The sequence below is a fragment of the Streptomyces sp. CB01201 genome (genome assembly GCF_002803085.1).
Lineage (GTDB): Bacteria > Actinomycetota > Actinomycetes > Streptomycetales > Streptomycetaceae > Streptomyces > Streptomyces hundungensis.
Window position 1 is genome coordinate 452992 of record NZ_NNBJ01000001.1, and the last position, 56616, is coordinate 509607.

Genomic DNA, 56616 nt, shown 5'->3' on the forward strand with positions numbered 1-56616 from the left:
AGGGCGGGTACGGGCGGGGCCAGGTGCAGGGCGCCGACGGGCGGCCGGGCGAACGGCATGCCGCGGAAGACGGCCATGCCGTCCACCGTACGGCCGCGGACGGAACCGGCGGTGGTGCGGATCTCGGGTGCGCGGGTGGGCTCGGGCATGCGTTGTCCCTTCTCGGCAGCGGTACTCCACGATACGGAGCCGAGAAGGGGAAGGGCGAGGCGGCACGGACCTGGCACACCGTCAACTCGCATGCTGGACCGGGTAGTTAACACCGGTGGCGGGCGGGGGTGGTCTTCCGCCCGCCGGGCGGTCCGGCTACGGGGTTTCGCGCAGGTACAGCGCGCCGCAGGTGTGACAGAACGGGTGGGCGGTCTCCGTACCCCAGGCGTCGTCGGGCTGTTCCTCCGCGCCCGGCACCAAGTCGGCCCCGCACATGGCGTGTTGCTCGTCGCCGCGGACCATGTGCCATTCCTTGAGGGTGTCGCCGTCGGGGAGTCTCTCGGCAACGATGCGATGGCGCACTGGTGGCTCCTCTTCCTTCTCGGGCCGCGCCCGGCCGCCCGGCCGCGGACGCCGGGTGGGCCCCGGCGTTTCGACACTGTCACCGGTACCACGCGGGCGCATGCGGAACACCTGCCGGAGGTGCCACCGCACCCGACCGGGACCGGACCGCTCGGCGCGCCCCGAGGGCGTCGGCGTCCGGCGCGCCGGCCGGTCACGGTGGCCGGGACCGGCTCGTCCGTTCGATGCAGGCGCACCCGGGCGAGGTCGTGCCGGGGGAGGACCTGCCCGGCGCGGGCCCCTTGCGGGATCGTCCCGGGCCGTCGGCCGCACCCGGGTGTCCGACCGAGAGGAGGACTCCATCCGGCCGCCCCGCCCGGACCGCATCCGTGCCCCGCCCGCGGCCGTCGCGGTCTCCGGCCGGACGGCCACCGCCCGGCCCCGTCCCTGGCTCGGCGCCACTGACCCAGAGGTGATCGGCCGCCTCTGGCACCTCAACCCGCCTCAAGCGGGACCGAGTTGGCGATGGCCTGTTTCCAACGGGCCGTGTTCCCAAGGGCCGCCGCCGTCCGCATGCTCGGGCGGGAACCGGGGGCGGCGCGAGAAGGGACGGGTGCACGATGACGGACGACCGGCGGACCGGATCGGGAGCGACCGGTGGGGTGGGAGTGGCGGACACCGCCGCGGCACCGGGGATGTCCCGCTTCGACGCGATCTACGACCGGCCCGACCCCAGGGCCTACTTCCGGGCGCTGGGCCCCCTCGGATACCGCACGCCCGGCCATGCCCAACGGATCTTCCGGCGACTGCGGACGGCACTGTCGCCCGGCACTTCGGAGCCCCTCACCGTGCTCGACCTGTGCTGCTCGTACGGGATCAACGCGGCCCTGCTGAACCACGAGGTGACCCTGGACGAGCTGTACCGGCGCTACACCTCGCGCGAGGCCGCCGCCATGACCGGTGACCAACTGGCCGCCTGGGACCGGGAGTTCTTCGGGGCGCGTCGCCGTCGCGACCACGTCAGGGTCATCGGTCTCGACAGGGCGCCGCGTGCCGTCGCCTACGGCCGGGCCGTCGGGCTGCTGGCGGAAGGCTTCGCCGAGGACCTGGAGGTGGCGCCGCCGAGCCCGGAGCTGTGCGAGGCGGTGCGCGACGTCCGACTGATCACGGTCACGGGCGGCGCCTGCTTCCTGTCGCGGCGCACCTTCAGGCCGCTGCTGTGCGCGGCCCGTGGACCGGTCTGGGTTGCCGCGTTCGTGCTGCGCACCTCCGCGTACGAGGAGATCGCGGACTGCCTTGCCGCGTTCGGCCTCGCCACCGAGCGGAGTGGGACGACCTTCCCCCAGCGCCGCTTCACCGACGACGCCGAACGGCGCTACGCCGTCGACACGGTGACCGCTGCGGGGCTCGACCCGTCCGGCAAGGAGGGCGCGGGCTCCTTCCACACGGTCCTGCATCTGTCGCGCCCCACCAGCGATGTCGTCATGATCCCGCTGGACACCCTGGTGCCGTAGCGCGCCGGACGCACCGCTGCCGCCCCGGGGATCGCGGGGCGGCAGCGGCGGTTCGGGTCAGCTACGGGCGGCCGGGGTGTTCGCCGCGGTCACGTTGACGGCGGCCCAGGCCTTGTCCACCGTCTTGTACTCGGTGCTGCTCGCGCCGTAGAGGTCGGCGGCCGCGCTCAGCGTGGCGGTGCGGGCGTCGTGGAAGTCGGTCGTGGAGACCATGTACCGGGTGAGCGCCCGGTAGAAGATCTGCGTCGCCTTGTCCCGGCCGATGCCGGTCACGGTGGAGCCGTCGTAGGTCGGCGAGTCGTAGGCGACGGAGTTGATGGTCTTCTTGCCGCTGCCCTCGGCCAGCAGGTAGTAGGCGTGCGAGGAGACGCCGGAACCCGCGTGGACCTCGGTGTCGTACGACGCCTTCGACCAGTAGTCGACCGTGCCTTCGAGCTTGTCGAGGGACGGCTTGTCGAGGCGGCGCAGGAACTTCTGCTGGAGGCCGAGCTTCTCGCCCATCAGGTAGTTGGGCGGGTTGTTCGGGTTGTTGGTGGCGAACTCGACGTTGCTGCCGAAGACGTCGGCGAGCGACTCGTTGAGCGAGCCGGGCTCGCCGAACTGGTTGTCGTTCGCGTCGACCCGGGTCGGCTGGAGGTTCGCCGTCGCGTCCACCACACCGTGGGTGAGCTCGTGGCCGGTGACGTCCAGGACGACGAGGGGCTGCGCGAACGTCTGCCCGTCACCGTCGCCGTAGAGCATGCAGCCGCAGTCCGAGGACCAGAACGCGTTGCCGACCTTGTTGCCGAAGTGCACCAGGGCGTGCGCGCCCGCGCCGTCGTTCTTGATCCCGTTGCGCCCGAAGGTCTTCTTGTAGAAGTCCAGGGTGCTGGTGATCCCGTACTGCGCGTCGACGGCCGCGGTGGCCCGGTCGCCCGCCCTGCCGGTGCCCCAGCGGTCGGTGGTGCTGGTGAACGCCTTGCCGCCGGAGAACTGCTGCAGCTCCTTGTTGCCGGCGTCGCGGGTCTCGGTCTGGCCGCGGCTCGGGTCCTTGAGCGTGAACGCGCTCTTCGCCGTCTGGGTGGTGATCAGCGGGACGCTGCCGACGAAGAGGGACTGGCCGGTGCCGTTGGCCTGCGCGGGAAAGCCGGTCGCCTTGGGGGAGGCGAGCGGGGCGGGCGTGGCCGTGGCGAGCAGGGGATTGAGCTTCTGGCCGCTCTTGCGGAGCTCGTCCTGGACGCGGGGCGACAGGAAGGAGTCGGCGACGGGCGTGTTGCTGAGGATCGCGCCGCTGGCCGCGTCGACGACCACGGTGCGCGCCCCGGACTCGGCGGTGGCGCTGTCCGTCACGTGGATCTGGTAGGCGAGGGCCGTGTGTCCGGCGCGGGCGTCCACCACGAGCTGGGCGGCGCCCGCGGTGCCCTTGGCGGTGGCGGCGGCCTTCGCCCGGGCCTGTCCGGCCGTCAGCTTGGCGCTGGTGGTGGCGACCTTCACCTGCTGGCGCAGCGCACGGGTCACGCCGGTGTAGGCGGATCTCTTGTCGAGGTGGACGACCAGGTCGCCGCCGAGGACCGGAAGCCCCTGGTGCGAGCGGACGAAGCGGACGTGCTGCTTGCCGTCCGGGTCGACCATGACGTCGGTGGCCTGAAGCGTGTCGCCCTTGCCGACGCCGGTGGCCGAGGCGTGGGTGACGGCGGCGGTGCGGGCCGCGTCGATCACCGGCTGGAAACCGGCGCTCGCGACGGGGGCGGTGGCCCCCGGGGCGGCGGGTGCGGCGAGGGCCGTGGCCCCGCCTCCCGCGGTGATGGTGACGGCCGTGGTGACGGCCAGGGCTATCGCCAGGCTGCGTATGTGGGGTGTACGCACGGTGGGGGGTTCCTTAGAGGTGCGGGGGCGGTCGGCTCAACAACCACCCGTACGCACGGTGCTGTTGTGCACCGCGGGGACCATGTGGTCCCGGCCGGAACCCTGCTATGTCTGGCATGAACATGTAAAGAGGGATGATCGACTTTCTGCGCTCCCGGAACCCAGATTTAACAATTGCTGGTGATCCAGGTGGCCAAAAGGTGTCCAACTTCCCGTTCACCGGCCCAGATGCGGGATCGGGCGGATCGGTTGCCTCGCCCGCGCACATTCGTTCCCTTCTCCGACGACGTTTCGGCGACTTGCCGAACGAACCCGCCTCGTACGTCTGTTGCCGACCGGAACCGGACGAAGTTCGTCCTTTTCCGGCGTACGTCCCGCCCGTCACGGAAAGGTGGGGCCCGTGCCAACGGACGACGAAACGGCCGACGGATTCGCAGCCGAGCTGCGCCGTCTGCGAGGCCTGCGCAAGGTGTCCCTCACCGGTCTTGCCCGCTCGATCCACTACAGCAAGGGGTATCTCAGCAAGATCGAGAACGGCGGCAAACCCCCTACTCTCGATGTCGCCCGCCGCTGCGACGACGTACTGGAGGCGGGCGGCGCGCTCCTGCGCCTGGTGGCCCGTCCGCCGTCCGTCCCCACCGCCCGCGCCCCGCAGGGCGGCCCCGCCGAAACCGCCCGGTGCCCCTACCGGGGACTCGCCGCCTACGGTCCGCAGGACGCCGAGTGGTTCTACGGCCGCGAAAGCGCCACGGCCGAACTGGCCGGCCGGCTCGCCGAACGCATGGGCCGAGGGCCGCTCGCCGTGGTCGCCCCCTCGGGCGCCGGGAAGTCCTCGCTCCTCCAGGCCGGGCTGCTGCCCGCCCTGCGCCGGGGCGCCCTTCCGGCGCCCGGGTCCGACCGCTGGCCGGTCGTGGTGTGCACCCCAACCGCCCATCCGCTCAAGGAACTTCTGCGCTGCGCCGCCGATGTGCTCGGCGCGGCCGGCGCCGAGCTCACCCCCGAGGCGCTGGCGGAGCGGCCCGCCGCCCTGCTCGACGCCTCGGCGGCGCGCGGCGGCCGGCCCGGACTGGTGCTCCTGGTCGACCAGTTCGAGGAGGCGTTCACCCTCTGCGAGGACGACCGCGAGCGCCGCGACTTCGTCGCCGTGCTGCACGCCCTGGCCACCGCGCGGGCCGGCGACGACGGCAGCCCGCAGGCCGCCGTCGTGGTCGGTCTGCGCGCCGACTTCTGCGGCCGGTGCCTGGACCATCCCCACCTCGTGGAGGTCTTCACCCACGGCCTGTTCGCCCTCGGCCCGATGTCCGTCACCCAGCTGCGCCAGGCCATCACCGGGCCCGCCGAACGAGCCGGTCTGAGCCTCGAACCCGGCCTGGTGGAACTCCTGTTGAGGGATCTGGGCACCGACACGGCGACCTCCGCCGGCTCCCTCCCCCTGCTCGCCCACGCGCTCCTCGTCACCTGGCAGCAGCGCACCAGCCGCACCCTGACCGTGGCCGGTTACGAGACGACGGGAGGCATCCACGGCGCCGTCGCCCGCACCGCCGAGTCCGTGTACGCCCGGCTGGATCCGGCCGAGCAGCTGACAGCCCGTCAACTCCTGGTGCGGCTCGTGCATGTGGCCGACGACAGCGCCCAGACCCGTAAACCCGTCGAACGTGAGCTGCTGCTAAGGCAGTTGAGCGATCCCTGCGCCGGCGGCCGCGCGCTGGACGCCTTCGTGCGGGCCCGCCTGGTCACCGCGGGCAGCGAGACGGTCGAGATCACCCATGAGGCACTCCTGCACGCCTGGCCGCGGCTGCGCGGCTGGATCGACGCCGACCGTGCGGGGCTCGTCATGCGTCAGGAGCTCTTCGACGCCGCGACCCGGTGGGTACGGGCGGACCGTGATCCGAGCCTGCTCTACCGCGGAAGCCGCCTCGCGGCCGTGCGCGACCAATCGAGACACGCCCCGGACAGAAGCCAAATCGGCCCCGAGACAAGGGACTTCATCGCTGCGTGCGAGGCCGAGGAAGGACGCGCGATGCGCGTCGCGCGGCGCCAGGTCCGCATCCGGCGTACCCTGCTCGTCACCCTCGGAGGCCTCCTGGCGGTCGCCGTGACCGCCGGATCCCTCGCCTTCCAGCAGAGCCGCCGCGCCCTGGACCAGAGCCGCACCGCTCAGTCACAGGCCCTCGCGGTGCGCTCGGGCGCGCTTGCCGCCGGGCAGCCGGAGGCCTCCATGCTGCTGGCCTCCGACGCCTACCGCACCGACCGCACCCCGCAGGCGCGCGGAGCCCTGCTCAGCACCCAGGCGCAGTCCTTCGACGGACGGCTGCGCGGCCACTTCGGGCCCGTCAACTCCGTCGCGTTCAGCCCCGACGGCAAGACCCTCGCATCGGCGAGCTCGGACGGCACCGTCAAGCTCTGGGACACCGCGAGCCACCGGATCACCGCCACCCTGACCGGCCACACCGGAGCGGTCACCTCCCTCGCCTACTCCGCCGACGGCACGCGCCTGGCGACCGCGGGCGAGGACGGCACCGTACGGCTCTGGAGCACGGCCGCACACCGCACGACGGCGACCCTGACGGGACATCGAGGAACGGTCCGGGCCGTGGCGTTCAGCCCCGACGGCCGCACCCTGGTGTCCGGCGGAGTCGACCGCACCGTGCGCCTGTGGGACGTGCCCGCCGGAACCTCACGCGCGGTCCTGGCCGGACACGGCGACGCCGTGATGTCGGTCGCCTTCGGGCCCGACGGGCAGGAGGTGGCCTCCGCCTCGGCCGATCGCACCGTACGGGTCTGGGATGTGACGGGCAGTCAGTCACCGATGGTGCTCACCGGGCACAGCGACCAGGTGCTCGGGGTGGCCTTCAGCCCCGACGGCCACACCCTGGCGTCCGGCTCCGCCGATCGCACCGTACGGCTGTGGAACCTGCCCGACGGCACGGCCGGCGGCGTCCTGACCGGGCACAGCGACGACGTCAACGCCGTCGCCTTCACCCGCGCCGGTGACACCGTCATCAGCGCCGGCGGCGACGGCACCGTCAAACTCTGGGACGCCGTCAACCACCGCCTCGTCACCACCCTGTCCGGCCACACCGACTACGTCCTCGCGGTCGCCGCCGGACCCGACGAACGCCTGGCGACCGGCGGCTTCGACCAGTCGGTGGTGCTGTGGGACCCGGGCCGCTCGGCGCTCACCGCCCGGCCGTTCACCGAGGCCTGGCAGTCGGCCTTCTCGCCCGACGGAAGCCTGCTCGCCTCCGCCCAGGCGGACCGCACGGTCCGGGTGTGGGACGTCGCCCACCACCGGCTGCGCGCCACCCTGACCGGCCACGACGGATCGGTCTTCGCGGTGGCCTTCTCACCGGACGGCCGCCTCATCGCCTCCGCCGGAGCCGACCGCACGGTCCGGCTCTGGGACGCGGCCACCGGGCGCCCGGAGAAGACCCTCACCGGCCACACCGGATCCGTGTTCGCGCTGGCCTTCTCGCCCGGCGGACACCTGCTCGCCTCCGCGAGCGCCGACCGCACCACCATCCTCTGGACGCTCGACACCATGCGCCCGTACGCCACGCTCCACGGCCACGGGGACTTCGTCAACGCGGTCGCCTTCAGCCCCGACGGCCACACCCTGGCCACCGCAAGCGACGACCTGACGGTGCGTCTGTGGGACGCGCGCGACCCCGGAGGCGGGCCGCGCTCCGTCCTGCGCGGGCACACCGGTTCGGTGCGCTCCGTCGCCTTCGCCCCGGACGGGCACACCCTCGCGAGCGGCGCCAACGACGGGACCGTACGCCTGTGGGACCCGGCCACGCACCGCGCGACCGGCATCCTCGCGGGGCACAGCGGCTCGGTGCGTGCGGTCGCCTTCAGCCCCGACGGCGCGACCCTCGCGAGCAGCGGCAGCGATCAGACCGTACGCCTGTGGAACCCGGCCGACGCCGAACAGCTCGCCGCGCTGAGCGGACACACCGGGGCCGTCTGGGGCGTCACCTTCGACCCGGGGCTCCCCGGAACGCTGGCGAGCAGCAGCAACGACGGGACCGTACGGCTGTGGAACACCGACGTGCCGCGTCAACAGAGCGAGGTCTGCCGCCTCCTCGGCGACACGGGCCGCGACCGCTGGGCCCGCCTGCTGCCCGACCTGCCCTACCGGCCGCTGTGCCCGACACCCGACTGACCTGCGAAGCACCGGTGTTTCCCGGGGTGTTTCCCGTTTCCCGACGACACAGGCGACGCCGGGGTCCTCGACAGCGGACCCCGGCACGGCACAGTCTCGAACGCACCGCGACAACTGATCCCGCTCCGCACCGGAGCGGCTCGCGGCCGACCGGGGCGACCCGGCGACACGTACGACGAAACGGGGAACACACACATGCACCACACCCTTGCAGGAGTGCGGCGGACCTTCGTCGCCGCGGGCATCGTGGCGGCCTTCGCCGTCGTGCCGACCGCCCAACTCTCCGGCGCCACACCCCACTTGACGGGCACCTCCGGCCTCTCCGCGGCGGCCGCCGGTGGCTGCGACGTGCTCGCACCCGGCGCCTCGGCCACCGCCGAGGCGGCCGTCCGCGCCGCCTGTTCGCAGCTCGGCATCTGGTACACGTGGGGCGGCGGCCACGGCCCGCGACCCGGCGCGACCTACGGGCAGGTGGACCCCACCGACCCGGCCAGCAACCACGACCCGGAACGGCTGGGCTTCGACTGCTCCGGCCTGGTCCGGTACGCCTACGCCCAGGCGACCGGGCAGGACATCCTGGCCGGCACCGCCAACAGCCAGTACCACTCCTCGCAGGTCACCGCCCGCTTCGGCGCGTCCCAGGGCACCGGGCCGCTGCTGCCCGGCGACCTGATGGCGTGGGGCGGCGCCAACTCCATCCACCACATCGCCGTCTACCTCGGCGCGGGCAAGATGGTCGAGGCCCGCCAGTCCGGGACCCATGTGATGGTCAGCGACGTGCGGCTCGGCGGCGACTACAACGGTGCCGTACGCATCGGCGCGAGCCCCGGCCAGAACGGCAACTTCTCCACCTGGGGCACCGATGTGTGGACGCACGCCGAGCCGTCCACGACCAGCGCCCGGGTCAACAAGTTCGCGGGACCGACCCGAGTGAAGGTCGGCTGCCAGAAGCACGCCCAGCTGGTCGAGGCCGACGGCTACCGCAACGACGCCTGGTCGTACCTGCCGGACTACAAGGCCTGGATCACCAACATCTACATCCAGGGGCCGGCCTGGCTCGACGGCGTTCCGACCTGCGCCTGACCGCGGCCAGTCCCCGGACGTTCCGGGTAGGCCCCATGGGGCCGGAAGCCACACAATGCACCACAGCCATGTCGGGCCATCGGCAAGGGCCAAGGGCCAAGGGCCAAGCGCCAAGCGCCGCCACGCGCCACGCGCCGTGCATGAGGCATGAGGCATGACGAATGACGCATGACCAGACACCACCCGCCCACCACCACCCACCGCCCATCACCCACACACATCGCCCATCACTCGTCAGGAGTTCGCAGTGAACGCTCGCAAGAAGATCGCCCTGTTCCTCTCCGCCACCGCGCTGACCGCCGGCCTCACCGTGACCGGGCTGCCCGCCGCGGTCGCCGCGCCCGCCAAGGCGGCGGCGCCCGCCGCCGAGTGCGGGGTGCGCTCGGACGGCCGGCTGTACTGCGGCAACGCGGTGGGCGCGAAGGGCTACGCCGACCGCTCCTACCGCTCGGCGACCCGCGGCGAGCTCACCACCGGGTTCAACTGGTTCGCCTGCTGGGGTCACGGAGACCCGCACCAGGGCGGCAACGACATCTGGTACTGGACGCAGCTCGACAACGGCGCCTGGGGCAACGTCCCCGCCGTCAGCGTGCGCACCGGCCAGGACCCGGCGCCGGGTCTGCGCGAGTGCTGATCCCGGCACCGCACTGAAGCACCGGGCCGCCCGTCGATCCCCCGACGGGCGGCCCGGCCACATGTGTGGGCGGAACACATCACCTATGTGGGTGGGACTGCAGAGGAGGCGGGCCTGGGGGAAGCTGGGAGGGACGGTGTCGGCCCGCCCGCACAGCGGGCGTCTGCGCGGGAGGTGCCCATGGATCCGGTGGCGGCCCTGAGGCGGATCGCCTTCCTGCTCGAACGCGGCCAGGGCGCCACCTATCGCGTCCAGGCCTTCCGTACCGCGGCCGCGGCGATCAAGGAGATCTCGCCGGACGAGCTCGCGGCACGCGCGGCGGTGACGGGAAGCCTCGAATCGATCAAGGGGATCGGCCCGAAGACCGCCCAGGTGGTGCGCGAGGCCCTGGCCGACCAGGTGCCGGGCTATCTTCAGCGCCTGGAGTCGGAGCTGGAGGCGGCGGCGCCGCTCGCGGTGGGCGGCGAGGCGCTGCGCGCCGCACTGCGCGGCGACTGCCATCTGCACTCCGACTGGTCGGACGGTGGCAGCACCATCGACGACATGGGCCGCACGGCCGCCGAACTCGGCCATGAATGGGCCGTGCTCACCGACCACTCGCCCCGGCTGACCGTCGCCGGCGGGCTGAGTGCCGAGCGGCTGCGCGGCCAGCTGGAGGTGGTGGCCGAACTCAACGAGCGCTGGGCGCCGTTCCGGCTCCTCACCGGCATCGAGTGCGACATCCTCGACGACGGCTCCCTCGACCAGGAGGACGAACTGCTCGACCAGCTCGACGTCGTGGTCGTCTCCGTGCACTCCAAGTTGCGGATGGATGCCGCCGCCATGACCCGGCGGCTGGTCGCGGCTGTGAGCAACCCGTTGGCGGACGTCCTGGGCCACTGCACGGGCCGCCTGGTCACCGGTCGTGGCCGGCCCGAGTCGCAGTTCGACGCGGACGCCGTCTTCGCGGCGTGTGCCGAGGCCGGTACGGCCTTGGAGATCAACAGCCGTCCGGAGCGGCTCGACCCTCCGCGCCGCCTCCTGAGCCGGGCTGTCGAGGCGGGGGTCCTGTTCGCCATCGACACCGACGCGCACGCCCCCGGACAGCTGGACTGGCAGATCTACGGCTGCGCCCGTGCCGAGGAGTGCGGTGTCCCGCCGGAACGGGTCGTCACGACCTGGCCGATGGACGCCCTGCTGGCCTGGACCCGCACGCGCGAGGTCCCGGCGGGGGCGGGGGCGAAGGTGCCGGGTCGATGAGAGGGACCAGGGGCGCGATCGCCCCCGGCAAGCGGAGCGCGCCTAAGTGGGCCGGGGCCTCAGCCCCCGTCGGCTGAGACCCCGGCGGACGCGGCTCAGTGCGGTGCCGCTGAGGCCATGGTCCGTGTGGCTCGGCCGCGTGTCGGGGGAGGCCCCGGGTTTGTGTGGCTCGGCCGGGTCCGGGGCGGCCCCGGGTTCGTGTGGCTCGGTGCGTACGGGTGAGACCTCGCCTCGCGTGGCCTCGGGGCGCACCGCGTCAGGCGCGGTCGGTGCCGGCGTCGCGCATCGCCTGCTCGGTCCGCTCCTGCTGTTCCTGTGCCTGACGGCTCGCTTCGGACTCGTCGGAGCGCCCGGAGATCCGCTCCCTCGCCTCCGTCGTCTTCGCCTTGGCCTGCTCGGCGGCCTGCTGCGCCTTGTCCCGGAACTTCTCGGCCTTGCCCATCGGGATTCACTCCTGCATGTGGGGGATGGAACCACTTCACGGTGACACGCGCCCTCACCCACCGCGCGTCGAGCTGTGACGCAGTGTGATCCATCCGGGAGACGGGAGACGGGAGACGGGAGACGGGAGACGGGAGACGGGAGACGGGAGACGGGAGACGGGAGACGGGAGACGGGAGACGGGAGACGGGCCCGGGTCCGCGAGTGGTCGGCGGGCCGCTCCACGTGCCGTAGGGTGGAGTCATCGACGCGGGGTGGAGCAGCTCGGTAGCTCGCTGGGCTCATAACCCAGAGGTCGCAGGTTCAAATCCTGTCCCCGCTACGGAACTTCGGCCCCCGGCACCCAGTGCCGGGGGCCGAAGTGTGTGTCGGGCACCTATACCTGGGTATGTCACCCGGACGTGCGGTGCTGTGACTCCCCTGTGCGTAGGGCTCGTTGGGGCCGACGTACGCCGGGGCGCATGCGCTGGGGGAGCTGACGGTGTGTCGATGTCCGCGTTCTGTTACGCGTTGAACTACTTCCGTCGGCTGGTGCGGATCGGGTCCAGAGTGTGGGTGTCCGGCCGCCACCAGGCCGGAGGTTCACACCATCGGACGCCGACGCAGGCCCTGCTCGCCGTCCTGAACTGGGGGTTTCCATGTCCGCACGTTCCATAGCCCGTGTCGTCGCCGGCCTGGCTGCCGGAGCGGCCCTGGCCGGAGCCACGACTCTGCCCGCCACCGCCGCCCCGCGCTCACCGATCGCCTTCGGCACCATCCAGTACGACAGCCCCGGCAAGGACGACGGTTCGCAGCGCAGTCTCAACGCCGAGTGGGTCACCGTCAGCAACACCGGTCGCTCGTCGGTCAACCTGAAGGGGTGGACGCTCAGCGACCGCAGCCACCACGTCTACACCTTCGGCGGCTTCACGCTCGGCGGCCGCGCCTCGGTCCGCGTGCACACCGGCATCGGCCGCAACACCCGCGCCGACGTCTACCAGAACCGCCGTGCCTATGTGTGGAACAACACCGGTGACACCGCCACCCTGCGCGACAGTCACGGCCACGTCATCGTCACCAGGTCCTGGGGCCGCCGCTGATGCGTTGACGCGCCACGTGAAGCGCGCCCACCACAAGACGCGCGCCCACCACGTGACGCGCGCCTACTACCAGTCGACGTCGGCCGGCACCTCGGGAGGGGAGTGCCGGCCTTCGCCGTACCCCGGTCCGCCTCGACCGGGCGGGGAGGACCATGCAGGTGCCGGGCGGGGATTTCTTGATGAGCAAGCGGCGGTGGGATGATGGCGCGATGTCTGATCGTGTTGTTGTTGCCGCCTGTGATGGCGCGTCGAAGGGTAATCCGGGTCCCGCGGGCTGGGGCTGGGTGATCGCGGATCCGGAGGGCCGGCCGGAGCGCTGGGGCGCGGGACCGCTCGGCACCGCCACCAACAATGTGGGTGAACTGACGGCCCTGGAACGCCTCCTCGAAGCCGTGGACCCGGGTACCCGCATGCAGGTGCGGATGGATTCCCAGTACGCCATGAAGGCGGTCACCCAGTGGCTGCCGGGGTGGAAGCGCAACGGCTGGAAGACCGCGGCGGGCAAGCCGGTCGCCAACCGTGAACTCGTCGAGCGCATCGACGAGTTGCTCACCGAGCGGGATGTGGAGTTCATCCATGTGCCCGCACACCAGGTGGGCGGGGACCCGTTGAACGCGATCGCCGACCAGGCCGCCAGCGACGCGGCCGCCACCCAGCGGGCCGCCGGTACCGCACTGGGCGACCAGGAGTTGCCGGTCCCGGCGCCGGCACGGGCCTCGGCGACGCGGGCCAGGCCCGCATCCGCGAGGAAGACATCGTCCGCGGCCAAGCCGGCCTCCTCGGGGAAGCCGCGGACCATCAAGGCGAAGTTCCCGGGGCGCTGCCCCTGTGGGCAGCCGTATGCCGCGGGTACTCCCATCATGAAGCGCGAGGGCGGCTGGGGTCACCCGGACTGCAGCCCTGTGGAGTGAGGCACGGGGCCATGTCACCTCGTGGGTGGGTGGCTCCGCAGACGGCTTCGGGCGGGCCGGCCGGTCCGGCTCCGCCGCGAGGTCAGCCGGTGGTGGCGGGGGTGACGGCGTCCGCTCCCTTCTTGACGTCGCCGTCCGCCGACTCCTTGGCCGTGGTGGCGCCGGTGGCGTCGGGGGCCGTGTAGAAGACGGACCGGTTCTGACGGGTGCGCTGCGCCTGGCCCTTGGCCACGAGGTTTTCGAGGGTGTTGCGCACCACGGTGCCGGCGATGTTGCGCTGCGGGTGTGCGTCGGTGAGACCCGCGGTGATCTCGGCGGCCGAGCGCGGCTCGCCGCTCTGCGCGAGGTGGTTCGCGACGAGGTCCCGCAGGGTGGGAGTGTTCCCGGACGCCTTGGCCTTGACGGCCGGCTTCGCCTGCTTCTTGGTGGCGCGACCTGCGGACTTCGCCGCCGTGCGCGCCTGGGGGATCCGCGGCGCCGCGCCCCCGGCGGTCTTCTTGGCAGCCTTGGCGCTGCCCTTGGTGCTGCCCTTGGCCGGCGCGGCGGAGGCGGGGCCGATGGCCTGCTGCATGGACGCGAGCAGTGCGTGGTTGTTCTCCAGAACGCTCAACTGCTCCTGGAGCGAGCTGATCTGGCCGGCGATCTGTTCGCGTTCGGCGACGTTGCTGTCCAGGTCGCTCTGGATCTGGGCGGCGTACTGGGACTGGAGCGGAGTGCTGTCCGGCACGAGTGGTTCCTCCGGGGGTGTGTGCGTAGGTGATTGCTGCCGGATGTTACGCGCCTCACCTGTGTCCGGACACCCACTTGACAGCAGATGAGACCGCTGAGGGTGATGAAGTGGTGTGGTGTTGGCCTCCTCGGACACATCGAGTGAGGTCCCGCCCTGAGGTGTGGGTGCTGTGTGATGGGTCGGACGCTGTGGTGCCGACTGCCCGATGCCATCCTTCGAGGGGCTCCGACGTCATCACTCGACGGGCTCCGATGTCACCTCCGACAGACCCCGATGTCCTCCTTGGCAGACTCCGATGGCATATCCCGCAGACCTCGATACCGTCTCCCCATCGACGCCGCCGCGCGGTGTCACTCCGGTGTCGTGCACCTGAGTTCGCGCTCGCCCAGGGTGCGGCGCACACATGCCGCGACCACACCACTGAGGCTCCCGGTGTGGGCGAGCAGGGCGCGCTGTATCAGGGCGCCGTTGCCGTGGGCGAGGAGCCCCGCGGTCGTCCTGCGCGCCCAACCCAGGTCCCCGGCGTCTTCGAGGGCCTCTTGTACGTGGTCGAGCAGGGCCCGCAGGACGGTGGGCGCGGGGGCCGGGCGCATGGTCAGGGGGTGTAACAGATCACCCTCCAGACCCGAGCGCGCGGCCCGCCAGGCGGCCAGGCGCAACAGCTGCACCCCGTGTCCCACCGGCGGTAGTCCCGCCCGCCAGTCGCGGGCCGCGGTCTCGACCAACGCGCGCCCCAGGCATGCCAGGAGCACCGTGGTGGTGGACTCCAGACACACATCGGCGACGCGGATCTCCACCGTGGGGTAGCGGTGCGAGAGCCGGGCATCGAAATAGATCATGCCCCGGTCGTGTACCACGCCGCTCGTCACCATGTCGTCGACCTGTGAGTGATAGCGCTCGGCCGAGCCGAACAGCCCGGTGGGTCCGGACATGGGCCATCGCCCCCACACCCGGCTGCGGTAACTGCTGTAGAGGGTGTCGTTCCCCTGCCAGTACGGCGAGTTCCCGCTCAGCGCGGTCAGGACGGGCAGCCACGGCTGGATCCGGTCCACGACGGCCACACCTTCGTCGTCCGATGCGACCGACACATGCACATGGCAACCGCAGGTGAGCTGTTCCTGGGTGGTCAGGCCGAACTGTGCCTCCATCCACTGGTACCGCCGGCTCACGTTCACGGCGGGCCGGGCGGGCAGCGGAGAGGTCGCGAGCGCGGCCACCGCCGCCCCGGCCTCCGCCGCGTGACGGGCCGCCTCACGGCGCCAGCGCATGATCTCCACGCCGAGTTCCTCCCGGTCCGTCTGGGGCCGGGTGCCGAACTCCAGCTGCTGGGACTGGAGTTCACCTTGGAAGGTCTCCTTGGGTGCGCCCCCTCCGGCGGCGGCACACTTGGCAAGGCGGGCCAGTACCTCCGAGGACAGGGCACGGGGATACCCGGTGCCCGGGTCGACCAGGAGCAGTTCCTCTTCCACGCCTACGGTGCGCAAAATGACGCTCCCATCCTGTCCGGGCGCCCGACGGGCGGCACGGGGAAACGGCCGGAGGCACCAGCATGCCTGGCCCACGCCATCCGTAGTTCCCCGTGCGGGGCCCTCTTTCGGTCACACCGCGCACGGCCCGGCAACGCCCGCCCCAGCAGGCGCATCGGCATCCGTCCCGTCCCTCGGGCATCAGCCGCGGCGGCCGTCGGACACGCCGCCGACCGGGGTGAATCCCCGGCGGGCGGGCGCGCCCACGGTATTCCTTGGGCCAGCGCGGGCGGGTGAACGGGCCGCCCACGCGCCCCACACACGTCACGATGTAGGAGATCTGCCGATGCGCGTACCTCTTGTCGCCGCCGGGGCCGTCGCCGCCGCCGGAGCCCTTCTCGCAGTCGTCGCGGGCCCGGCCGCCGCGAGCTCCGGGTCCGTGGCCGCCGACCCGACGGGAACCGTCTCCCGGGACGGCACCATCACTCTGTCCGGCACCTACCGGTGTACCGCGCCGACGAGCCGGGGCCCGGTGCTCGTGGCCAGCTCGGTGGGGATCGGCTCGGCCGACAGCGGCAGCGTGCGGTACGGGCTCAACGGCGTCGCCGCGCAGTGCGACGGCGCCGAGCACACCTGGGTCAACCGGGGCCGGGCCGGCTCCGGCCCCGCCCCGGCGGCCGGGCCCGTCGACGTCCAGGCCACACTCGTGCAGCTGGTCATGCGCGGCGGTCTTCCGCTGCCCTCCGTCATCGCCGCCGACCGGCACCAGGTGGACCTGCGTCCCGCGGCGGAATGAGGACTCCGGCTCCGCCCCCGGACCTCGCCCCCGAACCCCGACGGCCGGGCGGCCTCAAGGTTGCCTCCGCAAGTGTGGGGACGGTGAGTTTCGGACATACCTTCCCCCATCGGGGCGGGAGGCGTGGCGTCCCCTGCGCAGGCTCGGTCCCCAATGGTGAAAGTCCTGTGTCGACAGGCGCCAACACCTGTAATTCATATGGCGGTTGCCGTGATCTGGCCGTTGATTCTCTTGATCCACTGCCAGAATGACATAAGAAACGACCGAAAGTGTCCTGTTTGTTTTGACTCCTGATCGGCCTGCGGTGAAGGTCTCGTGCATGTCCCCTTCGCCCCAGGCCGCTTCCGGCGGTCTGCTCCGTATGCGCGATTTCCGCCTTCTGCTCGCCGGAGCCGCGGCCGGGCAGGCCGGCGCCCAGGTCACGCTGGTGGCGCTGCCCCTGGTGGCCGTGCTCGAACTCAAGGCACCCGCCTTCCAAGTGGGACTGCTCACCGCGGCGGAGACCGCCGCGTTCCTGCTCATCGGACTCCCGGCCGGGGCCTGGGTCGACCGGATGCGCAAACTGTCACTGATGATCCGCGCCGACGTCGTGCGCTCGCTGGCCATGGCCAGCATCCCGCTCGCCGCGATCGCGGACGTCCTGACGATGGTTCAGCTGTACGCCGTCGCGCTGGTGGTGGGCGTCGCCACCGTCTTCTTCGACGTGGCCCACCAGAGCTATCTGCCCCAACTGCTGCCCCGGGAACACCTGGTGGCCGGGAACGGGGCGCTGGAGACGGTGCGGTCCTCGGCACAGGTGGCCGGCCCCGGGCTCGGCGGCGGACTCGTCCAGCTCGTCGGCGCACATCTGGCCATCGTGGCCGACGCCATCGGCTACGCGATATCCGCCGTGTTCCTCCTCGCCATCCGCCGACCCGAGAGCAAGCCCGAACCGGTCCCCGGCGCCTCCCTGCGCAAGGACGTCGGCGAAGGCCTGCGCTTCGTGCTCGGCCACCCGCTGCTGCGCGTCATCGCGGGCACCACCGGCCTCGGCAACTTCTTCACCGCCATGCTCATGGCTACCCAGACCGTCTTCCTGGTCCGGGTCCTGGACCTGCCGCCCGCCGCGGTCGGCGCGATGCTCTCCGCCTCGGCCGTGGGCGGACTCGCCGGCGCGCTCTGCGCCGGGCGCCTGGCCGGGCGCTTCGGCCAGGCCCGCGTCATCTGGCTCTCCGCCCTCGTCACCGGGCCGTTCGCGCTGCTGTGGCCACTGTCCGCAGCGGGCGCCGCAGCCGCGCTGTTCGCCGTCGCCTCCGGTGTCGTCTTCTTCGGCGCCGTCGTCTACAACGTCGCCCAGGTGAGCTTCCGTCAGACCCTGTGCCCACCACGTCTGTTGGGGCGCATGAACGCAACCCTGCGCTTCCTCATGTGGGGCACCCTGCCGCTCGGCGCACTCGCCGGCGGCGCCGTCGCCGACGCCTACGGTGCCCGCGCCGCACTGTGGATCTGCGCCATCGGCTTCCTCGTCGTACCCGTGCCGCTGCTGCTCTCCCCGCTGCGCCGCATGCGCGAACTCCCCGACCCCGTCCACCCCGAGGACGACGAGCCGCGGCCCGTGGCCCCCGATCACGACGAGAACGTCCCCGTCGCCTGACCCGCGAAGCCGCAGCACCCGCTCAACCCCGCACCGCCGCACGGACGTTCACCCCCCCCACGTCGAGAGTTTCCGACCCGAGAGAGGATCACGTGCTCCCCAGCATCACGGGCCAGTATCTGGCCCGCTACCAGCGCCTCGGCGACGCGGGTGACCCGGCCGCCGCGCTGCTGCCCGTCACCGGGGCCCAGCGGCGCTTCCTGCTCGTACGCGCCCTCGACCCCGCGGGCCGGGCGGACATCGTCCCCATGTTCTTCGCGTTCCCGCGCGGCACCGTCGACCCGGCCCGGCTGCGTGCCGCCGCCGGGCACCTCGCGGCCCGCCACCCCGTCCTGCGCTCCCAGCCGTGCGTCGTACGCGGCACGCCGGTGCTGCGGCCCCAGCCGGCCGAGGTGCCCCTGGAGCACGTGGCCCGCGCACCCGGCGAGAGCGCCGAGGACGCGCTGCGCCGCACCCTCGCGGACTGGGCCGCACAGGGCCCGCCGCTGCGCCTGTTCCTCGCCGCCGGCGGCGCCGAGGGCGCCGCTCACCAAGGCGCCCGCGACGCCTCGCGCAACGCCCCGCACGATGCCACGCGCGCTGACGAGGAACTGCTCGCCGTCGTCCTCGACCACACCGCCTGCGACGGCCAGTCGCTCGCCCGCATCGTCGAGGAACTCGGCGCCGCCTACCGTGACCGCCTGGGCCCCGACGACCTGTCGCCCGCCGAGGCGGCCGCCGAACTGGCCGCCTACCGCGACGCCGTCCTGCGCCAGCTCGACGCCGAGGACCGTGCGGCCTCGCCCCGTGCCCTCGCATACTGGGGAGATCGGCTGCGTACGGCACACGAACAGGCACCACTGCCGCGCAAGCGCTCCATATCCGACGAACTGCCCAGCGGCGCAGCCGAGTCGAGGATTCCATCACCCGTCGGCGGCGTCCCCTTCCCGGCACTGCTCGACGCCTGCCGGGCGGCGGCCGGGGCCCTGTTCGGCACCGGTCCCGTGTCGCCCATCGGCTACCCGTGGGGCGGCCGGCCCGCCGGAGCGGAGCCGGTGCTCGGCTGCTTCCTCAACACCGTGGTCTTCCCCGCCGACACCGGCGCGGCAACGGCCCCGGAGATCACCGCCACCGACTGGTGGGACGACCTCGACCGGGCCGACACCCCCTTCGACGAAGTGGTACGGGCCGCCCGTGCGGGCGGTTCCGCCTGGTCCGGCAGGCTCGACGGCCTGCTCACCGTGGACGATTCCCGCCACCGCACCCCGCTCGCGCTCGGCGCGACACCCGGCCGCGAGGTGCACATCGGCGGCCGTCAGGTCCGCGCCCCCTTCGCCGTCTCCGCGACCCAGGGTCCCGAACTCCACCTGCGCATGGTGTGGGACCGCATGGTCCTCGACGACGCCGCGGCCGAGGACGCCTTCGCGGCCCTGCGCGGAGCGCTCCCCGCCGAGGCCCCGGCCCACTAGCCCACCCGCGCCGCACGCGATCGCCCACGGACGGCCGCGTCCCCCGAACCCTCCGCATCCGTCCGTGCCGCGCGATCCGCGACCGGCCGGCGCCCCGCCGTGCGGTCGCACAACCGCGTTCCGCACCATCCGACCCGACAACCCAAGGGATCGCCCATGCTCCCCCTCTCCTCCTCGCAGGAGATCGTCTGGCTGCACGAACAAGTGCAGCCCGGCAGCCGCGCCTACAACTTCACCGCCTCGCTCGACCTGTGGGGCACCCTCGACGTCGACGCGCTGCGCAGCGGACTGACCGCCACGCTCGCCCGGCACACCGGGCTGCGGCTCGAACTCGTCGCCGTACCCGGCGCGATGCCGGGCCAGCGGGTGGCCGAGGTGTGCCTGCCGCGGCTGCGCACCGTGGACATCTCCTGGGAGGCCGACCCCGAGGCCGCCTTCGAGAAACTGCTGCGCGGCGAGGCGGAGACCCCGCTCGACACCTTCGAGGCGCCGCTGATCCGCTGGACCCTCGTCAAGCTCGCCGACGACCAGCACCGGCTCATCCACGTGGAACACCACCTGATCCACGACGGCCACTCCTTCGCGATCCTCCTGCGCGATGTCTTCAGCGTCTACCGGGCCCAAGTGCTGGGCGAGGAGATCGAGTTGGGCACCCCCAGCTCGTACGCCGACCATGTGCGCGCCCGCGCCGAGGACGTACGGTCCGAGGAGCTGAGCGCCAGCCTGGCGTACTGGACCGACACGCTGCGCGACGCCTCGTACGACATGCCGCTGCCCGGCCTGACCCGGCCCGGCGCCCGGCGCCGCCACCACGGCGGCCAGCTGCGCCAGTCGATCGGCGCCGACCTCGCGGAGCGGCTGCGCGCCCACACCCGCGAACGCGGACTGACCCCGTTCGCCACCCTGCTCGGCCTCTTCGCCGAGATGTTGCGCCGCCACAGCGGACGCAGCCAGATGGTGGTGGGCACCGCCGTGGGCAACCGGCCGCGCGGCTTCGAGGACGCCGTCGGTATGTTCGTCAACACCATTCCGCTCCGCCTCGACCTGGATGCCTCCGCGCCGGCGGAAGACGCCATGGACGAGGTTACCGACACTCTCATCCGCGCGCTCCCGCACCAGGAAGTGCCGGTGCAGGAATTGACCCGGTCGCTCGGGCTGCACACATCGGGCGCCGACAACCCGCTGTTCAGCGTCATGTTCAGCGCCCATGACGCACCGCTTCCCGAACTGGACGTGCCGGGCCTCGAAGTCACCCTGTTCGAGGGGTTCAACACCGGCACCACCCGCTTCGACCTGGATGTGGTGCTGCTCCCCGACGACCGGCGCGGGGTGAGCCTGCGGCACGGCACGGCGGGCATGACCCTCGTCTGGGACTATGACGCCGACCTGTTCGGCGAGCAGGTCGCGCGGCTCCTCGCCGACCGCTTCCTCGACCTGCTGCGCGCCTACCTCGACGCGCCCGCCACCGCCCTCGGCGACCTGGCGCTCCCCACCACCTTCCCGGAACCGGAGCCCGCGCCCGTCGTGCCGGCCGACCGCGACGCGCTCGACCCGGCCGCCGGCCAGGACCCGTCGCTGCCGGCCCTCCTCATCGGCGCCCGCCGGCTCACCTACGGCGACCTGGACGCCCGGGTCACCTCGCTCGCCACGCGGATGCGGGCCGCCGGTGTGACGGCCGGGCAGCCCATCGCCGCGGTGCTGCCGCGCGGAGTCGACTCCGTGGTGACCCTGCTGGCCTGTCTGCGCACCGGCGCGGTCTACTGCCCGCTGTCGCCGTCCGACCCCGCCGCCCGCCTGGAGCTGCTCCTGGAGCGGCTCGCCCCCGCGCTCGTCCTCACCACCGGGAACAGCCCGGTCCGCGTCCCCGAGGGCCTGCCGAGCGCCCACCTCGACGCACCCACGCTGCCGGCCGCACGCCCGGCGGACACCGTGCCGAACACGGCGTACATCATCCACACCTCCGGCTCGACCGGCATACCCAAGCCGGTGGCCGTCGGACGCGACGCCCTGGTCAACCACCTGACCGGCGCCGCCGAGCGGTTCGGACTCGGGGCCGGGGACCGGGTGCTCCTGTTCGCCCAGCCCTCCTTCGACGTGGCCCTCGAAGAGGTGCTGCCCTCGCTGTACGCGGGCGCCTGCCTCGTCGTACCCGAACAGGACGTGCCGACGGGCGGCGAACTCGCCCAGCTCCTCGCGTCCGCCCGGGTCACCGTGGCCAACCTGCCCACCAGCTACTTCCTCGCCACCCGCGACGACCTGCTGCCGGTCCTGAAGGAGGAGCGCTGGACGCCGCGCCTCGTCGTCCTGGGCGGCGAGCGCATCCCCGCGGACGTGCTGCGCGCCTTCTTCGCCGCCACCGAAACGGAAACCGGGACCCCGTTCTCGGTGCTCAACGTGTACGGAGTGACCGAGGCGGCCATCAGCTCCACCGTCCACGAGATCACCCGGGACAGCCTCGTCGAAGGCGCGGAGATTCCGCTCGGCGGCGAACTGCCCGGCGAGCGCGTCCACGTCCTGGACGCCGGCCTGCGCCCGCTGCCCACCGGCGCCGTCGGTGAACTCGCCATCGCGGGCGCCGGGTTGGCCGAAGGGTACGTCGGCAACCCCGAGGCCACCGCGGCCCGCTTCGTCACCGTCGAGGCGCTCGGCGGCGAGCGCGTCTACCTCACCGGCGACCTCGGCTACCGCGGCCAGGACGGCCTGCTGCGCTTCCTCGGCCGCCGCGACAACCAGATCAAGCTGCGCGGCTACCGCATCGAACTCGAAGAGGTCGAGGCCGCCGCCTCCGCGGCGCTCGGCGGCCGCTCCTGCGCCGTCGTGCTCGACAAGGACGCCGCCGGCGGGCCCCGTCTGGTCGCCTTCCGCGAGCGCGCCGACGAGGCCGCGGAGTGGGACGAGCAGGCCCTGCACACCGAGCTCGCCAACCGCCTCCCCACAGCCCTGGTGCCCGCCCGCTGGGTACTCCTGGACGCCATGCCCACGCTCGCCGGAGGCAAGCCCAACCGGGTGGCCCTCGCCCGCCTGGCCGCCGAACAGGCCCCGGCCGCCCCGATCGAGGAGGCGCCGCCCATGGCGGACCCCGCGCTCTCGCGGGACCCGGCCGTCGCGCTGCTCGCGGAGGGCTGGCGCGAGGTGCTCGGACACGACCGCTTCGAGGAGAGCTCGCACTTCTTCCACATCGGCGGACACTCCCTGCTCGCCGCGCAGTTGGCGGCCTGGCTTGAGCCCCGCCTGGGCGAGCGCCCCTCGCTGCGCCTGCTCTTCCAGCACCCGGTCCTCGCCGACCAGGCCCGCGCCCTCGGCGCGACCGCCACCCCCGCCCTCGCCACGCCGAAGGAGTCGTGATGACCCATCAATTGACGGACCGTCAGCCCACCGCCCCCGCCGACTCCGACGCCGGCCTGAGCATCCTGCGCGGCGCGCCCCTGTCCGGGCCGGCCGCCGCGGGTGTGCTCGCGCGCTACGAGGACTGGGTACGCAACACGCCGCAGGCCCCCGCGGTCATCGACGGCGAGCACCGCTGGAGCTACGCCGAGCTGGACGAGGCGGCGGACGCCGTCGCGAAGACGCTGGCCGGCCGGGTCCGGCCCGGCGACCTCGTCGGAGTCTGCCTGGACCGCTCGGCCGCCCTGGTGGTCACCGCCGTCGCCCTGGCCCGGATCGGCGCGGTCTACCTGCCGCTCGGCCCGCGCCCCGGAGAGCGCCGCATCAGCGCCGTCGCCGAGGACATCGGCGTCGTATGCCTCATAGCCGACCCGGACAACCTGACCGAGCATCAAGGCCGTTCCGAGCAGCTGGAGTTGCCGCTGCCCACCGACGGCGTCAACGCCTCCGCCGCTGTCGTGGCCGCCTTCGGTACGGTCGCACCGGGTGCTCGCACCGCCCCTCCCGAAGCCCTGTACGCCGTCCTCACCTCCGGATCCACCGGCCGCCCCAAGGCGGTCGCCGTCGGCGAGCCCGCGCTCGCCTCGCTCCTGGACTGGTACCGCGCGGAGACCGGGCTCGCCCCGGGCGACCGGCAGTCGCTGCTCATCGGTGTCGCCTTCGACCCCCACCTCCTTGAGCTGTGGGGCGGACTGACCTGTGGCGCGGCCCTCGTACCCGCCCCCGACGAGGTCCGCTGGGACCCGGCCGCGCTCACCGACTGGTGGCGGGACGCCGAGGTCACCGTCGGCGTCGCGGCCACCCCCATGGTCGAACCGCTCCTGGACCGGCCCTGGCCCCAGGACCTGAAACTCCGTCACCTCATGGTCGGCGGCGACCGGATGCGCCGGCGCCCCGGCCCCGATGTCACCGCCGCCGTGCACAACGCCTACGGCCCCGCCGAGGCGACCGTCGTCACCACCACCCACGCCATGCGTGCCACCGACCCCGACGTCACCGCCGACGCCGCACCGCCCATCGGCGTGCCGATCGCGGGTGCGACCGTCGCCGTCACCGACGAGGACGGCACCGTCCTCGCGCGCGGCGAGGACGGCGAACTGCGCATCGGCGGCGCCTGCTTGGCGTTCGGCTACCTCGACCCGGAGCTGACCGCCCGGCGCTTCACCGCTCCGCCGGCCCAACTGCCGGACCTGGACCGCATGTACCGCACCGGCGACCGGGTCCGGATGCTCGCGGACGGCCGCCTCGAATTCCTCGGCCGCCTCGACGACCAGGTCAAGATCAGCGGCGTGCGGATCGAACCGGCCGAGGTCGAGGCCGCGTTCGAGCAGCACGAGCACGTCCGCAGTGCCGTGGTCACCGCCCCCCGCGACACCGAGGGCCGCGCCCGGCTCGTCGCCCATGTGCTCGCCGCCCCGGGAGCCGCCCCCGCCGTCGACGAACTCCTCACCGCCGTACGGGCCTGGCTTCCCGAGCAGGCGGTGCCCTCGACCGTACGGCTCGTGGACGCCTTCCCGCTGGACGCCAACGGCAAGGTGGACCGGGCCGCCCTGCGCAAGCAGGCCGAGGAGCCGCCCGCCCCGGTGGCCGAGGCGGAGCTGCCCGAGGGCGCCGGCGCCGACGAACTCCTCGTCCTCGCCACCGTCCGTGACCTGCTCGGCCGCCCCGGGATCACCCTGGACGACAACTTCACCGACGCCGGAGGCACCTCCATCCTCGCGGCCCGGCTCCTCGAAGCCCTGGAGCGCGAAACCCAAGTACGCCTGCGAGCGCCGGAGTTGCTGCGCCAGCCCGACCTGCGCGCGATCGCGGCCGTCCTCGACAAGCGCCGCACCCTCGCGCGCACCCCGGGGACCTGACGTGACCGCCCCGCGGCCCCCCATCGACCCCGACGACCGGAAGGAAACGACCGTGACCGTGGCACAGACCGGCCTGCCCGCCCTGGTGGCGCGGCACGCCGAACACACCCCGGACGCCCTCGCCGTGGCGGACGGCGACACCACCCTCACGTACGCACAGCTGGTCTCGCGCGCCCGCCGTCTCGCCACCCACCTGCACGAGCAGGGCGTACGCACCGGAGACTCGGTGGCGCTCCTCATGCCCCGCTCGGCCGACACCGTCGTCGCCCAGCTCGCCGTGTGGTGGGCCGGCGCCGCCGTCGTGCCGCTCGACCCGGCGCACCCCGCCCCCCGCACCGCCGCCATGCTCGAAGACTCCGGTGCCACGCTCACCGTCGGCGACAGCAAGCTCCTGGAGGCCGCCGCCCCGGCCGGAACCGTCCTCGCCCTGCCCGGCGACGAGCGGCTGCCCGACCGGGAGGCACCCGGCGAAGGGCCCGGCCCCGACGCCGTCGCGTTCGTCATGTTCACCTCCGGCTCCACCGGCCGCCCCAAGGGCGTCGCGATCCCGCACGGGGCCATCGCCGAACTCGTCACCGCCCCGGACTACGTCACCGTCACCGCACGCGACCGGGTCCTGCTGCACTCCCCGGCGACGTTCGACGGCTCCACCTTCGAGGTGTGGTCGGCCCTCGCCAACGGCGCCGCCGTCGTGGTCTGCACCACCGAGCGTCCCTCCTTCGAGGATCTCGCCAAGGACGTGGAGCGGCACGGCGTCACCGTCGCGTTCTTCACCACCGCCCTCTTCCACCAGCTCGCGGCCCGCCGCTCGCGCCTCTTCTCCGTCCTGCGCACCGTGGTCGTCGGCGGCGAGGCGATGGCCGCCCAGCACGCCCGCGCCGTGCTGCGCGCCTTCCCCTGGGTCGAGCTCGTCAACGGCTACGGCCCGACCGAGACCACCACCTTCGCCACCGCCCACCGCGTCACCGACGCCGACTGCGACGGGCCCGTACCCATCGGCCGCCCGGTGGCCGGCGCCACCGCCCACATCCTCGGCGCGGCGGACCTGCCCGTCGACGACGGCGCACGCGGCGAACTCTGGATCGGCGGCAGCCGCCTTGCCCACGGATACACCAAGCGGCCCGAGTTGACCGCCGAGCGCTTCGTCGACCACCCCGCACTCGGCCGCCTCTACCGCACCGGTGACCTCGTCTCGGCCCGCCCCGACGGCATCCTCGACTACCACGGGCGTACCGACGACCAGGTCAAGGTGCGCGGCTTCCGCATCGAACCCGGCGAGATCGAGCACGCGCTGCGCGAACAGCCGGAGGTGGACGACGCGGCCGTCACCGTACGCCGCCCCACCCCCGACGACGCCCGCCTCGCCGCCTTCGTGGTGGCCGGCCCCGGACCGGTGCCGCACTCGGAGGCACTCCTCGCCCGCCTCACCGCCCTCCTGCCCGCACACCTGGTCCCGGACGAGCTGACCTTCGTCGAACGGCTGCCGCTCACCACCTCCGGCAAGGTCGACCGCAGGTCCCTCGGCGATCTCGCCACCGCCGTCGACACCATCGGCGCCGCCCAACCGCTCACCCCGCTCCAGCAGGCCGTCGCCGAAGTGTGGGCACGTTCGCTCGGCTGCGAAGTGACCCGGCCCGACGCCGACTTCCTCGAACTCGGCGGACACTCCCTGCTCGCCCTCGTCGTGGCCGAGGACCTGCGCGAGGACCTCGGCGTGGAACTGTCGCTCGCCGACTTCTTCACCGCCCCCACGGTCGCCGGCCACGCCGACCTGGTCGAGCGCGCCCTGCTCGCCGCCCACACCGATCTGCACCCCGACGCGCCCGAGGACACCGATGGCCGCCACTGACACCCCCGCCGACCTCCAACAGGAGCTGCTGCGCCGGGCCCGAGCCCGCGCCGCCGCACGTCCGGCCACACCGGCGCCGGCCCGGGAACGTGCCACCGGACCCGCCCCGCTCACCCATGCCCAGCGCCGCATGTGGCTGATGGAACGGCTCGGCCAGAGCAGCGCCCAGTACAGCGTGCCCTTCGCGACCCGGCTCACCGGGCCCTTCGATCCGGACGCCCTGAGCACGGCACTCACCGAGCTGGTGCGCCGCCACGAGATCCTGCGCACCCGCTACGGCCGCGACGGCGACGAGCCCTACCAGGAGCCGCTGCCCGCCCCCGCAGCCATCGCGGTCCCCGTGGTCGACGCCCCGGACGACGGCGCCCGGCTCCTGACCGAGGAGGCCCGCCGCCCCTTCGACCTCGCCGAGGGCACCGTCCCGCGCGCCCTCGTGCTGCGCCACGGCCCGCGGGACCACACCGTATTGCTGACGTTCCATCACATAGCGATCGACGGCGGCTCGTTGGAGACCGTCGCCGAAGAGCTCGCGGCCCTGTACGCGGCGGCTGTGGACGGTCGCCCGCCCGCACTGCCCGAGCCGCCGCAGTACGCGGACTTCGCACGCCGCGAGCACACCGACGCGGCACGTCTGGAAGACGGCCTCGCCCACTGGATGCGGAGTCTCGACGGCGCCACCGCGCCGCGCCTGCCCCGGCCGGCCGTACTCCCCGCCGATGTGTCCGAACACCCGGCCGCGACCCGCACCGCCGCGCTCGGCGAGAACGTACTGCCCGCCCTGCGCGAACTCGGCCGGCAGCGCCGGGCCACGGTGTTCACCGTGGGCCTGGCCGCCGCGTTCGCCGCGCTGCACCGCCTCACCGGTGAGGCGGACCTCGTCATCGGCTGCGCCGCCACCCACCGCGAAGGCCCGGCGATGCGCGGCCTGGTGGGCCTGTGCGTCAACACCCTCCCGGTACGCGTCGACCTGTCGGGCGATCCCGGCTTCGCCACCGTCGTCGAGCGCGTGCGCGACGCGCTGCTCGCGGCCCAGCAGCACCGGGAGGTGCCGTTCGACCTGATCCTGGAGCGGCTCGGCTCGGCGGCCCGGGGCGACGACGGCACCGGGCTCGTCCGGGTCACCTCGGACGTCATGGGCGAGCCAACCGCCTTGCCACTGCCGGGACTTGAGGCGCGAGCGGTCGAAGTGACCGTGGGAGAGGCCAAGTTCGACCTGACCTTCGGCCTGTTCGACACCGATGCCCCGGCGAGCCTGGTCCAGTACGGCCGGGCCGCGCTGGACGAGGAGACGGGCCGGGCCCTCGCCGAATCCTTCGCCGAACTGCTCACCGCCGTGGCGGCCGACCCCGAACTCCCGCTGTCCGCCCTGCCGGGCAACCCGGCCGAGCCGGTGACCGACGGAAGGCACCCCGCCGAGGTGCGACTGCTGGCCCACCCCGAGGTGGCCGAGGCCCACGTGCCGGACCCGGCGGGCGGCCCCCTGCTCGCCTACGCCGTACTGCGGCGCACCGGAGGACCCTCGCCCGTCCAGCTCCGCACCCATCTGCGGGGCGTCCTCGGGCGCGAACTCGTACCCGCAGCAGTCACCTTGCTGGATGCCATGCCGCGCACGGCGGACGGATCCGTGGACGCCGCGAAGCTGCCCTCGGCCCCGATCCCTGCGGCGCCCAGGAGCCCACACCTGGACGCGGTGACGGAGGCGCTCACGGGCCTGCTCGGCCAACGGCCGGGCCCGGAAGAGGACTTCTTCGCGCTCGGTGGCCACTCGCTGGCCGCCGTCCAGCTCGCCGAGCGTCTGCGGTCGGCGCTGACACTGCCCCTGGTCGGCCTCGACATCATGCAGACCCGCACGCCGAGGGCCATCGCGGAACTGCTCGACGCGCGCGCGGCGGAACGGGCCTCGGCGGTCGCGGCGTCCGCGACGGCATCGGCCGCCGCCTCCGCGCGACCGCGCCGGGTGCGCGAGGGCACGGTCCTGGTGACCGGCGGCACGGGGGGCGTCGGTGCGTTCGTGCTGCGCGAACTGGCCGCCCAGGGACGGCCGGTGCTCGCGCTGGCCCGGCCCGAGTCCGCGCATCTGGTCGGCGGGGAAGGCGTCGAGGTGATCGAGGGCGATCTCACCGACCTGGACGGGCTGCGCGCCGCCGTCGAAGGCGCGGACGCCGTGATCCACGCCGCGTGCACCTTCACCCGCCCCGAAGTGGACGTGGCCGCGATGGAGGCCATGGTCGCGGCCTGGCGCGGGGGCCCCTTCGTCTTCGTGAGCAGCGTGGACGCCTATGGCCGGCCCCAGGCCGCCCAGGTGGCCGAGGAGTCCTCCGCGCAGGCGCCGCTGAGCTCGTACGGCCAGGCCAAGCTGGACTGCGAGCGGCTCCTGCTGAGCGCCGCGGGCACCGGGGGGCGGGGCGGCGCGAGCGCCGTGCGCTCACCCATCGTGTGGGGCGCGCACGACCGGCTCCGCGACCAACTACGCTGGGGCGCCACGGGGTTGCTGTACCAGGCGGCCCTCGCCGGCCACCCCATCGGCCTGCCGGCCGCCGGTGCGGGGGGACACGACTGGTACGGGGCGCCCTGGGTGCACGCGGCGGCTCTGGCCCGTGCGGTGGTCTCCTGCCTGGACGCACCCGTGCACGGCGTTGCCAACGCGGTGAGCGGGCACGTGGCCTGGTCCGACCTGACCGCCGAACTGGTGACGCTGCTCGGCAGTGGCAGCACCGTCACGTTCGAGGACGAGGTGCACCGCGACCTCGACCACCGCTGGCACTACCGCGCGGACCGGCTCGCACGGGCTCTGCGCCCGGCGCCGGGGGAGGACCTGCACTCGGTACTGGCCGCGATGATCGAGCCGATGAGTCGGTGAGCCGATGCAGGGGGGTGCGTCGCGAGGGCTGAGTCGGAAGGGCTGAGTCGAAGGCCCGAGTCGGAAGGGGTGACTGCGAAGAGCTGAGTGCGAAGGGGTGAGTGCGAAGCGGCATGCATGAAGGGATAGGCGTGAAAGGAGTGAGCGCGAGGGTGTGAACCGCATCGCATGGGGTCCGGCCACGTGTGCGCTGCGTACAGTGGTCGGCCGACCATGGGTCGGGCGCACACCCCCGTGCCGCCGGTCCCGCTCGATTCACCAGGAGTTGCCGTGTTCCGCCCGCAGTCCCGACCGACCGCCCCTGCTTCCCGTCCCACTCCCACCCGTGCCGTCGCACGGCCGACGGCACGACGGGCCGTCGGCGCCAGTGCTGCCGTGGTGCTGCTCGCCCTACAGATCGGGGTCGGTTCTGCGGCTCAGGCGAGAACACCCGGGACGGCGAAGGATGTTCAGACCATGGCGGCCGGGGCCGGAGCGGGGGCCGAGGGTGTCGCACACCGGGGCGACACCCCGCTCGAAGCGAGCGTCTCCGAGGGACAGGTGAAGGAGGTCGCGCCGGGCGGAGTACTCACCTACCCGAGCGTGACCAGCTGCCTCACCATCACGGTCCGCCTGAGCGGCGGTGGCCTGGTGGGCGCACACGCCAGCCTCTTCCAGGTGCCCGGCGAACTGCGCTCCGACGAGATACTGCCCGCCCTCAAGGCCGGGGTGGGCGGCCGGCAGGTGAGTGCCATCGAGGTCAAGGGCGCGGTCGGTGCCTGGCATCCGAGCTACTTCACCAAGGCGATCGAGAGCTACGGCGACACGGATCCGGTGCCGGTCCCCACCGGCCAGGACAGCGCAGGCATCGCCCGGGCGGTGGCCGACGGCCTCGGTCTGCCGCGCCCCCTCGTGACCGTCCAGGACGTACCCGACGGCGACCAGACCGTCCACTGACCCACCCCGGCCCCCCCCCGGCCGTCCCCGGCCCCGGCCGTCCCCGGCCCCGGCCGTTCCCGGCCACCGTGCCGACCCCGTGGAACGGGTCAGCGCAGGGTGGTCGGGGGCAGGAATGCGCGGGGTGCCTCGCGGTGCCACCACGCTCCGGTCCTGCGCAGCTCCTGCCACGTCGTGAAGCGATAGCGCCACACCCGGGCACGGATGAACACCGGCGGCGTCTCGGGAAAGGGATTGTGCCGCAACAGGCGCACCGTATCGGGGTCGTTGACCAGAAGGCGCTCCACGAATGCGCCGAACCACGAGGAGCCGTACGACGGCGAGAGCGCCAGGAACCAGAGCAGCCAGTCGAGCCGCAGGTGGTACGGGGCGAACTGGCGCGGCAGCCGTCGTACATCGCCCGGCTTCCCATGGAATTCGTACTCCCGCCAGATGGTCCGGTCCGTCACCGCCTCGTCCGCCGTCCCCTCGATGACGACCTCGTGCCGGATGCGTGTGATGCTCCCGAAGGCCCCGTAAGAATTGACCAGATGGAGCGGCTCGTACGTCGTGTTCATCCGCTGCCGGTGCGAAAGGAGATTGCGGGCGGGGCGATAACTGAGCGCAAGGACGAGGCCGGCCACCACTGCGGCGACGATCTCGTACCAGAGGGGCGGGCGGGGAAGGGAGGGCGTGGCCGCGACGGGGGAGCCGTCGAGGGCGGAGGCGGCGAGGACGATGGTCAGCCAGTTCAGCCAGGCGAAGTTCCCGGACAGGACCAGCCACAGCTGAGTGCAGATGATCACGCAGGCGGCGATGCTCGCCACCGGCTGCGGAGTGAACAGGGCCACGGGTACGACGAGTTGGACGAAGTGGTTGGCCGCCACCTCCACCCGGTGCAGGGGCTTCGGCAGATGGTGGAAGAACCAGCTGAGCGGGCCGGGCATCGGCTGGGTCTCGTGGTGGTAGTACAGGCACGTCAGATCGCGCCAGCACGGATCGCCGCGCAGCTTGATGAGCCCGGCGCCGAACTCCACCCGGAACAACACCCACCGCAGCAGCCACATCAGGATCACGGGTGGGGCGATGTCGTCGTTCCCCAGGAAGACGGCGAGGAAGCCGGCCTCCAGAAGCAGCGACTCCCAGCCGAAGCCGTACCAGGTCTGGCCGACGTTGACGATGGACACATACAGCGCCCACAGCACCGCCCAGCACGCCATCGCCGCCGCCAGCGGCACGGCATCGGCCGCCCCGGCCGCCACGGCTCCCGCCAGCGCCGCGCCCGACCAGGCACACAGGGCGAACAGGCGGTCCGAGTAACGGAGTTGGAACAGGCTGGGCGCACTGCGAAACGGTACGCGCCGCACGAAGGCGGGCACGGGAAGCATCCCGCGCTCCCCGATGAGTGCCCGGAACTGCACGGCCGCCGTGAGGAACGCCACCAGGTAGACGGCGGCGAGGGAGCGTTGGAAGACGAGCCGGCCGAACCAGTACGCCGACGACGAGAACCACTGCACGACGGGGCGCCTCCAGGCCGGGGAGCGGAACGGCGGGAATGCCCGCGCCCTCTTCGTAGCGGGGATCCGGGAGCCGGTCGAGTCGGCCTACTGTCCCTTCACCCGCTCGCGCCACAACCGTGATCATCGGAAGAGGCCCGGTGGCACGTCATGTCACGCCGACGACGTCCCGCCGGGCCGTGCGGAGGCGCCGACGCGCCCGCCCCCACTGGAGCGGCCCCGCAAGCGAGTCGACCGCGTCAGACGTTGACTCCGTAGTCGGAGGCGATACCGGCGAGCCCGGAGGCGTAACCCTGGCCGACCGCGCGGAACTTCCACTCCGCGCCGTGCCGGTAGAGCTCTCCGAAGACCATCGCCGTCTCCGTCGAGGCGTCCTCGCTCAGGTCGTAGCGGGCCAGCTCGATGCCGCCCGCCTGGTTGATCACACGGATGTAGGCGTTGCGCACCTGGCCGAAGTTCTGGCCGCGCGCCTGGGCGTCGTGGATGGAGACCGGGAACACGATCTTCGCGACGGGGGCGGGGACAGCCGAGAGGTCGATGTTGATGGTCTCGTCGTCGCCCTCGCCCTCACCGGTGAGGTTGTCGCCGGTGTGCTGCACCGAGCCGTCCGGGCTGGTCAGGTTGTTGTAGAAGACGAAGTGGCTGTCGGAGAGCACCTTGCCGCTCTCGTCGCAGAGCAGCGCGCTGGCGTCGAGGTCGTGGTCCGTGCCGGTGGTCGTCCGCACGTCCCAGCCCAAGCCCACCGTGACGGCCGCGAGGCCGGGGGCTTCCTTGCTCAGCGAGACATTGCCGCCCTTGCCGAGACTCACGCCCATGTTGTTCCTCCGTGGTTGTGCCGGTTCCGTCGTCCGGTTAGAACGTCCGGAACACGGCTACGGTTCCACGATTGCGCAATTCCTGAAGTAACGGCCTGTTGCCGGAGGTGCGGGGCGGGACGCGTCGGTCAGGAGGCGGGGCCGGCCGGAGGCGCGCCGGTGGTGGCGGCCTTGTAGAGGGCCTGGGCAGCGGATCCGAAGTACGCGCTGTACGAGACCTGCGGCGTGTTGCCACCGGTGTGGTAGCCGCCGATGACGCCGATCACGCCCCAGCCGCCCGGCCGTGCCACCAGCATGGGCCCACCGCTCGTGCCACCCACGAACCCGGCACAGGCGATGCGCTCGAAGGTCCCCGGGTCGGCCGGGTCGTCGCTGAGCCACTTGGTGGTCTTGCTCAGGCACTCCAGCGGCTTCTGCGCGCCACCGGGGTAGCCGATCATCCGCACGGGGGCGTGGGCGTACCCCGAGCCGGTGACCAGCTGGACCCCGCCGACCGCGTCCTCCAGCCGCTGTCCGTCCTGGTTCGCCTCGGTGACCGCGAACCCGAAGTCGTAGGCGGCACCCGCGTGTTCACCCTTGTCGTAGTACTCCTGCGAGACATACACCCCGTTGTCCTGGACGGGGAAGACACCGAACGGAGTCAGCCCGTCGTGATACTGCGGCACGAAGGCGAGATGGCGCTTGGGGGAGTTCCCGGAATACCCCTTCAGGCAGTGCCCGGCGCTGAGTACCAGGTTGCGGCCGGGACCGCGCACCACGGAACCGCTGCACGTACGCCCCGTACCGGAGTCGTCCGTCCAGAAGAAGGTGCCGGCCTGGGGAATGCCGTCGAAGCTCTTGCTCGGCGGGATGACCTCGCCGGGGCGTGGGCCGTCCACGGTCGGCTCTGTGGTGCGGGGCCCCGTGGATTCGTCCTGACCTGTGGCGCCGGGCCCTGTGTCGCCCGGACCCGTGTCACCGGGCTGTGCGGCCGTCATACGGGCCGCGGTCCAGAAGGCGCCCAGCGCGGCGGCGTCCGGGCCGGGCGCCGACGGGGCGCCCGCCGCGAACGCCGCGGGAGTCAGGCCGGCGGACAGCAGCACCGCGGCCGCGAGTGCGGCGCCGTGTCGGATGTTCCTGGTCCTGCGCACCATCAATTCCTCTCCGCCCGGACATATGTGACGGCCCACCATACGGCGGCTCCAGCGGTGTGCAGTAGAGCGCGAAGTCGCCCGGCGCGGCGCCGGGCGACTTCGCGCGATCGGTCAGTGCGCCACCGCACCGAAGGCCCGATGTGCGGCCCGGCGCCACCGGTTGGCGGGCAGCGCGGGGCGCAGCACGGCGAGCGCCCCGCAGTACTTGGTGAACACCGCGGGCCGCACCCGATGGGCGTGCAGCAGCCGGTCCGCCTCCGTGAGGTGCTCGGCGGACTTCGTCTCGACGAGTACGAGACCGGCGTCGGCGCGCACCACACGCCCGCCGGCCAGATCGACACACACCAGCCCCGCGTCACAGGTGACGCGCTGGCCGTCCGCCACGAACGTGGCCCGGAGGTAGTCGGTGGACAGGGAGGGCCCGAGCGCGTCCGGCGCGTCGATCGCGTACGCGCGGCGCAGCGTGTCGGCGAGGAACACGCGCTGCGCGGGCCCCAGCGGGGTGTCCGCGCCGGTGAGGGCGAGGCGGTGTTTGACGGTGTCACCCCGGGCACCCTTGAGCTTGATCTCGAACTGCCGCTCCCCGCTGTCCTCGTAGACCCGCTCGCGGACCTTGAACCGCAGGCGCCTGCCCTGCCGGTGGTCGTGGAAGGAGCGCAGTGCGGGGGTGTCGTAGTACACCGAGTGGTAGCGGAAGGCGCGGATCCCGCCGATGGCCAGCGCACGGAAGGGGCCGCTCGGCCGCCCGGAATCCGTGAGCGAGCCGACCACGTGGAGGAAGGCGGATACGGGTACGAGGTAGCTGCGGTCGAAGCGGGTGAGCAGCGAGGAGCGCTCGTTGAGCTCGGCCAGCGAGATCGGGTCCGCGCCCCACGCGGCCTCCTTGACGGCCCGCACGGCCTCGGCGCTCATGCGGTGTCCAGGGCGGGCGCCGCCGGGCGCGGCACATCGACGTGCCCTGTAGCTACCGACGTGGACGCGGGCGGGGACGCGGGTGTGGGCGTGCGGATGTGTGGATGAGTGGGTGCGGGCGCGGAGGTCCCGACCGGTTCGCGGTAGCGGACGTCGACGACCATCAGATCGCGTACGAAGTCGATCTCCATGACCGTCCAGTGCAGCGGCTCGCCGAGGCGCCGTGCGAGGTCGGCCCGCAGCGCGGTGGGGTTGGTGTGCACGGCGTCCAGGGTGATGACCGCGCGGCGGGCGCGGGCGAAGAGACGCGGGTGGTCGGCGGCGTACACGACCAGGAGCAGAACGATGCTGAGTGCCGCCGCCAGGGCGAACCGGAGATGGGGTAGCCCGCAGATGAGGCCGAGCACCAAGGTGGTGAAGTAGTACGCGACCTCCTGGTGTTGCACGGCGTCGGAGCGCAGCCGGATGATCGACAGGACCCCGAACAGACCGAAGCCGAGCGCCATGCCGCCACGGCCACCCACCTCGGCGAGTGCCGCGACGATGGTGAACAGGGCCACGTTCAGGGCGAGATAGGCCGGCACGAGGTCGCGGCGCCGGTGCCTCGGGTAGTAGATGGCGAACGTGAGCAGGCAGATGGCGGTGAGGTCGAGCCCCAGATGGGCGGCGAGATGACGTAACGAGTCCATGGCTCCGCTCCCGGTATGCGTACGCGTGCGTAGGTGTGCGTACGGGAAGAGACCCCAGACTCTAGGAGGCCGCCGGGTGAACCCTCACCAACTTGTCAGTGAATCCAACGGATCATTGATGTATTCGAGTGGTCATTGGCCAATTCGGTTGTGGAGATGACGAGTTCGGCCCTCTTGCGAGACACGTTCGCGATCGGTTCCGATGTGGTCCGCGCCCCCTCTCATCAGGTGCCATAGGCACCTCGCTATGGCCACGTTCCCGGGACGCCTCTTGGACGCCCAGGGGGCAGGCCTGTTCTGCTGGGGACATGCGAGACAACACGACACGCCTTGCCGCCCTGCACCGCTCTCCCGCGAAGTGGCCCGCCGCGCTGCTCGCCCTCGCGGTGCTCACCACAGGGACGGCCTCCACCGCAGAGGCCGCCGAAGCCCGGAACCGCACCACCGTGAGTGCCACGAACGCTCAGGTGCCGCGCCATGTGGGCGACACACATGATGCGGCCACTACACATGATGTGGCCGACACATTGCGGCAGCTGGAAGCGAGTCACGACGTACGGATCGGCGCGTACGCCCTGGACACCGGGACCGGACGGACCGTCAGCTACCGGGGCAACGAGAGCTTCCCCTCACTGTCCACCTTCAAGGCGATGGCGTGTGCGGCCGTGCTCGACAGGGCTCGGTACATCGAGCCGGGGCTCCTCGGCAAGGTCGTGCACTGGAAGGCGAGCGACGAGGTCGCCAACTCGCCGGTCACCAAGGGGCAGGGCGACAAGGGGATGACCGTCGCGGAGCTGTGCCGGGCGGCCATCACCCGGAGCGACAACACGGCGGGCAACATGGTGCTCCACCAGATCGGTGGTCCCCAGGGCATGACCCGCTACTACCGCTCCCTCGGGGACCCGGTCTCGCGCCTGGATCGCTGGGAGCCCGAGCTGAACGACTGGCGGCCGGGGGAGCGGCGCGACACCACGGCCCCTGCTGCCATGGGGCGTGACCTCGCCAGGACCTCCCTGGGGTGCGGCCTGGTGCCGGCCGACCGGGACACGCTGAACACCTGGCTGCGGGGGACGGTCACGGGGGACGAGCGGATCCGGGCGGGGCTGCCCAAGGACTGGACCGTCGGTGACAAGACCGGTACCACCGATGCGTACGGCTCCGCCAATGACATCGCCGTGGCGTGGCCGAAGTCCGGCCACCCCGTGATCATCGCGATCTACACCAACCATGCGGCTGCCGAGGCGCCTGCGGACAACGCGGTGATCGCGAGCACCGCGTCGGCGCTCGTGCACGGCCTCGGGGTCCCGACCTCCTGACTGGCGGACGAAGGAGGGTTGGCGCCCCGCTGTCGTCATCGACCGGTCTATTCCAACTGGGACCAACTGGGTTTCGCCAGGCCCTGGTTGGTGACGGCCTCCCACACCTGGCGGGCCAGAATGTGGGGCGCCAACATCCCATCGACGACCAGGTCACACGAATGACGTGCCGGCTCGACATGTCGGTAGTGCGCCTCGCGGCGGTGCTCCACGTAGTTTCGCAGAAGCACCTCAAGCGGAAAGTTTTCGCTCAGGCACTTGCGCCGGATCTTGCGGGCCAGGCGCAGGTCGGCCGGCAGATCGACGAACACGTCGAAGCGGAGGTGCGGCGCCCGTGGGGCTATGTGGTGCGCGAACATGCCGTCGACGATGACGAACTCCGCGGCCTCCAGGGCGGCGTCGGTGTCCTGGGTGAGGCGGTCGGTGTCCAGCGAACGCGGGTCGCCGGCGTCCAGACGCGGGACGCCCGCTTCGTCGGGGGTCCATACACCGCGCTCGGGAGTGCGGAAGTAATAGTCGTCGCCGTGCAGGACCTTTACGGGCGTGCGGGGCGCGTCGGCGGCCAGGGCCGTGGCCAGGGTCGTCTTGCCGGCGCCCGCGCCGCCGGTCAAGGTGAGCAGCATCCGGTCCTCCCCGATCCAGTGCGAGGGTCGATGATCGCACGCCTTCCGGCGCGTCCCGGCGTGCCGCCCGGCCGGGGGTCTGCGAGGGTCGGCCTGGAACCCGTGACGCTGGGGCCCCGGCACCCTCCGCCCAAGGAAGTGAGCAAGGCATGGAGAAGTTCTCCCTGGAAGCGATCGCCCGCGCTCAGCTGAAGGCCGCCCGGGACGCCGGGGCCGGACGCAGCGCGTCCACCGTGATCGGCGGGCACGAGCGCGTGCTGCGCCAGACGGTCATGGCACTGACCGAGGGCAGCACTCTCGGCGAGCACGGCCACGGGGGCGAGGCCACGCTGCTGGTGTGGACGGGCCGGATCCGCCTCGTCGCCGGAGCGGACACGTGGGAGGGCCGTAACGGGGACCTGCTGGCGGTCCCGGCCACGCCCCACACCGTGGAGGCCCTGGAGGACTCGGCGTTCCTGCTGACCGTGGCAATGGCCTGACGGGCTGATGGCGTGACGGGCTGATGGCGTGACGGGCTGATGGCGTGACGGCCCGGCGGGCTCAGGCGCTGATGCGCTGAGGCGCTGATGCGCTGCGCCCTTCCGTTCCCTGCGACGGCGAGGGCCTCCTCAGCGTGGTGCGGCCCCCTTACGGGACGGCCCTCAGCGGGCCCTGACCCGGAGCCACGTGGGCTTCGTCCGTGCGGGCGATGGATGGGCGCCAGGCGGAGGCGACCCTGGAAATGGCCGCGACAGGTGCGACCGAGCCACGAGACCCTCGTCAGGAGAAGAGAACCCGCCATGAACGCCGCCCGCAGCCCGCGCCCTGCCCCCAGCGCACACCCCGCCCGCAGCCCGCGCCCCGCTCCCGCCGCCATATCCGCTGAGCATCTGAACGACCCCCGCAGCCTGGCGTTCTTCCGCGGCGCGAAGGCGCTCGTCGGCGCCTACTTCGGTATCGGCGTGCTCACGCTGGCGGTCATCGTTCTCCTCCGAGACGACTCGGCGGAAGTGAACTCCGCCGTGTGGGTGCGGGCAACCATCGTGGCCGTGAGCGCACTCGTGACGCTCCTGTGCGCCGTTCGCGCGGCCCGCGGCTCACGTGCCGCGTATCGCAGGCTCAGGATCATCTCGGCCGTCACGGTGGTGGCCATCGCGGCCGTCGTCGCTCTGCCGGGCACCTTTCCCGCTTGGCTGAAGGCCGAACAAGCGGTCTGCGGGGTGTTCCTGCTGGCCGTGGTGGCGCTGATCAACGGCAAGCACATGCGATCGCTCTTCGCCGCCCGCTGAGCGTGGCGGCCCGCCCGGCGGGAGCGACAGGAGGCAGTGCGTCGCTTTCGCCCTCAGCGTGATCGGTCTGCACGTGGGCGAGCCGGGGCAGCGTACGGGGATGCCCCCTGCCATAGCCCATCTCAGTGACCCGCACCTCACGTCCGGCCCGCTGGCCGGTGCGCCGGCCGAGGCGTTGGCCCGCGCGCTCGGCCGGGTCCTCGCCTTGGACCCACGGCCCGACGCGGTCGTGATCACGGGGGACCTGACCGACCGGGGCCGTGCCGAGGAGTACGCGGTCCTGCGGGATGTCGTCAGCGGTTTTCCCCTGCCGCTGCATCTCGTCGCCGGAAACCACGACGACCCCGAGTCGCTGCGTGCGGCCTTCGGCGGTACCGCTTTCCTGGGTGGCGGACACAAGACGCACTACGCGGTGCCCCACCCCGACTTCACGGTCGTCGTCCTCGACTCGACGGTTCCGGGCTCTCCCGGAGGTCATCTGGGCGCGGCTCAACTGGGCTGGCTGGACTGGGTGCTTGAGCGCAGATCCGGCATCCCGGCGTTCGTCTGCCTGCACCATCCACCCGTCCCGGTGGGGATCGGATTCCTGGACGGAATGCGGCTGGCCGACGGCGACGGTCTGGCCGAAGTGCTCGGCCGCCACCCCCATGTCGCCCGGGTCCTGGCGGGCCATGTCCACCGTTCCGTCACGGCGCCCTTCGCCGGCAGCACCCTGGCGGTCGCCCCCAGCACCCACCTCCAGAGCGGCCTGGCCCTGCGGGGCGAGATCCCCAACTACCTCGCGGAACCCACCTCCTTCCTCCTCCACCTCCGTACGGACACCATGTGGGTCACCCACACCGTCCCCGTCAGTCACGCAGGTGCCGCGATCGCCACATGGGCTGCGGCCACATGACATGGCATGGCACGGCATGGCATGGGACGGCGATGCGACACGGCCCGCTCGCGTGGGGACCACGGACGGCGCTGCCGTCAGGAAGAGAAGCCCACGTGGACGTGGTCGTGGTGGGTGTTGTCGGAGAAGAACTGATTCGCCGTGGCACCGCCCGTCAACTGCACCGGACCACCGACGTTGTACGACCCGGCCGACGCGGCGGCTCGCATGAACCCGGTGATCAGACTGCGGGAGGTCGCCGGGTCCACGACCGGCCGGCCGTCGATGCGCCACACGTCGAAGGCGCGGCCCAGCGGATGATCACTGGGGCGGTCGGTGCCGAACACGTCCAGCGGATGACCGGAGCGTACGACGCTGACCGAAAGCCGGTAGGTGCCCGCGAGTTGGAGCATGGCGCGCAACACGCTGTCATGTACGGCGCCGCTGCGGATGTCGGCCACGGAGGCGGGCGGCAACTCGATGCGGGACTGGGCGAGCACATCCCGCGCAGCGGAGTCCAGCGTCTTGGCGGGGCCCGGTGCCGCGGGGTGCAGGCCGGTGACGGCCCAGCCGCCGGAGCCAAGGCTGAGGCGAACGTCGACGGTCGTGCCCCCGTGGTGCACGGCCGAGCCCGCCAGGGTGGGCTGGTCGCAGACGACCAGAACACTCGCCGTGTCGGACAGGATCCCGCCGTACTGGGCGTCGATCACCCGTACCACCGCCGTGTCCGCCGATGGCGCCAACGACCCTGCCTCGGCGGCGAGTTGGGAAGCGATGCTCTCGGAGACGCCCAGCGAGGCGACACGTGCCGCAGCCGCCTCCCGGCCGCCCTGCCCGGCCGGCCAGGTGCCCAGCGCCTCGACCAGCCGCACCGCGGCGAGTTTGGCGGCGGGCTCGATCTCTCCGGGCCCCGGCCGCCACGGCACGGCCTCGGGCAGTGTGGCGGCGGGGCTCGCGGCGCCGGACGGTGAGCCGGAGGCGGATGCCGGACCGGTGGGGGAGGCGGCTGACGGTGTGCGCGAGCGGGCGCCGGGCGATGTGGGCGCGGGCGATGACTGCGCCCCGCCCGAGCAGCCCGCGGTGCCCAGGCACCACACGGCCGTACCGAGGAGCACCGAACGGCGGCCGAGGACTCCGGGTGGAGGCTGGCTGGGTGGGGGAGGCAGAACCATGGCCGGCTCCTCGGACGCGCGGGCGTACGGAATGCCGCCAGTATCCGCCCGCCCGGCGCTCACGCCGTGCACCTCGCCGCACGGTCGGCCCGATCCATGTCGTCGATGTGGCCGGAGAGCGTGGCTTTCGCAGCATGCGCGGGCACGGGTCATCATGGGGCGCGCAGTGCCGACCGGAGTACTGCTTGTCGTACGCCGTGCAGTACTGACCGCACCACGGAGGAGCGCCATGGCCCGCAGGGTCCACCAACCGCTGGAGAACGAGGAGTTCGACTTCATCCTCGCGCTGGCCGAAGGCCCGGTGCTCGCGTACTTCTGCGGGACCTGGCCGAAGGCGGTCAAGGCATGCAAGGAGATGGACCCCGTCGTGGCCGAGGCCGCCGAGGAGTACGCGGGGCGCCTGACCGTGATCAAGGCCGACATGACGCGTTGTCCGGTGCCGGTACGGCGCTACGGCGTGGAGGGCGCCCCCTCCGTGGTCCTGCTCAAGGGCGGCGAAACGGTGGCGCTCGCGGCGGGCCCGATGGACGGCTCCGCCTTGAAGACATTCCTGGACAGCAATCTCTGAAGGGCCAAGGGCCAAGGGCCAAGGGCCATGGTCACAGGCCACAGACCAGAGGGGCAAGGGCCAAAGGGCCAACGGGGCCAACGGCTACGGACGCCACCCGCTCTCAGGCAGCCGCCGCAGGTCAGGCTCTCAACGCGAGCGTCACCACGAGCGGCGGGCGCTGCCGTTCGGCCGCCCAGTCGCGGCTGAGCGCATGGACCGGGTCGGCGACGCCGTCGGCTTCGTCCGGGGTCGGATGCGACTGCGAGACGGGAGTGAACCCCGCGCGCTTCAGGAGCGCGGAGATCGCGGTGGGAGGCCAGGCGTGGTTCGGCATGGACTGCCAGGTGCCGTCGGTGCGGCGCAGTCGCACCGTCATGGCCTGGCCGGGGCCGTACGTGGCGCCGGGTTCGCCGACCCGTAGCGAGGCGTACTCGATGCCGGCGCACGCCGGGTCCGTGGTGAGCAGCGCGAGGGGTGCATCCGGCCGCAGCAGCCGGTGGATCTCGCCGAGTACGGCCAGGACGGCCTGGTCGTCGGGCAGCGAGGCCAGGACGTGATTGCACATCGCCGCGTCCGCGCAGGCATCGGCCAGGCCGTTCGCGCGGCCGCCGGTGACCAGGTGGTACTCGGCACCCGGGGTGACCCGTCGGCGGGCCAGGGCGAGCATGTCGCGGGAGGCGTCCACGCCGATGATCCGCATGCCGAGCCGTCGGGCGGCGTGCTCCGCGACGTTGCCGGGCCCGCAGCCGAAGTCAAGGAGCGTCCCGCCGGTGGCGCTCGTCCCGGCGAGGGCCCGGAACACGAACGGGTAGCCGATCAGCCAGTCGGTCGCCGCCTCCACCGCCGCGAAAGCCTGCGCGCCCGCGTGCCCGGACCAGGCCCGGGCACCTGGCCCACCCGCCCGCAGACCCTCGGCAGCCGCGTGGGCACTTTCGGGATTCGAGCGCCCGCCTTCGGGATCCGGTCGCTCATCTGCTGCTTCCTGCGGCATGTGCTGCTCCCCTCTCTCGGATGTCCAAGGGGTGCCTGCCGGGGGATGCCGTTCGCCGCACGGAGTCCCGCTCCCATCATCGAATCCCTACGGGGTGGACGCATCCCGTGGGGCGGGCTCGGCGAGCCGCTCGATGGCCACCATCGCGGCGTCGTCGCCCAGGGTTCCGGTCGGAGTGTGGGCGAGCAGGTCCTCACGGAGGTAGCTCAGCAGGGCGTGGGGGCCGGTGCCGTTCCAGGCGGCCGCACGTTCGGCCAGGGGATAGAAGTCGCCCGCCTCGTCGCGTGCTTCGAGTACCCCGTCGGTGTACAGGAGGAGGATGTCGCCGGGCTCGAACGGGAAGCTCTGTGTGGCCAGTTGGGACTCGGCGAGGCCGGCGAGTCCGAGGGGCGGTGCCGGCTGGTCGACCTCCAGTGTGACGACCCCTTCGTGACGCAGGAGCAGCGGCGGAGGGTGGCCGCAGTTCACCAGGTGGACGGAGTGTCCGAGGTCTGGGATCTCGACCAGGGCGGCGGTGATGAACGCCTCGCTGTGATCGTCGAAGCCGGGGTCGCCCTCAGGAGCATCCTCGGGCCCGAGGCCGGGATGGCGGGCACGGCCGGAGCCGATGGGCGAACCGTGCCGAGGAGGCTCGGCGGCCTGATGGGCCTGATGGGCCTGATGGGCCTGATGGGCCTGAAAGGACTGCTGGGACTGGTGGGCTTGGTGGGCTTGGTCCAGGTCCGGCGCTACGGCACGTTCGAGGTAGTCGACAAGGCTCGGCAGATCGGCCTCCTGATGCGCCGCGGCCCGGAACGCACCGAGCACCAGTGCCGCATCTCCCACCGCCTCAAGTCCCTTGCCCCGTACGTCACCGATGATGAGCCTGCTGCCGTGGGAGGTCCGGGCGGCGGCGTACAGATCACCCCCGATCCGGGCGTCCGCCGCGGCGGCCAGATACACGCTCGCGACGCGCAAGGGGCCGAGCCGCTCGCGCAGAGGGCGCAGCACGACCTGCTGGGCCGCCTCGGCAACCGAACGCAACTGCACAAGCTGTTTCTCGTGCACCTCACGGAGATGGGCGAACAGCGTCACGAACACCGAGATCAGGAGCAGCGTGATGATCTGGAAGGTGTGATTGAGATCGGTGACGCTGCCCCGCACCATCGCAACGACCACCTGCGCCAGGACGGCGACCGCGCCGATGGACCCGGTGGTGCGGGGTCCGGCGAACGACGCCGTGACGGCGGGGGCGGCGGCCAGGAACGGACCGAGGTGCACATCGGGCGGGACGAGCAGATCGCCCGTCGTGACGAGCGCGATCATCGCGAGCGGCACCGCGAGGAGAGCGTGCCGCGGCGCCAAGGAGCGGCGGCGGGCCGCGCGCAGTACCTGAAGATCCATCATCCCTGAATACACCGCACGGCCGCCCACACACAGCACGCCTGGCCGAGTGGGCTCCGCGCACACATCGCATGAGTCCGACGTACACACCGCACGCGACGGCCCCTATATCGCGCGGCTCGCTCACATCCACATCCACCACACACCGGGGAGCCCGCGATCAGTTCAGGACGGCCCCGGGCGCACACTGAGCAGGACAGTTGGGCGACGAGTGACTGGAGCGCACCCGCGCACCAACCCGGTCGCTCGGAGCGCGAGGGCGCGAAAGTGGTGCGACAGCGGTGCGACAGCGCGAAAGGAAGGTGCGACCACATGGACAGGGCCGTGGACGACGACGACGTGAACAACCGTGACAGCGACAGCGGTAACGGGGGCAACGGGGGAGACGGCAGGGGCAGGGGCAGGGACGCGGCCGGAGGCGGGGACGCAGACGGACACCGTGATGCGTCGCCCCGAGGCCTTGTCCCCGCGATCCACTGTCGTGCGGTGATGGCTGAGACCGAGCGCTTTGTCGCGGCCGTCGAGGGCGCGCACCTGGGGACGCCGGTACCGAGCTGTCCCGGCTGGACCCTCGTCGACCTGATCCGGCACACCGGAAGCGTGCAGCGCATGTTCTCCGGACTGCTTCGACGGCTGGTCCAGGAGCGTCCCCTCTCCCGCGACACCGCCCTCGACCTGCCGGCGAGCGACGACGGATATCCCGCCTGGCTGACCGGCAGCGCGCAGATGGCAGCCCAGGTGTTCGCCGACACCGACCCGGACGCTCCCATGTGGGTGTGGGGTGCCGATCCGCACGCCCGGTTCTGGATGCGGCGGATGCTGTTCGAGACGCTGATGCACCGGGTGGACGCGGAGCTCGCCGTCGGCCTGCGGCCGGTGATCGACCCCGCGCTCGCGGCGGACGGAGTGGACGAGTTCCTGGTCAACCTGCCTTTCGCGGCGTCCTTCGCGCCGAAGACCGCCGAACTGCGCGGCCAGGACGAGACGATCCGCTTCCGCTGTACGGACCGGCCGGACGCATGGCTGGTCCGACTGCACCCCGATGGCTTCGGCATCGACCCGAACCCCAAGGAGGCGCCCGCGACGGGCACGGCGGACGCCACCGTCGAGGGAGTGGCAGCCGATCTGCTGCTGCTCCTGTACGGCCGCCTCGACCGCGGCGCCGATGTCTTCGAAACCTCGGGGAACGACGATCTGCTCCGGCGCTGGGTGGCCAACTCTGCCTTCTGACGCGACGCCTTGGGCGGCCGGGTCAGTTGTGGCCGAACTTCCGGGACCGCTTGTGCGAGACCTCCGGTGTCGAGTGCATGGTCGCGGACGAGGTGGGGATCTGCGTCTGTTCCTTGGCCTCGGTCGTCGTCGCGGTCGTGGTCCGATCGTGGCCGCCGGTGCGTGCGCCCCGGTTCTGGCGGGTCTGCTTCTTGCTCATGGTGGTCGCCCCCTGCTGGGCAGGTCGGAGGTAGAGCCACTTCCACGCTCGCACGCAGCCTGGTAGATCGCATGCGGGGCGGCCGACGCGGGCGTTCACCTGTCCGTACGCACCGCGAAGTGCTCGGGCGCGCCCGCCGCGTCACCACGTCACCGGCGCTGTACGGCTGTCCTTCGGGGCGCGGGGCCGTCGTCCATCAGGGCCTCCATGACGAGGCGGATCCCGCGCGCGAGCCGGCCCAGCTGTTCGAGTTCCATCGCGTACATCCTGATGGTGTTCTCGATGACGGCCGGGGCGACGCCCAGCGTGGGCAGTTCGGCGCGACTGGTCTGGAGGGCGACGCGCACCGCGCGGATCTCGTGCTGCACCTGGATCTGTGCGTGCCGCGCCAGCAGGACGTGGTGGCGGACCAGGGGCGAGTAGCCGGCGTAGCGGGCCGGCAGCAGGTCGCGCAGCCAACGGGTGGCGGTGCGCTCCCAGTCACGGCTCCCGGGCGATTTGACCTGACACGGCCAGTCCGGGCTGAGGGAGGTGGTGGGGGCGGTAGGGGACATTCTCGTCGCTTCCGATGGTTGTCGAACTCTGATCGAGAGGTGTGGGCGGCCCCGGCCCAGGGGTTGGCCGAGGCCGCCAGGGGCGTACCACCGGATCCGACAGCCTGGATCGGACAGCCGGCGCGGCGTGAGGAGGGGGGCGCCACGCCGGTTGTTCGTTCTCGGAGGGGCTGGGGTGGCTCTCCTTGGCAGGGGGCGATCGGTGGCCGCCACGGCTCAGTAAACATATATACCGTTGAGTAAACAAGGGTATGAAAAAATTCATGCGCCGTTACGTTGTGAAGATCCTGCGCTTTGCCTTGGACGAATCCGGCCCCGGGGGAAGAAACGGAATAGTCGACTCAGCGGAGCTTGAAGCCCTGGTCAAGGGACGAGTGCGGGCCGAGGGTGAGGGCTTCGGCGGCTGCGGCAGACCCGCAGGTTCAGGCTCGCCGACGTCGGCCCTGGACCTAGACCTGGCCTTGGCCCTGGCGATGGCGCAGGCTCAGAGGAAGAAGCCGTGCTTGTCGGCGGCCTGCTCGTACTCCTCAAGCCGCGCCTGCGTCCGCTCGGGGTCGGCGTCGGCCATCGCCTGAAGGATGGCCGCGGCGAGCACGCCGGGTGCCGCGTACGAGTCGAACACGAGCCGTGAGCCGGTGCCCGCGGTCAGCGCCACATCGGCCTCGTCGACGAGTGGGCCGAGGGTGGTGTCCGTGACCAGCGCGATGCGCAGCCCGGCGCTGCGGGCCGTGCGGAGCGCCGACAGGGTCTCCTTGGCGTGCCGGGGCATCGCGAAAGCCAGCACCCAGGTGCCGCCCGCCGAACGCGACTGGAGCAGCGCGTCGTAGGCGACGCTTCCGCCGCGCGTCACCAGCCGCACATCGGGGTGGATGCGGCGGGCCGCGTACGCGAAATACTCGGCGAGGGAGACGGAGATGCGCAGGCCGAGGACCGTCAGCGGCACCGAAAGGGCCAGCTCGCGGCCGATCTCCAGGACCTGGGTGGTGTTGGCGACCAGCCGGCGCACGTTCTCCAGGTTCTCGATCTCGGCGTCCACCGCCGCCTGGAGCTCGTTGTGCTTGCTCTCCTCGCGGCTCTCGGGAGTGCCCGCGACCGCGCTCAGGGCCAGCGGCTGGAGGATCTCGCGCAGCGCGGGATAGCCGCTGTAGCCGAGCGAGGAGGCGAACCGGGTCACGGACGGCTGGCTCACACCGACCCGCTCCGCGAGCTCGGTGATCGAGAGGAAGGCGGCGTCGGTGAGGTGGTCGATGAGGTACTGCGCGATGCGCCGCTGACCGGGGGAGAGCCGGTGGCCGTCGAACAGGGCGCGGACCCGGTCCACCGGGGCGCGTTCGTGATCCGATGGATCCCCGCTCGGCGTGATCGCGGCCGACTGGGCGCGTACCTGCTGCCCCGATGACACCGGCGGGCCTCCTTCTCATGCCATGTGTGCTCAAAACATAGCTCACCCTTGTGGCGGACCAGCCCAAATTCCACCACTGACCTGGCTACTTCGGTGGGTGCCCGGGCTCGGCGGCGCATGTGGACGCGAGGCGCGAGCCGCCCGGCACGGGTTCGCCCACGCCGGGGTGTGGTCGCCCGTCAGTAAACCCGGTGGGGGTATGGTCGGGCCCGGAAGGCATGAGCCGTACGAGCGAGAGAGGGCGGGGGCAGACCGTGGACGGCGGACGCGTGCGCAGGGTGGGGCTTTCCCGGCTCCTGGTGCTGTGTGCCGTCCTGTTCGGGCTCTTCTCCATGCACGGGGCCCCCGCGAGCGCCGCCTCCGGTTGCCACGGTGACTTCACCATGGCAGCACCCATGGGCGCGCCGATGAGCATGGGGCACACGGACATGTGGGGCGAGCACATGGGTGTGCGCGCCGCCTCCGTCACCCCGCCCGTGAGTGGCGAGCTATGTGTGTCCACGCCCGCCCGGGACCGTCTGCCGGCGGCCGCGGCCGGGCTGCTCGCGCTGCTCGGCCTGGTGGTCCTCGTCGGGTGGGGGCTCGCCCTGCGTCCCCGGGCTCCGTTCGCGGCCGCTCGGCGTGGACCACCGCTCCACGGCAGAGAACTGCTTCTTGAGGTGTGTGTCGCACGGACGTGACAGGTGCTCTCGGCCCGGCCCCCGGCCGGACCGACGAGGTGCCCTGCCCGTTCGAGCGCCCCAGCGTGGGCGCGACCACCTGGAAAGAACTCCATTCGATGTCTGCCACCCACACCATCGCCGTCCGCCGCGGCACCCTCGCGGCCGTCGGCACCGTCGCCGCCCTCACCCTCGCCCTCGCGGGCTGCGGTGCCTCCAGTGGCTCCGAGTCCGCGGACTCGGCCACGCACGGCATGAACCACGGACCGAGCAACGCGGCCTCGGCCAACTCCCCGTCCTCCCAGGCCCCGTCCGGATCCGGCGCCTTCAACGACGCGGACGTGACGTTCGCGCAGCAGATGATCCCGCACCACCAGCAGGCGGTGGAGATGGCGCGCCTGGCCGACGGCCGCGCCGCCGACGCCGAGGTCAAGAGTCTGGCCAGCACGATCCAGAAGGCCCAGGACCCGGAGATCGCCACGATGAAGGGCTGGCTCAAGGCGTGGGGCAAGCCGCTGCCTTCGGCGTCCTCCTCGATGGGAGACATGCCCGGGATGCACCACGGCTCGTCCGGCACGGCCGGGATGATGTCCGACCAGGACATGAGCGCCCTCAAGTCCGCCAAGGGCAAGGACTTCGACAAGAAGTTCGCCGAGTTGATGGTCGGCCACCATCAGGGCGCGATCACCATGGCCAAGGATGAGCAGAGCAACGGGACCAACCCCGACGCGAAGAAGCTCGCGGGCAATGTCATCGCGGCGCAGAACGCCGAGATCGAGCAGATGAACAAGATCGTCGAGCGACTTCGGTAGTTCCGTCGGTTCCGTCGGACCAGTCGGACCCGTCGGAGTAGTCGAACCGGTACAACCAACGGGGAGTGGCGGTTCCGGTCCTGCGTCGAGATGACGGAGGACCGGAACCCCATCCAGTAACCCCACTCCGCCACGCGACCGCGGTCCATCCTGCGCCGCACGCCCCGAGTCCGTCCAGGGAAGGCACGTCATGGATGCCGTACTGCACGCCCTGCGCATCACTGGTTCGATGACCTGGGAGATCACTTGGGCCCTGGTCCTCGGCTTCGCCCTGTCCGCCGTCGTGCAGGCGGTGGTGCGCAAGTCCACGGTGGTCGCCCTGCTCGGCGACGACCGGCCGCGCACCCTGGCCATCGCGGCGGGTCTGGGCGCGGCCTCGTCCTCCTGCTCGTACGCCGCCGTCGCGCTCGCCCGCTCGCTCTTCCGCAAGGGTGCCCACTTCACCGCGGCGATGGCCTTCGAGATCGCCTCGACGAACCTGGTCGTCGAACTCGGCGTGATTCTGGCCCTGTTGATGGGCTGGCAGTTCACGGCGGCCGAGTTCGTCGGAGGTCCCGTCATGATCGTGCTGCTGGCCGTGCTCTTCCGGCTGTTCCTCCGGGATCGCCTGCTCGGCCGGGCGCGCGCGCAGGCCGAGCGCGGTCTGGCCGGGTCGATGGAGGGTCACGCCTCGATGGACATGTCCGTGCGGAAGGAGGGTTCGTTCGCCGCGCGGCTGTTCTCGGCCGAAGGCTTCACCTCCACCGCGCACGTCTTCGTCATGGAGTGGGCGGCGATCCTGCGTGACCTCGTCGTCGGACTGCTCATCGCGGGCGCGATCGCCGCATGGGTGCCGGATTCCTTCTGGCGTACGTTCTTCTTCGACGGGCACCCGCTGGCGTCCCGGCTCTGGGGGCCGCTGATCGGCCCCCTCGTCGCGATCGCCTCGTTCGTCTGCTCCATCGGCAACGTGCCGCTCGCGGTGGTCCTCTGGAAGGGCGGCATCAGCTTCGGCGGGGTGGTCGCGTTCATCTTCGCGGACCTGTTGATCCTGCCGATCCTCTCCATCTACCGGAAGTACTACGGCGCCCGCATGGCCGCCTTCCTGCTCGGCACGTTCTACGGTGCGATGGTGGTCGCCGGGTATGTGGTCGAGTTCCTTTTCGGCGGCCTCGGACTCGTCCCCGACCGCAACTCGGCGACCATCCCCATGGAGGGTGTGGCCTGGAACTACACGACGTGGCTCAACATGGTGTTCCTGGTGCTCGCCGGCGCGCTGCTCGTGCGCTTCTTCCGGACCGGCGGGAGGGAGATGCTGCGCATGATGGGCGGCGGGCCGCCCGAAGACCGGGACTAGCCCGGGACTTGTCCGGTGAACCCCGGGCTACCGGACTCCCCCCGTACCGGCCGCGAACGCGTCCAGCAGAGCGAACGTGTGCCCCGGCTGTTCCAGATGGGGCAGGTGGCCGGCTCGCGGCACCGTCACATAGCGGGCGTTGTCGAAGGCCGCGGCGTAGGCCGAACCATAGGCGGGCGTCACGATGCGATCGGCCTCCCCCCACAGCACGAGCGTCGGGACCGTGACCTCCGCCAGACGGGCCCGCAGGGTGGGGTCCGCCATCGAGGGGCCGCCGGAGAAGAGGCGCAGGGCCGCCATGTTGCCGGCCATGGCCGCACGCTGCTGGGCCGGTACGTCTTCCGGAGCGACATAGAACCGCTCCGAGTCGTAGTACGCGTAGGTGGCGACACCTTTGGCGTCGAGGGTGAAGAAGTCGCGCACCGGCTCCTGCTCGACCTCGATGCCGACGGCGTTCATCAGTGCGAGCCCGCTGATCGTCCCCTCCGTGTCGGCGGCCGCCATCTCCGCGGCGATCCAGCCGCCGAGCGACGACCCCACGACCAGGACGTCGGAAAGACCGCGCTCGCGCAGGAGCCGGAGGTAGCCGGCGGCGAGGTCGGCGACACATGTGACGTTCTCGGGGCGCGATGTGCCGTTCCAGCCCGGATGGGTGGGCAGCAGGGTGGGCGAGGACGCGGCGAAGTGCTCGGCTATGGGGGCGACGGTGGCGGGGCCGCCGCCACCGTGCAGGACGAGTACGGGGCGCCCGGATGAGGGGCCGGACAGGGCGGGCGCGAGTTCGGAAGTCATGGCCCCGACTGTAACTAAAGATATTTAGCTAAACAAGCTTAGTCGCCATGTTAGTGTGCCCGCATGGCCGTTGACCTCCAGACCCTCGGGAAGGCCGTGAAGGCCGCCCAGTATCGACAGCACCGCTCGCTCGACACGCACCTCGCTTCCGTCGGCAGCACGCTGGCCCAGTGGGACGCCCTGCGCGCGATCGACCACGCGCCGGGAGCCAGCGCACGGGAGCTTGCCGTGGCGACGTTCCAGAGTGAGCAGGCGTTCGGCGCGCTCGCCGGCCGTCTGGTGACTCAGGGTCTGGTGGACCGGCGCAAGGGGCACGGCCGGCGCATCGAACACCACCTGACGGCCGAGGGCGGGCGGGTGCTGCGTGCGGGACACGAGGTGGCCGACGCCGCGCTCGCGGAATGCTTCGAAGGGCTGACGGCGGGGGACCGGGCCTCGCTGCTGGCTCTGCTGCGCAAGCTCGCGGCCCGGCCGGACGCCGACGGCGGCTGACCTTTCCGGCGGGCGGTCAACGTTCCCGGCGGGCGGCTAACCCCCCTGGCGGGGGGCTGGGCTCAGGATCAGGGGCAGATAGATGTCGTCGACGACGTCGATGATGAACTCGTCCGGCACCGGGGCGCCGAACAGCAGGAACTGATTGCGCAGCAGGTCGGTCGCGACGGTGGCCCGCCGGGAGGCGAGGACCCATGGCTCGATCTCGCCGCGCTTCACGGCCCGCTCCAGAATGACGTGGACGCCCGACGGCCGGACGGTGTGGACGCGCTCCCGAATCAATTCGGCCAGCTCGGGATCGCGGGTCATCTCGCCGAGCAGGCCGCGCATGATTCCGCCGAGCGGGCTGGCCATGGTGGCCGCCATGTGCCGCAGCAGTGCCAGGGTGTCGCCGCGCAGCTCGCCGGTATCGGGCAGATCGACGTCGGAGATCTTGCCCAACTTGCAGGCATCCAGCACGAGTTGGGCGCGACTGGGCCAGCGTCGGTAGACGGCTGCCTTGCCGGTACGGGCCCGGGCCGCCACCCGCTCCATGGTCAGCGCCGCGTAGCCCGCCTCGGCGAGTTCGTCCAAGGTGGCCCGCAGAATGGCTCGTTCCAGTTCCTCACCGCGGCGGCGCGGGCCTTTGCGGTGGTCAACGGGTGGTTCGGTGACCGGGCCGGTGCTGCTGGGCACCCATGCCTCCCGGGTGTGTCCGATAGGGGCCGTTGCGTTCTTCAGGGGGGACAGCCTAGCCTCCAACTTAGAGAACTGACCGTTCTTTAACGTCTGAGGTTTCGAGGGATTCGATGACCGACACGACCGAGACGACGACCACCACGTTGCAGACGGCCGAGGCTCCCGCCTTCCCGGCCGACCGGACCTGCCCCTATCAACTGCCCGACTCCTACGCCGAGTTGCGCGACAAGCCCGATGCGCTGAGCCCGGTGACCCTCTTCGACGGGCGACGGGCCTGGGTGGTGACCAAGCACGAGACCGCGCGCAGGCTGCTCGCGGACCCCCGGCTCTCCTCCGACCGCACCAGCGTCCATTTCCCCGCCACTTCACCCCGGTTCGAGGCCATCCGGTCCGGCCGCCCCGCCTTCATCGGCATGGACCCGCCGGAGCACGGCCCCCGCCGGCGGATGACGATCAGTGAATTCACCGTGAAGCGCATCAAGGGCATGCGCCCGGACGTCGAGCGCATCGTGCACGGTTTCATCGACGAGATGCTCGCCGGGGGCCCGCCCGCCGACCTGGTCAGCCAGTTCGCGCTCCCCGTTCCCTCCATGGTGATCTGCGAACTGCTCGGCGTTCCGTACGCCGACCACGACTACTTCCAGGACGCGAGCAGGCGTCTCGTGCAGTCCACGGACGTGGACGGGGCGGTCAAAGCCCGCCAGGACCTGAACGACTACCTGGACGGGCTCATCACCCAGATGCAGGCCCGGCCCGGCTCCGGCCTCCTGAACTCCCTGGTGTCACGGCAGTTGGCGGCCGGGGAGATCGATCGCGAAGAGCTGATCTCGACCGCGCTGCTCCTGCTCGTCGCCGGTCACGAGACCACGGCCTCGATGACCTCGCTCAGCGTCATCACCCTGCTCGAACACCCCGAGCAGCACGCCGCGTTGCGCGACGACCCCTCCCTGGTGCCCGGTGCGGTGGAGGAGCTGCTGCGCTACCTCGCAATCGCCGACATCGCAGGCGGCCGTGTGGCCACCGCCGACATCGATGTCGACGGGCAGCTCATCCGCGCGGGCGAGGGCGTGATCGTCACCAACTCCATTGCCAATCGCGACAGTTCGGTCTTCGAGGATCCGGACAGCCTCGATGTGCACCGGAGCGCACGCCACCACCTCTCCTTCGGGTACGGAGTGCACCAGTGCCTCGGCCAGAATCTGGCCCGCCTCGAACTCGAAGTCATCCTCACCGCGTTGTTCGACCGTATTCCGACCTTGCGTCTCGCCGTCCCCGTGGAGCGGCTCACGCTGCGTCCGGGTACCACGATCCAGGGCGTCAACGAGCTGCCGGTCACCTGGTGACCGGGGTGGAAGGAGTCCCCATGAAGGTGTCCGCCGACCGGGACGTGTGCGTCGGCGCCGGGCTGTGCGCGCTCACCGCCCCCGGCGTCTTCGACCAGGACGACGACGGTGTCGTCGACGTCCTCACGCCGGATCCCGACGGGGCCCAGCAGCCGGCCGCCCGCCAGGCGGTCAACCTCTGTCCGTCCGGAGCGGTCCGCATCGTCGAATAGGCCCGCCACCGACAGGCCCGCCACCGATGCCACCGCCAGGCCCGCCACCGGCAGGCCTGCCCAGCCCCCGCCGGATGCCGTCCGATGCCGCCGGAGCCGCCCCAGCGGCTCCGGCCCGGACGTGCGCGGGCCGGAGCCGGGCCGCGTCGAGGTGTCGCCGAGGTGTCGCGGTATCCCCGCCCGGGCCGATCTCCCCATGAAACAGGGCCGGTTGACCCCTAGGGCGCCTCACGCTCGGCGTCCGACCACAGATGGTCGAGGGTGTCGACCACCAGCCGGCAGACCGTGTCCGGGTCCGCGCTCGCCAGGGGCTCGCGCGCGACCACCGTTCGCATGAGCCCGATCCCGAGCAGCCAGGCCATGGCCAGATCGGCGCGCAGTGCGCCGTCCTTGGCGCCGGACAGCTCGGCCAGTGCGCGCTGGTAGCGCTCGCCCAGCTCGCGCAGCGTCCCGGTCGCGTCGTCGCCCCGGCCGATGGACCGCAGATAGACCTCAAGGGACCGATCGGCCGTTCCCGCGGCGCTGCTGGTCAGCATCGAGCGCAGCGCGGTCTCGAAGAGTTCCTCGGGCGGTGTGGCGCGAAACTGCTCCAGGCCGCCCTGCGCGACGACCTCCGTCAAGAGGCCTTGCTTGGACCCGAAGTACCGGAACAGCAAAGCCTGGTTGGCGCCCGCGCGTTCGGCGATCTCTCGGACCGTCGCCCCTTCGTAGCCGCGTTCCGCGAACAGATCGCGTGCGGCGTCGAGCAGCCGCCTGCGGGTGGCCGCGGCGTCGCGGCGGCGCTCGCCGGCGGGCGATTCGGAGGCTTCTGCCATGGGAGATCCTCTCAGACGGCCCGTCAGGATAACGGCCACAATGCGCCGTTGACCGACTCAGGGGGCGCCCCTACCGTTGTAAGCAGCTGCTTACATCCGGGAGGCCGCAGTGACGACAGCCGAGACCACACCCCTCGCCTATCCCTTCAACACCGCCGACGGACTCCAGCTCGCCGAGGAGTACGAGCGGGTACGCGAACTGCCGGGCCTGTTACGCGTGCAGCTGCCGTACGGCGAGCCCGCCTGGCTCGTCACCCGCTACGCGGACGCCCGGCTCGTCCTCGGCGACCAGCGCTTCAGCCGGGCCGCGGGGGCCGAACACGACGAGCCGCGCCAGTCCGAGGGGCGCACCAACAGCGGGATCCTCGGCATGGACCCGCCGGACCACACCCGGCTGCGCTCGCTGGTGGCGCGGGCGTTCACCGTCCGCCAGGTGGAGAAGCTCCGTCCGCAGGTCCGCGAACTCACCGCCGGCCTGCTCGACGACATGGAGGCGAGCGGGGCACCCGCCGACCTCGTGGACTCCTACGCGCTGCCGCTGCCCGTCGCGGTGATCTGCCGGCTGCTCGGCGTGCCCACCGAGGACCGCCCGCGCTTTCGGGTGTGGAGCGACGCGGCCCTGTCCACGAGCTCGCTCACGGCCGCCGAGTTCGAGGCCAACCGGGAGGAACTGCGCGCCTACATGGGCGAGTTGATCGCCCTGCACCGCCAGGAACCGCGGGACGACCTGATGACCGCGCTCATCGAGGCGCGCGACGGCGGCGACCGCCTGTCCGAACTCGAACTCGTCGACCTGTGTGTGGCGGTCCTGGTGGCCGGACACGAGACCACCGCGTCCCAGATCCCCAACTTCACCCTCACCCTGCTCGACCACCCCGACCAGCTCGCCCAGCTCAGGGCCCGCCCCGAGCTGATCGCCCATGCGGTGGAGGAGTTGCTGCGCTTCGTGCCGCTGGGCAGTGGCGCCGGCCAGGCGCGGTACGCCACCGAGGACGTCGAGGTGGGCGGCACCCTGGTCCGGGCCGGCAGCCCCGTCCTGGTCGCGACCGGCGCCGCCAACCGCGACGCGCTGCGCTTCAGCGGCCCCGGCGTGCTGGACATCGCGCGCGAGGGCAACCAGCACCTCGGTTTCGGCCACGGAGTCCACCACTGCCTGGGCGCCCCGCTGGCCCGCCTTGAACTCCAGGAGGCGCTGAGCGCGCTCATCACGCGCTTCCCCGGCCTGAAACTGGCCGGCGACATCACCTGGAAGACCGAGATGCTGGTCCGCGGGCCGCGCGTCATGCCGGTCGCGTGGTGACGGCCATGACCTGGACCGTACGCGTGGATCCCCAGCTCTGTCTGGCCTCGGGCATGTGTGCCGGGGCCGCCCCCGATGTCTTCGCGCTCGACACCGAGCACGCACGGGTGCTGCCGGAGGCGATCGAGCCGGACGAGCGCATTCTGGACGTGGCCGACGCCTGCCCCGCGCAGGCGATCACCGTGCACGACGGGAACGCGGTCATCGGCCCCCGCCGCGACTGACGGCCCTGCTCCGGGTGCCGCCCGGCCGGGACCGGCGCCCGGAGCGCGGCCGATGCCCGGAGCGCGGCCGATGCCCGGACCGGGCGGGAGCGGCCGCCGGGGCCAGACGGGGCGGGAGCGGCGGCCGGGGCCGGGCGGGCGCGGGCGACTACTCGAAGCGCGAGGTGTCGCCCGCGCCCCGGCGTACGATCTCCGCCTCGCCGCCCGAGAAGTCGATGACGGTGGTCGGCTCGGTGCCGCAGTCGCCGGAGTCCAGTACCGCGTCCACCGCGTGGTCGAGGCGCTCCTTGATCTCCCAGCCCTGCGTCATCGGCTCGGCCTCGTCGGGCAGCAGCAGCGTGCTGGACAGCAGCGGCTCCCCGAGCTCGGCGAGCAGGGCCTGGACCACGGCGTGATCCGGGATCCGTACGCCCACCGTCTTCTTCTTCGGGTGCAGCAGCTGCCGCGGCACCTCCCTCGTCGCGGGCAGGATGAACGTGTAACTGCCGGGCGTAGCAGCCTTGATGGCGCGGAACACATCATTGTCGATCTGTACGAACTGGCCCAGCTGTGCAAAGTTCTCGCACACCAGGGTGAAGTGGTGGCGGTCGTCCAGATCGCGGATCGAGCGGATCCGGTTGATGCCGTCACGACTGCCCAGCTGGCACCCCAGCGCGTAGCAGGAGTCCGTCGGGTACGCGATGAGCGCACCGGAACGGATGCTGTCGGCCACGCTGCTGATGGTGCGCCGCTGGGGGTTGTCGGGGTGCACGTCGAAGTACTTTGCCATCCGCCGAGTCTACGGTCCGTGCGTGCGGACCCCCGGCTCCGGCGGTCGTACGGTGTCGACGAGGTGCCCCCGTCGAACCCCGGCAGCGCCCTCGGGTACCGGTATCACCCGTGCAGATCGGCGCGCAGGCCGAGCACCAGGTCGCGGGGCAGCCCATGGGTGTCGTGGAGGTAGTCGAAGTCGTCCTCACCGAGCGGGCCGCAGAAGCGGGGC

The 56616-nt window shown here is 72.0% G+C and carries 52 protein-coding genes and 1 tRNA gene (2 of these 53 cut by a window edge); 30 read left to right on the top strand and 23 right to left on the bottom strand.

Annotation, left to right across the window (positions count from 1 at the left end; genetic code table 11):
- A protein-coding gene (locus tag CG740_RS02075; RefSeq protein WP_100573118.1) for a carboxylesterase/lipase family protein crosses the window boundary here: on the bottom strand, window positions 1–149 show its 5' end (the start). Its footprint begins 1396 nt before the window's first position; the window shows 149 of its 1545 coding nt (coding positions 1–149); the start codon lies at window positions 147–149; its stop codon lies beyond the left edge, outside the window.
- Between the two features lie 157 nt (window positions 150–306).
- The gene (locus CG740_RS02080) at window positions 307–513 is read right to left on the bottom strand and encodes a hypothetical protein (protein WP_100573119.1); all 207 of its coding nucleotides are present in this window, start codon (window positions 511–513) and stop codon (window positions 307–309) included.
- A gap of 599 nt (window positions 514–1112) precedes the next feature.
- Between CG740_RS02080 and CG740_RS02085 the strand changes: the two genes are divergently transcribed.
- Entirely contained in the window at window positions 1113–2006 is an 894-nt protein-coding gene (locus CG740_RS02085; RefSeq protein ID WP_324901031.1) for a hypothetical protein, read from the top strand.
- A gap of 57 nt (window positions 2007–2063) precedes the next feature.
- Here the strand turns inward: CG740_RS02085 and CG740_RS02090 are convergent, their stop codons facing one another.
- Entirely contained in the window at window positions 2064–3851 is a 1788-nt protein-coding gene (locus CG740_RS02090; protein WP_100573120.1) for a M4 family metallopeptidase, read from the bottom strand.
- 400 nt (window positions 3852–4251) lie between these two features.
- Here CG740_RS02090 and CG740_RS02095 point away from each other — a divergent pair, with 400 nt between their 5' ends.
- The 4 genes from CG740_RS02095 to CG740_RS02110 all read left to right on the top strand — a co-directional run bounded on the left by CG740_RS02095 (window position 4252) and on the right by CG740_RS02110 (window position 10972).
- Window positions 4252–8016: an nSTAND1 domain-containing NTPase gene (locus tag CG740_RS02095; protein WP_234375998.1), complete on the top strand. Its 3765-nt coding sequence runs from the start codon at window positions 4252–4254 to the stop codon at window positions 8014–8016.
- A 195-nt stretch (window positions 8017–8211) separates the two neighbouring features.
- The gene (locus CG740_RS02100; RefSeq protein ID WP_100573122.1) at window positions 8212–9099 is read left to right on the top strand and encodes a C40 family peptidase; all 888 of its coding nucleotides are present in this window, start codon (window positions 8212–8214) and stop codon (window positions 9097–9099) included.
- Between the two features lie 247 nt (window positions 9100–9346).
- Window positions 9347–9733, top strand: coding sequence for a hypothetical protein (locus tag CG740_RS02105; RefSeq protein ID WP_100573123.1), 387 nt, complete (start codon window positions 9347–9349; stop codon window positions 9731–9733).
- A 180-nt stretch (window positions 9734–9913) separates the two neighbouring features.
- Window positions 9914–10972: a PHP domain-containing protein gene (locus tag CG740_RS02110; RefSeq protein ID WP_100573124.1), complete on the top strand. Its 1059-nt coding sequence runs from the start codon at window positions 9914–9916 to the stop codon at window positions 10970–10972.
- A gap of 256 nt (window positions 10973–11228) precedes the next feature.
- Here the strand turns inward: CG740_RS02110 and CG740_RS02115 are convergent, their stop codons facing one another.
- The gene (locus tag CG740_RS02115) at window positions 11229–11414 is read right to left on the bottom strand and encodes a hypothetical protein (RefSeq protein WP_100573125.1); all 186 of its coding nucleotides are present in this window, start codon (window positions 11412–11414) and stop codon (window positions 11229–11231) included.
- A gap of 247 nt (window positions 11415–11661) precedes the next feature.
- Between CG740_RS02115 and CG740_RS02125 the strand changes: the two genes are divergently transcribed.
- From CG740_RS02125 to CG740_RS02135, 3 genes are all read left to right on the top strand, one after another.
- Window positions 11662–11735: transfer RNA gene (locus CG740_RS02125), tRNA-Met, on the top strand.
- 316 nt (window positions 11736–12051) lie between these two features.
- Complete coding sequence (locus CG740_RS02130) at window positions 12052–12492, top strand: lamin tail domain-containing protein (protein WP_100573126.1); 441 nt, start codon at window positions 12052–12054, stop codon at window positions 12490–12492.
- A gap of 209 nt (window positions 12493–12701) precedes the next feature.
- Window positions 12702–13403, top strand: coding sequence for a ribonuclease H family protein (locus CG740_RS02135; RefSeq protein WP_100573127.1), 702 nt, complete (start codon window positions 12702–12704; stop codon window positions 13401–13403).
- Between the two features lie 82 nt (window positions 13404–13485).
- On the opposite strand, the gene CG740_RS02140 is transcribed toward CG740_RS02135, so the two are convergent.
- Both CG740_RS02140 and CG740_RS02145 read right to left on the bottom strand, forming a co-directional pair.
- The gene (locus tag CG740_RS02140) at window positions 13486–14130 is read right to left on the bottom strand and encodes a hypothetical protein (protein ID WP_100573128.1); all 645 of its coding nucleotides are present in this window, start codon (window positions 14128–14130) and stop codon (window positions 13486–13488) included.
- A 353-nt stretch (window positions 14131–14483) separates the two neighbouring features.
- Window positions 14484–15617, bottom strand: coding sequence for a glutamate--cysteine ligase (locus tag CG740_RS02145; RefSeq protein WP_100573129.1), 1134 nt, complete (start codon window positions 15615–15617; stop codon window positions 14484–14486).
- Window positions 15618–15945: 328 nt separating this feature from the next.
- Here CG740_RS02145 and CG740_RS02150 point away from each other — a divergent pair, with 328 nt between their 5' ends.
- The 8 genes from CG740_RS02150 to CG740_RS02185 all read left to right on the top strand — a co-directional run bounded on the left by CG740_RS02150 (window position 15946) and on the right by CG740_RS02185 (window position 30364).
- On the top strand, window positions 15946–16395 hold the full coding sequence (locus tag CG740_RS02150) for a DUF6299 family protein (RefSeq protein WP_199846292.1): 450 nt from the start codon (window positions 15946–15948) through the stop codon (window positions 16393–16395).
- A gap of 319 nt (window positions 16396–16714) precedes the next feature.
- The gene (locus tag CG740_RS02155) at window positions 16715–18028 is read left to right on the top strand and encodes an MFS transporter (protein ID WP_100573622.1); all 1314 of its coding nucleotides are present in this window, start codon (window positions 16715–16717) and stop codon (window positions 18026–18028) included.
- Window positions 18029–18120: 92 nt separating this feature from the next.
- A complete protein-coding gene (locus CG740_RS02160; RefSeq protein ID WP_100573130.1) occupies window positions 18121–19476 on the top strand; it encodes a non-ribosomal peptide synthetase in 1356 nt (451 codons plus the stop codon).
- A 156-nt stretch (window positions 19477–19632) separates the two neighbouring features.
- The gene (locus CG740_RS02165) at window positions 19633–22821 is read left to right on the top strand and encodes a non-ribosomal peptide synthetase (RefSeq protein WP_100573131.1); all 3189 of its coding nucleotides are present in this window, start codon (window positions 19633–19635) and stop codon (window positions 22819–22821) included.
- Entirely contained in the window at window positions 22821–24719 is a 1899-nt protein-coding gene (locus tag CG740_RS02170; RefSeq protein ID WP_100573132.1) for a non-ribosomal peptide synthetase, read from the top strand. Before CG740_RS02165 ends, CG740_RS02170 begins: the two co-directional genes overlap by 1 nt.
- 52 nt (window positions 24720–24771) lie before the next feature.
- Window positions 24772–26568 carry a non-ribosomal peptide synthetase gene (locus CG740_RS02175; RefSeq protein ID WP_234375999.1) on the top strand — a complete coding sequence of 599 codons (1797 nt, stop codon included), beginning with the start codon at window positions 24772–24774 and terminating at the stop codon, window positions 26566–26568.
- Window positions 26555–29428, top strand: coding sequence for a condensation domain-containing protein (locus CG740_RS02180; RefSeq protein WP_100573134.1), 2874 nt, complete (start codon window positions 26555–26557; stop codon window positions 29426–29428). The genes CG740_RS02175 and CG740_RS02180 overlap by 14 nt, the downstream gene beginning before the upstream one ends.
- A 456-nt stretch (window positions 29429–29884) precedes the next feature.
- Window positions 29885–30364 (top strand): hypothetical protein, encoded by a 480-nt coding sequence (locus CG740_RS02185; RefSeq protein ID WP_234376000.1) that lies wholly within the window; start codon window positions 29885–29887, stop codon window positions 30362–30364.
- Between the two features lie 89 nt (window positions 30365–30453).
- Here the strand turns inward: CG740_RS02185 and CG740_RS02190 are convergent, their stop codons facing one another.
- The 5 genes from CG740_RS02190 to CG740_RS02210 all read right to left on the bottom strand — a co-directional run bounded on the left by CG740_RS02190 (window position 30454) and on the right by CG740_RS02210 (window position 35409).
- Window positions 30454–31860 (bottom strand): lipase maturation factor family protein, encoded by a 1407-nt coding sequence (locus tag CG740_RS02190; protein ID WP_100573136.1) that lies wholly within the window; start codon window positions 31858–31860, stop codon window positions 30454–30456.
- Between the two features lie 239 nt (window positions 31861–32099).
- On the bottom strand, window positions 32100–32675 hold the full coding sequence (locus CG740_RS02195; protein ID WP_100573137.1) for a TerD family protein: 576 nt from the start codon (window positions 32673–32675) through the stop codon (window positions 32100–32102).
- A 128-nt stretch (window positions 32676–32803) separates the two neighbouring features.
- Complete coding sequence (locus CG740_RS02200; protein ID WP_100573138.1) at window positions 32804–33808, bottom strand: trypsin-like serine peptidase; 1005 nt, start codon at window positions 33806–33808, stop codon at window positions 32804–32806.
- Between the two features lie 111 nt (window positions 33809–33919).
- Window positions 33920–34720 carry a polyphosphate polymerase domain-containing protein gene (locus CG740_RS02205; RefSeq protein ID WP_100573139.1) on the bottom strand — a complete coding sequence of 267 codons (801 nt, stop codon included), beginning with the start codon at window positions 34718–34720 and terminating at the stop codon, window positions 33920–33922.
- Window positions 34717–35409: a DUF4956 domain-containing protein gene (locus tag CG740_RS02210; RefSeq protein ID WP_100573140.1), complete on the bottom strand. Its 693-nt coding sequence runs from the start codon at window positions 35407–35409 to the stop codon at window positions 34717–34719. The genes CG740_RS02205 and CG740_RS02210 overlap by 4 nt, the downstream gene beginning before the upstream one ends.
- Before the next feature lie 308 nt (window positions 35410–35717).
- Here CG740_RS02210 and bla point away from each other — a divergent pair, with 308 nt between their 5' ends.
- A complete protein-coding gene (gene bla, locus CG740_RS02215) occupies window positions 35718–36725 on the top strand; it encodes a class A beta-lactamase (protein WP_100573141.1) in 1008 nt (335 codons plus the stop codon).
- A 47-nt stretch (window positions 36726–36772) separates the two neighbouring features.
- Here bla and CG740_RS02220 read toward each other — a convergent pair whose 3' ends face one another.
- A complete protein-coding gene (locus CG740_RS02220; RefSeq protein WP_100573142.1) occupies window positions 36773–37348 on the bottom strand; it encodes a uridine kinase family protein in 576 nt (191 codons plus the stop codon).
- Window positions 37349–37497: 149 nt separating this feature from the next.
- Here CG740_RS02220 and CG740_RS02225 point away from each other — a divergent pair, with 149 nt between their 5' ends.
- From CG740_RS02225 to CG740_RS02235, 3 genes are all read left to right on the top strand, one after another.
- On the top strand, window positions 37498–37827 hold the full coding sequence (locus CG740_RS02225) for a LuxR family transcriptional regulator (RefSeq protein WP_100573143.1): 330 nt from the start codon (window positions 37498–37500) through the stop codon (window positions 37825–37827).
- Window positions 37828–38127: 300 nt separating this feature from the next.
- Complete coding sequence (locus CG740_RS02230; protein ID WP_100573144.1) at window positions 38128–38616, top strand: hypothetical protein; 489 nt, start codon at window positions 38128–38130, stop codon at window positions 38614–38616.
- A gap of 100 nt (window positions 38617–38716) precedes the next feature.
- Window positions 38717–39511, top strand: a complete 795-nt coding sequence (locus tag CG740_RS02235) for a phosphodiesterase (RefSeq protein WP_100573623.1) — start codon at window positions 38717–38719, stop codon at window positions 39509–39511.
- Window positions 39512–39588: 77 nt separating this feature from the next.
- Here the strand turns inward: CG740_RS02235 and CG740_RS02240 are convergent, their stop codons facing one another.
- Window positions 39589–40662 carry a hypothetical protein gene (locus CG740_RS02240; protein ID WP_234376001.1) on the bottom strand — a complete coding sequence of 358 codons (1074 nt, stop codon included), beginning with the start codon at window positions 40660–40662 and terminating at the stop codon, window positions 39589–39591.
- A gap of 229 nt (window positions 40663–40891) precedes the next feature.
- Between CG740_RS02240 and CG740_RS02245 the strand changes: the two genes are divergently transcribed.
- A complete protein-coding gene (locus tag CG740_RS02245; protein ID WP_100573145.1) occupies window positions 40892–41230 on the top strand; it encodes a thioredoxin family protein in 339 nt (112 codons plus the stop codon).
- Window positions 41231–41351: 121 nt separating this feature from the next.
- On the opposite strand, the gene CG740_RS02250 is transcribed toward CG740_RS02245, so the two are convergent.
- Together CG740_RS02250 and CG740_RS02255 are read right to left on the bottom strand one after the other, a co-directional pair.
- A complete protein-coding gene (locus tag CG740_RS02250; protein ID WP_100573146.1) occupies window positions 41352–42203 on the bottom strand; it encodes a class I SAM-dependent methyltransferase in 852 nt (283 codons plus the stop codon).
- An 87-nt stretch (window positions 42204–42290) separates the two neighbouring features.
- Entirely contained in the window at window positions 42291–43586 is a 1296-nt protein-coding gene (locus CG740_RS02255; protein ID WP_159030190.1) for a PP2C family protein-serine/threonine phosphatase, read from the bottom strand.
- A gap of 489 nt (window positions 43587–44075) precedes the next feature.
- Here CG740_RS02255 and CG740_RS02260 point away from each other — a divergent pair, with 489 nt between their 5' ends.
- Window positions 44076–44816 carry a maleylpyruvate isomerase family mycothiol-dependent enzyme gene (locus CG740_RS02260; protein WP_100573148.1) on the top strand — a complete coding sequence of 247 codons (741 nt, stop codon included), beginning with the start codon at window positions 44076–44078 and terminating at the stop codon, window positions 44814–44816.
- 22 nt (window positions 44817–44838) lie between these two features.
- Here CG740_RS02260 and CG740_RS40200 read toward each other — a convergent pair whose 3' ends face one another.
- The 3 genes from CG740_RS40200 to CG740_RS02270 all read right to left on the bottom strand — a co-directional run bounded on the left by CG740_RS40200 (window position 44839) and on the right by CG740_RS02270 (window position 46971).
- Window positions 44839–45015, bottom strand: coding sequence for a hypothetical protein (locus CG740_RS40200; protein ID WP_199846293.1), 177 nt, complete (start codon window positions 45013–45015; stop codon window positions 44839–44841).
- Window positions 45016–45164: 149 nt separating this feature from the next.
- Window positions 45165–45569, bottom strand: coding sequence for a hypothetical protein (locus CG740_RS02265; protein WP_100573149.1), 405 nt, complete (start codon window positions 45567–45569; stop codon window positions 45165–45167).
- Between the two features lie 484 nt (window positions 45570–46053).
- Window positions 46054–46971 (bottom strand): MurR/RpiR family transcriptional regulator, encoded by a 918-nt coding sequence (locus CG740_RS02270; RefSeq protein WP_199846294.1) that lies wholly within the window; start codon window positions 46969–46971, stop codon window positions 46054–46056.
- A gap of 218 nt (window positions 46972–47189) precedes the next feature.
- On the opposite strand from CG740_RS02270, the gene CG740_RS02275 reads away from it, so the two are divergent.
- The 3 genes from CG740_RS02275 to CG740_RS02285 all read left to right on the top strand — a co-directional run bounded on the left by CG740_RS02275 (window position 47190) and on the right by CG740_RS02285 (window position 49778).
- The gene (locus CG740_RS02275; protein WP_100573150.1) at window positions 47190–47651 is read left to right on the top strand and encodes a hypothetical protein; all 462 of its coding nucleotides are present in this window, start codon (window positions 47190–47192) and stop codon (window positions 47649–47651) included.
- Window positions 47648–48442 (top strand): DUF305 domain-containing protein, encoded by a 795-nt coding sequence (locus tag CG740_RS02280; protein ID WP_324901033.1) that lies wholly within the window; start codon window positions 47648–47650, stop codon window positions 48440–48442. The genes CG740_RS02275 and CG740_RS02280 overlap by 4 nt, the downstream gene beginning before the upstream one ends.
- Window positions 48443–48632: 190 nt before the next feature.
- Window positions 48633–49778 (top strand): permease, encoded by a 1146-nt coding sequence (locus CG740_RS02285; protein WP_100573151.1) that lies wholly within the window; start codon window positions 48633–48635, stop codon window positions 49776–49778.
- A 27-nt stretch (window positions 49779–49805) separates the two neighbouring features.
- Here CG740_RS02285 and CG740_RS02290 read toward each other — a convergent pair whose 3' ends face one another.
- Window positions 49806–50570, bottom strand: a complete 765-nt coding sequence (locus tag CG740_RS02290) for an alpha/beta fold hydrolase (protein WP_100573152.1) — start codon at window positions 50568–50570, stop codon at window positions 49806–49808.
- Between the two features lie 63 nt (window positions 50571–50633).
- On the opposite strand from CG740_RS02290, the gene CG740_RS02295 reads away from it, so the two are divergent.
- Window positions 50634–51062 carry a MarR family winged helix-turn-helix transcriptional regulator gene (locus tag CG740_RS02295; protein WP_100573153.1) on the top strand — a complete coding sequence of 143 codons (429 nt, stop codon included), beginning with the start codon at window positions 50634–50636 and terminating at the stop codon, window positions 51060–51062.
- Window positions 51063–51098: 36 nt separating this feature from the next.
- On the opposite strand, the gene CG740_RS02300 is transcribed toward CG740_RS02295, so the two are convergent.
- Window positions 51099–51737 (bottom strand): TetR/AcrR family transcriptional regulator, encoded by a 639-nt coding sequence (locus tag CG740_RS02300; protein ID WP_199846295.1) that lies wholly within the window; start codon window positions 51735–51737, stop codon window positions 51099–51101.
- Between the two features lie 113 nt (window positions 51738–51850).
- On the opposite strand from CG740_RS02300, the gene CG740_RS02305 reads away from it, so the two are divergent.
- Together CG740_RS02305 and CG740_RS02310 are read left to right on the top strand one after the other, a co-directional pair.
- Window positions 51851–53083: a cytochrome P450 gene (locus CG740_RS02305; RefSeq protein WP_100573154.1), complete on the top strand. Its 1233-nt coding sequence runs from the start codon at window positions 51851–51853 to the stop codon at window positions 53081–53083.
- A gap of 20 nt (window positions 53084–53103) precedes the next feature.
- Complete coding sequence (locus tag CG740_RS02310) at window positions 53104–53295, top strand: ferredoxin (protein WP_100573155.1); 192 nt, start codon at window positions 53104–53106, stop codon at window positions 53293–53295.
- 218 nt (window positions 53296–53513) lie between these two features.
- Here the strand turns inward: CG740_RS02310 and CG740_RS02315 are convergent, their stop codons facing one another.
- Window positions 53514–54110 (bottom strand): TetR/AcrR family transcriptional regulator, encoded by a 597-nt coding sequence (locus CG740_RS02315; RefSeq protein WP_100573156.1) that lies wholly within the window; start codon window positions 54108–54110, stop codon window positions 53514–53516.
- A 109-nt stretch (window positions 54111–54219) separates the two neighbouring features.
- Between CG740_RS02315 and CG740_RS02320 the strand changes: the two genes are divergently transcribed.
- The gene (locus CG740_RS02320) at window positions 54220–55410 is read left to right on the top strand and encodes a cytochrome P450 (protein ID WP_100573157.1); all 1191 of its coding nucleotides are present in this window, start codon (window positions 54220–54222) and stop codon (window positions 55408–55410) included.
- Between the two features lie 5 nt (window positions 55411–55415).
- Window positions 55416–55634, top strand: coding sequence for a ferredoxin (locus CG740_RS02325; RefSeq protein ID WP_100573158.1), 219 nt, complete (start codon window positions 55416–55418; stop codon window positions 55632–55634).
- A gap of 148 nt (window positions 55635–55782) precedes the next feature.
- On the opposite strand, the gene CG740_RS02330 is transcribed toward CG740_RS02325, so the two are convergent.
- Together CG740_RS02330 and CG740_RS02335 are read right to left on the bottom strand one after the other, a co-directional pair.
- Complete coding sequence (locus tag CG740_RS02330; protein WP_100573159.1) at window positions 55783–56403, bottom strand: L-threonylcarbamoyladenylate synthase; 621 nt, start codon at window positions 56401–56403, stop codon at window positions 55783–55785.
- A 104-nt stretch (window positions 56404–56507) separates the two neighbouring features.
- Window positions 56508–56616: the final stretch of an alanine--tRNA ligase-related protein gene (locus tag CG740_RS02335; RefSeq protein WP_442802793.1), read on the bottom strand. Its footprint extends 1079 nt past the window's final position; 109 of the gene's 1188 nt are visible here — the last part of the coding sequence; its start codon lies off the right edge, out of view; the stop codon is at window positions 56508–56510.

Excerpts from the sequence above, each read along its gene's own strand:
- CG740_RS02115 (WP_100573125.1), bottom strand. The coding sequence starts at position 11,414 with ATGGGCAAGGCCGAGAAGTTCCGGGACAAGGCGCAGCAGGCCGCCGAG.
- CG740_RS02135 (WP_100573127.1), top strand. The coding sequence starts at position 12,702 with ATGTCTGATCGTGTTGTTGTTGCCGCCTGTGATGGCGCGTCGAAGGGT.
- CG740_RS02085 (WP_324901031.1), top strand. The coding sequence starts at position 1,113 with ATGACGGACGACCGGCGGACCGGATCGGGAGCGACCGGTGGGGTGGGA.
- CG740_RS02285 (WP_100573151.1), top strand. The coding sequence starts at position 48,633 with ATGGATGCCGTACTGCACGCCCTGCGCATCACTGGTTCGATGACCTGG.
- CG740_RS02325 (WP_100573158.1), top strand. The coding sequence starts at position 55,416 with ATGACCTGGACCGTACGCGTGGATCCCCAGCTCTGTCTGGCCTCGGGC.
- CG740_RS02295 (WP_100573153.1), top strand. The coding sequence starts at position 50,634 with ATGGCCGTTGACCTCCAGACCCTCGGGAAGGCCGTGAAGGCCGCCCAG.
- CG740_RS02155 (WP_100573622.1), top strand. The coding sequence starts at position 16,715 with ATGTCCCCTTCGCCCCAGGCCGCTTCCGGCGGTCTGCTCCGTATGCGC.
- CG740_RS40200 (WP_199846293.1), bottom strand. The coding sequence starts at position 45,015 with ATGAGCAAGAAGCAGACCCGCCAGAACCGGGGCGCACGCACCGGCGGC.
- CG740_RS02250 (WP_100573146.1), bottom strand. The coding sequence starts at position 42,203 with ATGCCGCAGGAAGCAGCAGATGAGCGACCGGATCCCGAAGGCGGGCGC.
- CG740_RS02100 (WP_100573122.1), top strand. The coding sequence starts at position 8,212 with ATGCACCACACCCTTGCAGGAGTGCGGCGGACCTTCGTCGCCGCGGGC.
- CG740_RS02275 (WP_100573150.1), top strand. The coding sequence starts at position 47,190 with ATGAGCCGTACGAGCGAGAGAGGGCGGGGGCAGACCGTGGACGGCGGA.
- CG740_RS02130 (WP_100573126.1), top strand. The coding sequence starts at position 12,052 with ATGTCCGCACGTTCCATAGCCCGTGTCGTCGCCGGCCTGGCTGCCGGA.
- CG740_RS02310 (WP_100573155.1), top strand. The coding sequence starts at position 53,104 with ATGAAGGTGTCCGCCGACCGGGACGTGTGCGTCGGCGCCGGGCTGTGC.
- CG740_RS02330 (WP_100573159.1), bottom strand. The coding sequence starts at position 56,403 with ATGGCAAAGTACTTCGACGTGCACCCCGACAACCCCCAGCGGCGCACC.
- CG740_RS02290 (WP_100573152.1), bottom strand. The coding sequence starts at position 50,570 with ATGACTTCCGAACTCGCGCCCGCCCTGTCCGGCCCCTCATCCGGGCGC.
- CG740_RS02260 (WP_100573148.1), top strand. The coding sequence starts at position 44,076 with ATGGCTGAGACCGAGCGCTTTGTCGCGGCCGTCGAGGGCGCGCACCTG.
- CG740_RS02240 (WP_234376001.1), bottom strand. The coding sequence starts at position 40,662 with ATGGTTCTGCCTCCCCCACCCAGCCAGCCTCCACCCGGAGTCCTCGGC.
- CG740_RS02210 (WP_100573140.1), bottom strand. The coding sequence starts at position 35,409 with ATGGACTCGTTACGTCATCTCGCCGCCCATCTGGGGCTCGACCTCACC.
- CG740_RS02225 (WP_100573143.1), top strand. The coding sequence starts at position 37,498 with ATGGAGAAGTTCTCCCTGGAAGCGATCGCCCGCGCTCAGCTGAAGGCC.
- CG740_RS02110 (WP_100573124.1), top strand. The coding sequence starts at position 9,914 with ATGGATCCGGTGGCGGCCCTGAGGCGGATCGCCTTCCTGCTCGAACGC.
- CG740_RS02185 (WP_234376000.1), top strand. The coding sequence starts at position 29,885 with ATGGCGGCCGGGGCCGGAGCGGGGGCCGAGGGTGTCGCACACCGGGGC.
- CG740_RS02305 (WP_100573154.1), top strand. The coding sequence starts at position 51,851 with ATGACCGACACGACCGAGACGACGACCACCACGTTGCAGACGGCCGAG.
- CG740_RS02180 (WP_100573134.1), top strand. The coding sequence starts at position 26,555 with ATGGCCGCCACTGACACCCCCGCCGACCTCCAACAGGAGCTGCTGCGC.
- CG740_RS02150 (WP_199846292.1), top strand. The coding sequence starts at position 15,946 with ATGCGCGTACCTCTTGTCGCCGCCGGGGCCGTCGCCGCCGCCGGAGCC.
- bla (WP_100573141.1), top strand. The coding sequence starts at position 35,718 with ATGCGAGACAACACGACACGCCTTGCCGCCCTGCACCGCTCTCCCGCG.
- CG740_RS02170 (WP_100573132.1), top strand. The coding sequence starts at position 22,821 with ATGACCCATCAATTGACGGACCGTCAGCCCACCGCCCCCGCCGACTCC.
- CG740_RS02235 (WP_100573623.1), top strand. The coding sequence starts at position 38,717 with ATGCCCCCTGCCATAGCCCATCTCAGTGACCCGCACCTCACGTCCGGC.
- CG740_RS02200 (WP_100573138.1), bottom strand. The coding sequence starts at position 33,808 with ATGGTGCGCAGGACCAGGAACATCCGACACGGCGCCGCACTCGCGGCC.
- CG740_RS02205 (WP_100573139.1), bottom strand. The coding sequence starts at position 34,720 with ATGAGCGCCGAGGCCGTGCGGGCCGTCAAGGAGGCCGCGTGGGGCGCG.
- CG740_RS02245 (WP_100573145.1), top strand. The coding sequence starts at position 40,892 with ATGGCCCGCAGGGTCCACCAACCGCTGGAGAACGAGGAGTTCGACTTC.
- CG740_RS02265 (WP_100573149.1), bottom strand. The coding sequence starts at position 45,569 with ATGTCCCCTACCGCCCCCACCACCTCCCTCAGCCCGGACTGGCCGTGT.
- CG740_RS02220 (WP_100573142.1), bottom strand. The coding sequence starts at position 37,348 with ATGCTGCTCACCTTGACCGGCGGCGCGGGCGCCGGCAAGACGACCCTG.
- CG740_RS02315 (WP_100573156.1), bottom strand. The coding sequence starts at position 54,110 with ATGGCAGAAGCCTCCGAATCGCCCGCCGGCGAGCGCCGCCGCGACGCC.
- CG740_RS02195 (WP_100573137.1), bottom strand. The coding sequence starts at position 32,675 with ATGGGCGTGAGTCTCGGCAAGGGCGGCAATGTCTCGCTGAGCAAGGAA.
- CG740_RS02230 (WP_100573144.1), top strand. The coding sequence starts at position 38,128 with ATGAACGCCGCCCGCAGCCCGCGCCCTGCCCCCAGCGCACACCCCGCC.
- CG740_RS02165 (WP_100573131.1), top strand. The coding sequence starts at position 19,633 with ATGCTCCCCCTCTCCTCCTCGCAGGAGATCGTCTGGCTGCACGAACAA.
- CG740_RS02255 (WP_159030190.1), bottom strand. The coding sequence starts at position 43,586 with ATGGATCTTCAGGTACTGCGCGCGGCCCGCCGCCGCTCCTTGGCGCCG.